Genomic DNA, 57,671 nt, shown 5'->3' on the forward strand with positions numbered 1-57,671 from the left:
TAGGTCATCGTCAAGATTAAATTCCAGAACCCCTGTCTGCTAACGCTGACAGGGGTTTTGTTTATGTAGAAGCTCATGAATTTCACCGGCACGTTGCTCAGTCAACGGACTGGTACACAGAATTTCTTGACGACCATAGAGCATTGGAACCACCTGATCCCATCCCGAACTCAGTAGTGAAACGATGCATCGCCGATGGTAGTGTGGGGTTTCCCCATGTGAGAGTAGGTCATCGTCAAGATTGAATTCCGAAACCCCTGTCTGCTAACGCAGACAGGGGTTTTGTCGTTTTAAGGGGTAAAAGGCGCAACGCAGGGCGTACCGCTGGTCGATTTCCTACATAAAAAGAGGAAACACCTCACAAAGTCCTAAGATTTGCCAAGCCTTGGCCGAAAGCCTGATGAGCCATGCGTGCACCGAAATAGAGCGGCCCGAGAGTCCGCCTATACCGCTACATGGAATGTTCCACTCGGCACGCTCACCCCCCTTTGGCAAAAAGAAGTCGATGAAATGAATCTCAAGTTCAGTCATAAAATTCTGCTGGCCGCGTCAGGCGTCGTGGTTCTGGCCTTCGCGTTATTCACCCTCTATAACGACTACCTGCAACGCAGCACTATCAAGCAGAACCTAGAGTCGTCCATCCAGCAATCCGGTGAGCTCACCGCCAGCAGTGTGCAGAACTGGCTCAGTGGGCGAATACTGGTACTCGAAAGCCTCACCCAAAACGTTGCCCACCAAGGCAGTGGCGCCGACCTCCCTGGTCTGGTCGATCAACCGGCATTCACCTCTAACTTCCAGTTCACCTATGTTGGCCAAACCAACGGTGTGTTCACCCAGCGTCCAGACGCAAAAATGCCCGATGGTTATGACCCTCGTCAGCGCCCCTGGTACAAACAGGCAGTAGCGGCAGATAAGCCTATGCTTACCCCGCCCTACATGGCCGCCGTAGGCGGTCAGATCGTGACCATCGCCATGCCGGTGAAGAAGAATGGTGAATTGCTCGGTGTAGTCGGTGGCGACCTGAGCCTGCAGACCCTGGTGAAGATCATCAACTCGGTAGACTTCGGTGGGATCGGCCATGCGTTCCTGGTCAGCGGCGATGGCCAAGTCATCGTCAGTCCTGATCAGGACCAGGTGATGAAGAACCTCAAGGACATTTACCCCGGTACCCAGGTACGCATCGAGAAGGTCAACCAGGATGTCGTCCTCAATGGTCAGGATCGCATTCTGTCGTTTACCCCCATAAGTGGATTGCCCGGCGCAGATTGGTACATCGGTCTGTCGATTGATAAAGACAAAGCCTACGCACCGTTGGGCAAGTTCCGGACTTCCGCGCTGATTGCCATGTTGATCGCTGTGGTCGCGATTGCCGTGCTCCTGAGTTTGCTGATTCAAGTCTTGTTGCGCCCCCTCACCACCATGGGCGTAGCGATGCAAGACATTGCCCAAGGGGAGGGTGACCTCACCCGCCGTCTCGCTGTGACCAGCAAGGACGAGTTCGGCGAAGTGGGTAGTGCCTTCAATCAGTTCGTAGAACGCATTCACGCTTCGATTTCGGAGGTGTCTTCCGCAACCCGGCAAGTGCACGATTTGTCCCAGCGTGTGATGGCCTCGTCCAATGCCTCGATCATCGGTTCCGACGAGCAGAGCGCGCGTACCAACAGCGTGGCAGCAGCGATCAACGAACTGGGCGCCGCTACCCAGGAAATCGCACGTAACGCCGCCGACGCTTCACAGCACGCCAGCGGCGCCAGTGAGCAAGCCGACGATGGGCGCAAAGTGGTGGAGCAAACCATCCTTGCAATGTCGGAGCTGTCGCAGAAGATCAGCCTGTCCTGCACTCAGATCGAGACCCTCAACGCCAGCACCGACAACATCGGCCACATTCTTGATGTGATCAAAGGCATCTCACAGCAAACCAATCTACTGGCACTCAACGCCGCCATCGAAGCGGCCCGTGCGGGAGAGGCTGGCCGAGGCTTTGCAGTGGTCGCCGATGAGGTGCGCAACCTGGCTCACCGCACTCAGGAGTCGGCGGAAGAGATCCACAAAATGATCACTTCGCTGCAAGTGGGCTCGCGTGAAGCGGTCACCACCATGAACGCCAGCCAAACCTCCAGCGAAGAAAGCGTTGAGGTCGCGAACCAGGCCGGTGAGCGCCTGGTCAGCGTAACGCAGCGGATTGTCGAGATCGACGGCATGAACCAGTCTGTCGCGGCGGCGACTGAAGAACAGACGGCCGTGGTGGAAACGCTCAACGTCGACATTAATCAGATCAACCTGCTGAACCAGCAGGGCGTGGCCAATCTCAACGAAACCCTGAAAGATTGCGATGCGTTGTCGCAGCAGGCTAATCGACTGAAGCAATTGGTCGACAGTTTCAAGATCTGACCCGCTGACTGATCAGGCAGGAGCTGGCCATCTCGCTCCTGCCGCTTAGCCCAGTATCCCCCGGACATTCTCCAGGGCGCTATCGGCGAAACCCTGCACAAACTGTTCAAACCCTGTGTCTGCCCTGTCGATGGGCTCGGCAATTATTGTCCATGTCACCTTGGAGCGCCGCGCACCTAAGGCCTCCACACAGATCCCCGCCCATAGCCTGGCCACACCGAGGGTGTTGTAGATCGTGGTCCAGGTCATCTGCATGGCCTGCTCGTCCCGGCTATTGAGTTGCTCCACCACACAGTTGCCATCGCGGAAAAACTTTGTGCGCAAGGCACCCACGCCTGTACCCATCATTTCGATATGCGTCAGCTCAGGAATGAACACATTGAAGCCGGCAAATTGTCCCACCACGTCCCATAGCTGGGGGGCAGGGCAGTCGACTTCGGTAGCGGCCACTATCGGCAGGCCGATCGGGTTGCGAATTAACGTATCGGGTTGCAGTGTTTTCATAAGGTCGTCCTGAGGCGTTCATAGAAAGCCGATGGCCTCCAGGTAGTTGCAGCCCTTACTCAAAAGGGCCGGGTCTTTTTCGGGATAGCGGGCTCCCATCTGCTGGACACCCTGGCGCGCGTTGTCGTGGCGAATCATTGAGGTGTCGCTGATGTCTTCGTCGAGGCGGTCGAGATAAAAACCAAGTACGCCAAACAGTGCGTTGTCCTGGCTGACCGTTCGTAGCGATTGTTGCCATTGCGCCACACTTACCCGCTTGAAACAGTGTCCCGCGCGGCTAAAGGCATCCAAGTAGTGCGCCCAACTCAACGGCTGGGGGTTGTGCAGGTTGAACACATTCCTGTCGGCTTGAAAACGGTTGCAATGGAATGCGATGAAGCGTGCCAGGAAGTCCACCGGCATCAGGTCGAAGTTCAGCGACAGCTTCGGTAGCAGGCCCAATTGCAGTGATCCCTTGAGCATCAACATCAGGCGATTTTTCTGAGGCTGGCAGACGCCCGTGAGACTGTTGAAACTGATATTGCCGGGACGATGGATGTTCACCCAGGCTCCGCGCTCCACGGCACGTCCCAATTGCCGCTCGGCGACCCATTTGGACAGGTTGTAGCCATTCCTGATGTACAGAGGCAGTGCGGTCGCGGCGGGCGCTTCGAGGACATAGCCTTGGGTGTCGATACTGCTCGAAGCCGACAGCGTCGAGATGAAGTTGAAGGTTTTCTTGCAGTGCGTCTCGCACAGGCGCAGGCATTCGAGGATGGGGACAACGTTATCCCGGCTCAGCGACGCGTAGTCCATCACGTGGTTGACCTGTGCCGCGTTGTGTACCAACACCCCAAAATCTTTGGCGAGTGCCTCATAGGTATCGTTGGCCAAACCCAATCGAGGCAGGCTGACATCAGCGGCAAGTACCTGCACTCTGCTCAGGTCCAGGTGTTCCAGGTGATATTCGCGCAACGCTTGGATGAATCGCGCCATTGCCGACTCTCCAGATTTTTCGCGTACCAGGCACGCTACCTTGGTTGCTCCAGCTGCAAGCAATGCTTCGACGATGTGGACACCCACAAAACTGTTGGCCCCCGTAACGATCATTTTGCAAGGATCGCCCGTGCAAGTTTCGGGAAGCGTGTTGAGCAACCCCTCTTGTTGAGCGTCGCGAATCGCATGGCCGGCGTGTGTTTCGGGTCGTTCGCCATTCTCCACCCATGCTGCAAGCGTACGAATTGTCGGTGCCTCGATGAAGTGGCTTAATGAAAAGCTACGGCCGAATTCTTCGCGAAAACGCAGCAAGAGAGTCGACAGCAAAATCGAATGGCCGCCGAGGTCGAAGAAGCTTTCATCGATAGACAATTCATCCATGGGCAACGCCAGCAGATCGACCCACAAGCGGGTCAGTTGAATCTGAAGTGGGGTTCGTGCAGTGCTGCGGGCTGTCGGCAAAGTGGGTTGGAGCGGGAGTGCCAGCAACGCCTCACGGTCGATTTTGCCGTTACTGGAACACGGTATGCGTGGCAGCTCATCCCAGGCGCCGGGCTGCATGTAGTCCGGCAGCCACTGCCGTGCATGCTGTTGCAGCGCCTTCATGCTGGCTCCTGGTTCAGGTTGCGCGGCAAAGCCACGGATCCTGCGGTCACGGTCTATCACCACTGCTACTTGTCGATACAGTCGACTGCTGCGCAGGCACTGCTCAATCTCCAGCGGTTCTACCCGAAAACCACGGATCTTCACCTGATCATCTCGCCGTCCTCCCAGCACGATCCCGTCGGCGGTCCACTGCGCCAGATCGCCACTGCGATAGGCCCGCAGTGGCAGGCCGCCTGGCACGGCCAGCTCCACAAAAGGATTGGCAGCCTGTGACGAGGCGTTCACATACCCAAGGCTCACTCCGGGGCCGACGATATACACCTCACCCATCACCTCCTCATCCACCGGTTGCAGGTGTTCATCGAGGATCAGCACCTGGCTGTTGGCGATGGGGTGGCCGACGTTGCGATTGCTGTCACTGGGGCGCAACGTCCGATGGGTGATTAGCACCGTGGCCTCCGTAGGCCCATAGAGGTTATGAAACTGGCACTGTGCTGAAAGGCGTTCGATCACATGGGGTTCGCACACATCTCCACCCGTCAGCAGGTGCTTCAAGTGCAGCGGTCGATCGGGCGGCAGGATGCTCAGCAGCGCAGGCGGAAGAAAGGCGTGGGTGACGCGCTGCCGGTGGAGCAGGTCCAGCAGCTGTTGAGGGTCTTGTCGTTGCTCTGCACTCGGGACAATCAACGTGGCGCCCGCTATCCAGGCGGGGAAAACATCGATCAGCGATGAGTCGAAGCCCAACGACGAGAACTGCAAGACGCGGCTCTGTTCATCCAGGCTCACACAGGACCTGAACCAGGCCGTGAAATGTGCCAGGTTCGCTTGGCTGAGCAACACGCCTTTGGGTTGCCCGGTGGTGCCCGATGTAAAGAGCATCAGGCAGGGCGCATCGGCATGACCGTGTAGGCTCGCCAACGACCGTGTGAGGTCGACGTCGTGGAGATCATGGCTGCTGACATCCAACGAGATGAAACGCGCTCTTAATGGATGCTGACCGGCGTCCAGCAATACCTGGGCGCCTGCGCTTTCAAGCATGGCCTGATGGCGGTGAGTAGGGTGGTCGGGATCCAACGGCAGGTACGCCGCTCCACAGCCCAGCACGGCAAGAATGCTGGCGTACGCGTCGATGGATTTTTCCAGGCAGACACCAACGACTGCGGGTGTTTGTCCCGTCACCAACAAGGGCTGCAAGCGCTGCTGAATTGCCAGTGCGTGAGCATGTAACTGACGATAGGTCACTTCACTGGCACCGATCTTCAATGCGGGCCGGTCGGCAAAAGTATGAAGGCTCGCCTGCAACCGATTGATCAGTGGCACTCGGGCAACCTCTATCACGGCAGGGTCTGCGGTGTGATTGAACCGATGGGTGAATGCCAGCGCCTCCAGCGTTTCCAGGCTTTGTTCGGGCCAGCCATTGGCGAGCGCATTCAATTCGAAATAACCAGGGTCTCGCGAGAAGCGACTGATGTGCAGCGTGGCCCATTCCACTAATTCGCGGGTGACGCGCCGGCGTAGCCTTTGACCGTTGCCACTGGGCTCGTCGGCTATATCCAGTACTGCCAATAACGTTCGATCTGGCCCATAGGCGCGCAGTTGCAGCGCGGGCAGCCCGCAGTCGGTTATCGGGCCGACGCCCACACGCAGGCTTAATCTTGGGGTCGGGCTTGTGTTGTCCTGTACCGACTGACCTCCGTCATCGATGCACAGGTCGACGCCCTTGTTGCCCGTGATATGCCCATACTGTTCCAGCGCTTGTCTGACGGCCTCCAAGGCTTCGCTGGCGCCGGCAAATCCAATGCTCAGTCGCCTCATGCCACCCTCCCCGACTCTGGCAGGTAATCGCTCAACGCCTGCGCCACGCTCGGCGTTTGCAGCAAACCGCTGTGTTGCAGGAAGCCAAGAATATTGCCCATCAATGGGTGCTGGCGGGTGATAGGAAAGGCCTGTGCCGCAACTTCAGCGCGTAACGCGTCGCGTAGGCTGACGCTGATGTCGAGGTGTCCGATCAAGTACAGGTCGAAGTTTTTTTGCAGGTCGTTCGTCAGGTACTGGGCCAGGAAAATCGGCAGTACCTTGGCGATATTATTGCGGTCCTCCTCGCTCGCGGTTTGCCAATACAGGCGTACGAGCCGTACCCAGAATTGAGCGTGGCGGCCCTCATCAAACAGGTGGTCGGCCATCAAACCACGGATGGAGGCTTTCACGCTGGTGTCCTTGGCGAATGCCGCCACATCGTGGGTCACGGTGTTTTCAGCGATTGCCACGCCAATCAGCGCGACAGCATCGCGCAGATGAGCAGGCGCCAACGCCTGTGCCGTGGGCAGCGCGCGGCTCAACTCTATTTCTGTGGGCAGTTCCAACGGTTGTATGCCGGTCATGGCCACGGTTTGTTGCAGGAAATCCAGCGCAACCAGTGCGTGATAATCCTCGTCCACGACGACGGTCATCGCATCCACGCGGCAGGCCAGCGGGAAGGGCACCGCGAAGCGATTCTTGGCGATGCTGCGTGCAGTCTTGTCGACGATCTCGGTCTCGAATATCACCACGTCATTGATGAATTTGTAAAAGCTCTGCACCAGTATGAAGTCGCGCCACTGGGGGCATTGCTCAAGAAATGACGCACAGAGCACCAGGGGCTGACGGCACAGCGGGTAGATCAGTTTGTCATCGCTCTCCAACAAGCGTCGAGGCCGTGTGCGGATGGTTGCGCGGCGCTCCCAGTCATCGGCGATGGCTTGGTAATCGCCGGCGTTCATGGGTGCATCTCTTGCAGCGAGGCCTGAAGTTCATCCCAGAACGCGAGACGGCTCTGCACGGCAGCGAGTGCGGCATCGTTGGCCTGTTGCGGATACGTCGGGTCTGCACTGGTCAGGCGATCGAGCAACTGCTGCGCCGCTGGCCCGTGTTCCTTGGCGTCCAACTCGATGTGGCGCTTGAGGTAAGCGCACAAGGTCGGCGCCTGACGATGAATGAAATCATCAGATTGCAGGATGCGTTCAAACATCCCGGGGATGACGTGCTCGCGACCGTATAGGAATGTGGCTGCCACACAATGGGTCGACGCATTCAACGCAAGGTGCAATGTGTCGTTGACGAAGCGGCTGACGCCGGTAGGAACCTCGACCTGACGCAAGGCAGCCGTGGCTCCCAGGCCTTGGCGTTGCAGCGCAACAAAGTGGTTGATGGACGAGGTGTTGGCGCCCACTTCCGCCATGGCTTCCAAGTACAGTTCGAAATGGCTGCAATAGCCTTGCACGGGATGTTCGTCTGACTCCTCACCCAGCACGATCTCATTGATCAGCCGCGCTGCCTGTGGGTCTGCAGGTGGTAGCCAGGGCAGGCGAGTGCAGGTCAGGTCCTGTTGCAGGCGCTTTGCGAGGGTCATGAAATCCCAGACTGCAAATACATGACTTTCCATAAAAAGTTGTAACTTGCGCAGAGAAGTTATTTCTGAAAATACCGCATGGCTGCATAACTGCAGCTTTGCTGTTTCAAGTAAAGTTTGATGCATGGTTGATGCCTATAAAATGTTGCGTCTGCTGTGAAAAAAAACAGCGATGAGTTTGTAGTGGTAGGGACGTGCGCAGGTATAAGCCTCTGCCGGCGCGTAGGACGGCCTAACGATAGGCGCTGCAATGCCGTACGAAGTGGTTTAGTAATAAATGATGATAGAGGAATTAACTATGTTGGCAGGCATACAAATATATTAGAAGTTTTTCTAAATAATATAGTTTGTAAGTTGATTGTTTGGGTAGTAGTGGGAAATTTCTTCGGCGGCTGGCACTAAGCTTAGTGAGTGCCAGCAGCAATATTGGAAGGTCCGCCGAGGAGCGTTCAATACCTATTGCGTGAATTTCGTGCCGTGGGCATCCAAGCCATTGAGATACGCCGTGATCACCTCCATGCCTCGCATCAAGTGATTGCGCAACGTCAGGATGCTTTCCTGGGTTTTCTTTTGCGCCACGAGGCTCAGCAGTTCGCGGTGGTCTTCCTGGGACGTCTCGCCCAAACCCATGGCCTCAAGGTTGTACCTCAGGAATCGTTCCTCCTCGTTCAAGCCGTGCTCCACCAATTTGAGCAGCCGCTGGTTTGGGGCCTTGCCATAAAGCGCCATGTGGAAAAGACGATTGAGGCGTCCTATTTCGGCGTAGTCTTTTTCCTGTTCGAGCGCACAAATAAAGGCCTCCGCTTCCACGATATCGGCTTCGGTGAGCAAGGGAATCGACAGGCGCAGAGCTTCAGACTCCAGCAACATCCGCAGTTCATAGGTCTCGGCCGAATTGTCCTCGATCAACGGTGCAACGACGGCGCCCTTGTGGGTCACTACATGCAACAGTGACTGGGATTCCAACTGGCGTAAGGCTTCGCGTACCGGCATGCGACTGACCCCGAACAGGCTCGCCAACTCTTGTTGGCGCATGGCAGTACCACAGGGTAAACGGCCATCCAGGATGGCGTTGCGCAAGGTTTCTTCAATTACTGAGCGAGCGAGATGGGCGGGAATAGGTCCGCTGATCTTTATGCTGTTCAAAGGGGTCGGCTTCTGCGTCACGGTTACGCTATCCTCCTTATTAAAATGGGTGTGCCTAATTGGATCCAATGCACACTAGAGACTGCCCGTAAGCTTGTCAAACGGGCACAGTTTCGGCTTGTAAGCGTTTCAACATCGCGCTCCCCGCGCCCACAGCCTGTATTTATGCCGCCTTACACAGTCAGGTTCATCAAGCCTGCTTAAGAGCCGTCGATGGCAACAGCAGTTCCTATCTATTGAACACTCTACCTCTGCTGTTTATTCCCCCAGGTTGCCAGCCGATCCGGGATTGGGCGGCACATTCCTGTATATCGATATTCGCTAACGGTATTTAAATTGCCGTTCTTATATCTATAAAGTCACTCTCCTGTCTGACCGGGAGTGACCTCATGTCCGCCACCTCTACTGTTCCAACAGCGACCGCTACCGCCCAAACCTTCGAGATTCGTCCATTGTCTGGCAGCGTCGGCGCCGAGATCATTGGCCTGGACTTGTCGCGACCGGTCAACGAGCAGGATTTTGCGCGCATTCATCGCGCGCATCTGGACCATCATGTCGTAGTGTTCCGCGACCAGCGTATCACCCCCGAGCAGCAGATCGCCTTCAGCCGTCGCTTCGGCGTGCTGCAGATCCATGTGCTCAAACAATTTCTGCTGGCCAACCATCCAGAAATACTGATCGTCTCCAACATCATTGAAAACGGCGAATCCATCGGTCTGGGAGACGCGGGCAAATTCTGGCATTCGGACCTGTCCTATAAGGAACTGCCGAGCCTGGGTTCGATGCTGCACGCCCAGGAGTTGCCCTCTGAAGGTGGCGACACCTTATTCGCCGATATGCACAAAGCCTGGGACCAACTGCCCGAGCACCTGCGCAGGGCTGTTGAGGGCCGCAGCGCCGCGCACTCCTACACCGCGCGCTACAGCGAAACCAAATTCGAAGGCAACTGGCGCCCCACATTGACCCCCGAACAGCTCGCCCAAGTCGCCGAAGTGGTGCACCCCATCGTGCGCACCCACCCGGAAAACGGCCGCAAGGCACTGTTCGTCAGCGAAGGTTTCACCACGCGCATCGTCGGCCTGCCGCAGGACGAAAGCCGCGACCTGCTGGCCCAGCTCTACGCCCACAGCGTGTTGCCACACAACGTTTATCGCCACCAATGGCAGCCTCACGACCTGGTGTTCTGGGACAACCGCTCGCTGATCCACCTGGCAGCCGGTTGCCCGAGCCATCTGCGCCGCAAGCTGTTTCGCACCACCATTCAGGGCGACGCGCCTTTCTGATTCGGAGCATGACCATGTCCAGGAACATTCCATTCGCACGACTGGCCGCGACTGTCGGCCTGGGTATCAGCCTGTTGGCCGGCAGCCTGGTTGCACCTTCGGCCGCGCAGGCCGAAGGTGAGATCCGTATCGCCGAACAGTTCGGTATTGTTTACCTGTTGCTCAACGTAGTGCGCGACCAGAACCTGATCGAAAAATACGGCAAGCAGGAAGGCATCGACATCAAGGTCGATTGGACCCAGCTCTCCGGCGGCGCCGCGGTCAATGATGCGCTGCTCTCCGGTTCTATTGACATTGCCGGTGCCGGTGTCGGCCCGCTGCTGACTATCTGGGATCGCACTCACGGCAAGCAGAACGTCAAGGCCGTCGCGTCCCTGGGTAATTTTCCTTACTACCTGGTGAGCAACAATCCCAAGGTCAAGACCATCGCCGACTTCACCGAGAAGGACCGCATTGCCGTGCCGGCGGTGGGCGTGTCGGTGCAGTCGCGCTTCCTGCAATATGCCGCTGCCAAACAGTGGGGCGACAAGGAATTCAACCGCCTCGACAAGTACACCGTCGCCGTTCCTCACCCCGACGCCACCGCAGCATTGATCGCCGGCGGCACCGAGCTGACCGGGCATTTTTCCAACCCGCCGTTCCAGGACCAGGCCCTGGCCAACCCGAACGTGCATGTGGTGCTGAACACCTACGACCTGCTCGGCCCGAACTCGCCGACGGTGCTGTTCGCCACTGAGAAATTCCGCAACGACAACCCGAAAACCTACAAGGCATTCATCGAGGCGTTGACCGAAGCCGCGCAGTTCGCCCAGAACGACAAAGGGGCTGCGGCCGACACCTATATCCGCGTGACCAAGGCCAAGATCGACCGTGCCGAACTGCTGAAAATCATCGACAACCCGCAATTCGAATTTAGCGTCACGCCGAAAAACACCTACCCGCTGGCGGAATTCCTCTACCGCGTCGGCGCCATCAAGCACAAGCCTGAATCGTGGAAGGACTACTTCTTCCAGGACGCCAAGCCCCTGCAAGGAAGTTGAAATGAACGCGCCCTTGCAAGGCCACACGGCCAGCAACCTGAACACCGCCTTGCCGTTACTGGCGGTGGATAACGTCAGCCTGGAATACCGTACCCCCGAGCGAGTGGTGCGGGCCACCCACCAGGTCAGTTTCGAGATCGACCCGGCTGACCGCTACGTGCTGCTCGGCCCGTCGGGCTGCGGCAAATCCACGTTGCTCAAGTCCATCGCCGGGTTTATCAAGCCCTGCGAAGGCGAGATCCGCCTGTTGGGGCAAAAGGTCGAACAACCGGGCCCGGACCGCATCGTGGTGTTCCAGGAATTCGACCAGCTGCCACCGTGGAAAACCGTCAAACAGAACGTGATGTTTCCGCTGCTGGCCTCGAAAACCTTGAAGCGCGCCGAAGCTGAAGAGCGCGCGCTGCACTACCTCGACAAAGTCGGGCTCACCGCCTTTGCCGACGCCTACCCACACACCCTGTCCGGGGGGATGAAAGCCCGTGTCGCCATCGCCCGTGCTTTGGCCATGCAGCCGAAAATCCTGCTGATGGACGAACCCTTCGCCGCCCTCGACGCGCTGACCCGGCGCAAGATGCAGGAAGAATTGCTGCTGCTCTGGGAAGAGGTGCGCTTCACCCTGTTGTTCGTCACCCACTCCATCGAAGAAGCGCTGGTGGTGGGCAATCGCATTCTGTTGCTGTCGCCCCATCCGGGGCGCGTGCGCGCCGAAATCCACAGCCATCAATACGACCTGCACAGCCTCGGCGGCGTGGAATTCCAGGCCTCGGCGCGGCGCATTCATCGCTTGCTGTTCGATGAAGCGCCCGAGGCCGAGCGTGAGTTGGGTTTCGCTGACATCCGCATCGCGTATTAAGGGGAACATCCATGCGCCAGGAATATGAAATTACCCTAGAACCGCTGCTCAGCGTCCCTGTGGAGCGCGAACTGCCCCTACGTCAGCGCCTTTGGCAACAAGGCTGGCTGCGCAAGGGCCTGATCCTGATCGTGCTCGCGATTCTCTGGGAAGCCGTTGCACGCTACCAGGACAACGACCTGTTGTTGCCGAGCTTCCTCCAAACCTTTCACGCGCTGTACGACGGCCTGCTCAGCGGCGAACTGCTGAGCAAAGTCAGCATTTCGCTGGTGGTGCTGATCAAGGGTTACCTGATCGGTATCGTGCTGGCGTTCGCCCTGACCACCTTGGCGGTGTCGACCCAACTGGGCCGCGATCTGCTCAGCACCCTGACGTCGATGTTCAACCCGCTGCCGGCCATTGCGCTACTGCCACTGGCGCTGCTGTGGTTCGGCCTGGGGCAGAACAGCCTGATTTTCGTGTTGGTGCATTCGGTGTTGTGGGCGCTGGCGCTCAACACCTATTCCGGGTTCCTCGGCGTGTCCGAAACCTTGCGCATGGCCGGGCGCAACTATGGCCTCAAGGGCATGCGTTTTGTGCTGTTCATCCTGATCCCGGCGGCACTGCCGTCGATCCTCGCAGGCCTCAAGATCGGCTGGGCATTTGCCTGGCGCACGTTGATCGCCGCCGAGTTGGTGTTCGGGGCCACCAGTGGCAAGGGCGGACTGGGGTGGTACATCTTCCAGAACCGCAACGAGCTGTATACCGACAAGGTGTTTGCCGGACTGGCGGTGGTGATCCTGATCGGCCTGTTGGTGGAAAACCTGGTGTTTGACACCGTCGAGCGCCTGACCGTGAAGCGTTGGGGGATGCAGCGCTAAACAGGAATGATTGCTCTTTGTCCGCCGTGAACCCGATAATGCTGACGGAATCTGACGCCACCTTGGCGTCAGGCGTACCCGGTAAAAGGATTTACGACGATGCGGTTTTTTGTTTTGGCAGCGGCCTTGTTACTGTCGTCCTCGGTTTTCGCGGAGTTCGTGCCCGAGGTGGTCAGCATGCCCAAGCCGCTTTATCCCAGTCACCTGACCTTCACCCAAGGGCATGCACGCATCAGCTTGAATATTCACAACGACGGTACGGTCAGCGATGTCAAAGCGCTCAGCGCCACCAAGCCGGCGTTTGGTGAGGCTGCCGTGGCTGCGGCTACACTCTGGCGCTTCAAACCTTGGACGGTCAGTGCCGATCGGCCGGCGGTGCTCGACGCGCAGAACGATATGATTTTCACGCCCGAACCACCGAAGAAAGAAACGACTCAACTGACCTTCACCCAAACCACCTACCAATCCTGCAGTGCACTGACGGAAGAAGTCAGCCAGTTCCGTCGTGAGCATCCCACCCGGCCGTTGATTGCGATGAAGAGCTTTGCCATTACCCGGGTGGCGGTGATGTTCCCGGCGTTGAGCGGCAAAAGCGATTACAACGAAGGCCTGACGCGCGCCGACGAACTGGAAAACTCCCTGCCGGACATCGTGCGCAAATGCCAGGCTCATCCCAAGGCTGCCTACGCGGATTACCTGCCGCGCAATTTGAAGCGTTACCTATAAAGCCTGCTACGATTGCGCCCAGTTCACTCTCCATGGGTCACGAGTGCTTGGCATGCAACTACCGGACATGAACCTGCTGGTCGCCCTCGACGCGTTGCTCGACGAGGGCAGTGTGGTCGGCGCTGCACGCCGAATGAACCTCAGCCCGGCGGCCATGAGCCGCACTCTTACGCGTATCCGCGAAGCCGTCGGCGACCCGATCCTGGTGCGCGCCGGTCGCGGCCTGGTGCCAACGCCCAAGGCGCTGCAACTGCAAGGCCAGGTGCGCAACGTGGTGGAGCAGGCGGCGCTGCTGTTCCGTTCGGCGGACCAAGTGGATTTGAGTACATTGCGCCGTCGCTTCAGCGTGCGCGCCAATGACTTTTTCATCGGCGTGTACGGCGGTCGCCTGTTCGACACCATGGAGCGCATGGCGCCATTGTGCGAGCTGTGCTTCGTGCCCGAGGGCGACACCGACGACGAAGCCCTGCGTGAAGGCCGGTTGGATTTGCGCGTGAGCAACACAATGCCGGTCACCCCCGAAGTGAAGGTGCAGAACCTGTTCTCCACCACCTTCGTCGGCTTGGCGCGGGAAGATCATCCGTTGTTCGACGAAGAAATCACCGCCGCACGTTTTGCTAGCTATTCCCACATCAGCATCTCGCGGCGCGGCATTGCCCGTGGGCCGATCGACACCGCGTTGAATGCCCAGGGCCTGGAGCGCCGTGTCGCGATGATCGCCCCCGGTTTTCACGGCGCGATGTTCATGCTGCCCGATTCCGACCTGCTGCTGCCGGTGCCCAAGGAAGCGCTGTTGAGCGCCAATCGCCTGAAGCTGCCCTTGCGGTCGTTCGCCCTGCCAATCTCGTTGCCAACACTGGTACTCGCCCAATCCTGGCACCCGCGCTTCGACAAAGACCCTGCTCACAAATGGCTGCGCGAAACCATGCGCGAGAGTTGCCACGCCACCTGGCTCGAAGCGCAGCCTGTCTGATCGTTGCGTCTGATGCACTTATATCCTTCCAGCAAGTAACTTTTTGTCATGTGTGTGCCCGATTAAACTGCTCGGGTATTTAACATTCCGAGTTACCTGTTCATGACCTCCCTCGCTGCCCCCACCCTTGCGGCCGCAGCCAAACCCACTGCCATGACCCCACCCGTATTCGGCCCGCGCATCATCATCGGGCTGGTCGGCGTGTTGCTGGCGGTGCTGGTCTCCGGCCTCAATGAGATGGTCACCAAAGTGGCCCTCGCGGATATCCGTGGTGCGCTGTACATCGGTTTTGACGAAGGCACCTGGCTGGTCGCGGCTTACACCGCGACTTCAGTGGCGGCCATGGCGTTTGCGCCCTGGTGTTCGGTGACCTTTTCGCTGCGTCGCTTCACCCTGTGCGCTATTGGGTTGTTCACGGTGCTGGGCATCCTGTGCCCGTTCGCGCCGAACTACGAAAGCCTGTTGGTGCTGCGCACTGTGCAAGGCCTGGCCGGTGGTGCGCTGCCGCCGATGCTGATGACCGTGGCCCTGCGTTTCCTGCCGGCCAACGTCAAGCTGTACGGCCTGGCCGGCTACGCGCTCACGGCCACCTTCGGCCCGAGCCTCGGCACGCCCCTGGCGGCGCTGTGGACCGAGTATGTCGGCTGGCAGTGGGCGTTCTGGCAGATCGTCGCGCCGTGCCTGCTGGCGATGGTCGCCGTGGCCTACGGGCTGCCGCAGGACCCGACGCGCCTGGAGCGCTTCAAGCAGTTCAACTGGCGCGGCCTGCTGCTGGGCTTCCCGGCGATCTGCATGCTGGTCATCGGCATCCTACAAGGCAACCGGCTGGACTGGTTCGAGTCGGGCCTGATCACCTTCCTGCTGTGTGGCGGCAGCCTATTGCTGGTGCTGTTCATGGTGAATGAATGGTCGCAGCCGATACCGTTCTTCAAATTGCAGATGCTTGGCCTGCGCAACCTGTCGTTTGCGTTGATTGTGCTGGCGGGCGTGCTGATGGTGCTGACCTCGGTGATCATTATCCCATCGAGCTTCCTCGCCCAGGTCCAGGGTTACCGTCCGCTGCAAACCGCGCCGGTGATGCTGCTGATGGCGATCCCACAGTTGATCGCGCTGCCGCTGGTGGCGGCGCTGTGCAACCTGCGCTGGGTCGATTGCCGCTGGGTGCTGGGGATCGGCCTGGGCATGCTGGTGCTGTGTTGCGTGGGCAGTGCGCACCTGACCTCAGCGTGGATTCGTGACGATTTCTACGGCCTGTACCTGCTGCAGATCTTCGGGCAACCGATGGCCGTGTTGCCGCTTCTGATGCTCTCCACCGGCAGCATCCAGCCCATGGACGGGCCGTTCGCGTCCGCCTGGTTCAACACCATCAAAGGCCTGGCGGCAGTGATTGCTACCGGCGTACTCGACACCTTGACCACCCAACGCCTGCACTTCCACTCGACCATGTTGGTCGACCGCCTGGGCAATTCGCCCCTGGCCGACGGTGACTCGCCGGGCCTGGCGCACCGCCTGCACGAGCAGGCCGTGGTGCTGACTTCTTCGGATCTGTACTACGTCATGGCCGCGGTCGCGGTGGCGTTGATCCTGCTGATTTTCTGGATGCCCACGCGGATCTTTCCGCCTCGCGCACCGACTTGATAGAAAGGACTGTTCATGAAACGCAAAGACAAAATAGCCGTCTCCGTCATCGCCGTATTTGCCGTCGGCGTGTTGGTGTACCTGGTCGCACCGGGCGTGCTGGGCAGCAAGCGCCAGACCACGAACGACGCCTTCGTCGCCGCTGACTTCACCCTGGTGGCGCCGCGCGTCGCCGGGTTTATCAAGGAGGTGCTGGTGGAAGACAACCAGCGCGTCAAGGCCGGGCAACTGCTGGCGCTGATCGACGACCGCGACTTCCGCGCTGCCGCCCAGGCGGCCGACGCCGATACCTTGGTGGCCCAGGCCCAACTGAAAAACGCCACGGCGACCCTGGAGCGGCAAAGTTCGGTCATCGCTCAGGCCCAGGCCACCGTCGCGGCAGATCGCGCCGAAATGGCCTTCGCCGAGCACGAGTTGAACCGCTACAACCACCTCGCCGGAGTCGGCGCCGGCACCGTGCAGAACGCTCAGCAAGCCAAGACCCGTATCGACCAGGCCACCGCGCGCCTGGCGAATGCCACAGCCGTGCTGGCGGCGGAACGCAAGCAAGTGGAAATCCTCACCGCCCAGCGCGATGCTGCTGAGGGTGGGCTCAAACGCGCCCAAGCCGCGTTGGAACTGGCCAGTTTTCAACTGTCGTACACGCGCATCGTTGCGCCGGTGGATGGCATGGTCGGCGAGCGTGCAGTGCGGGTGGGCGCCTATGTGACGCCGGGCAGCAAGATTCTCGCGGTCGTGCCGCTGGAAGAGGCCTATGTGGTGGCCAACTTCCAGGAAACCCAGCTCTCCCATATGCATGCCGGCCAAGCCGTGCAGGTGCGCGTCGACAGCCTCGACGGTGAATTGCTCAACGGCCATCTGGAGAGCCTCGCGCCCGCGACGGGCGTGACGTTTGCCTCGGTCAAACCCGACAACGCCACCGGTAACTTCACCAAGGTGGTACAGCGCATTCCGGTGAAGATCGTCCTCGAACCCAACCAGGCTCACATCGAGCGCCTGCGGGTTGGCATGTCGGTGGAAGCCAGCGTCGACACCTCGCCGGCCGCGCAGCAGCGTGAGGTGGCCCAGCAATGAAGCGAGTTGCCTGGCTCACCTTGAGTCTCATCAGCCTGAGCGCCTGCACGGTCGGCCCGGACTTTCACACGCCCCAGAGCCCGCAAGTGACCCAATGGAGCGAACCCCAGGGCCGCCTGGCCGCCAGCCGTGCCGTCAGCGACCCATTGCAGGAACGCTGGTGGGATGTGTTCCACGACGCGCAACTCTCGGCGCTTACACGCCGCGCGCTCACCGATAACCTCGACCTGAAACTCGCCAGCAGCCGCCTGCAACAAAGCCGCGCCGTGCGCCAGGTGACCACCGCCGAGCGCTATCCGAACCTCACTGCCAACGGTGATTACCTGCGCCAACGCAACAGCGGCAAAGGCTTGAGCGACCCGTCCGGCAATAATGGCCGCTCGGCGTTCAACCAGTGGGACATGGGCTTCTCGGCCTCTTGGGAGCTGGATTTCTGGGGCCGCGTTAAACGCGAAACCGAAGCCGCCGACGCCACCCTACAAGTCGCCGAAAACGACCGTCGTGCCGTGCTGTTATCGGTACTCGCCGAGACCGCCCAGGACTATATCCAACTGCGCGGCGTACAGAACACCCGCGCCGTTACCGAGCAGAACCTCGATGTCGCTCGCCACAGCCTCAAACTGTCGCAGTTGCGCCTGGCTGACGGTGTGGCCACGGACCTGGACGTGGCGGAAGCCGCCGCTCAAGTCGCGGCCATCGAAGCGCGCCTGCCCGATCTGCAACAGCGCCAAGACCAACTCATCAACGCCCTCAGCCTGTTGATGGGTGAACCGCCGCAAGCCTTGCACGCGCAGTTGTCCAAAGATGCCGCCGTGCCGCAAACCCAACGCCAAGTTGCGATTGGCCTGCCTTCGGAGCTGGCTGAGCGCCGCCCGGATATCCGCCAGGCCGAGGCGCGTTTGCATGCCGCTACCGCGAGCATCGGTGTGGCCAAGGGCGATTTCTACCCACGCATCACTTTGTCCGGCAGCCTTGGCTCCCAGGCCATGCAGCTCTCGGATTTCGGTTCATGGGGCTCTCGCGCCTTTGCTTTCGGCCCGCAATTCAGCTTGCCGCTGTTCAACGGTGGACGGTTGCAAGGCATGTTGAACCTGCGTGAAGCCCAGCAACAAGAGGCGGCGCTGGCGTACCAACAAACCGTGCTGCGCGCCTGGCATGAGATCGATGACCAACTGACCCGCTATAACGCCAGCCAGTTGCGCCGCGACAGCCTTGCCGAAGCGGTGCGCCAGAACCAGATTGCCCTGCGCACCGCGCAACAGCAGTACGTTGAAGGCGTGGTGGATTTCGTCAACGTGCTCACCGTGCAAAGCGCGCTGCTGGCCACGCAAGAGCAGTGGGTGGAAAGCTCGACCGGCGTGTCGCTGGCGATGGTTGGGTTGTACAAGGCGTTGGGCGGAGGCTGGGAATCGGTGTACCCGCTGCAAACCGCCGGGCGCTAAGTACAAAGAGTTTTTGTCAGTCGCCAAATAAACTGTAATGATAATTGCTCTCAATAGTGTATCTGAGCTTTTTCATGGACAGCGCGACTGACGGCCAGCAACAGCTTCACCTCCTGTACCGCGACCATCACGGCTGGCTGCAAGGCTGGCTGCGCAAGCGCCTGGGCGATCGCGAGCATGCGGCTGACGTGGCGCAGGACACCTTCCTGCGCCTGCTGGTGTCCGGGCGCTTTCCCGGCGACAAGGAAAGCCGCAGCTACCTGGCGCAGATCGCGCGCAACCTAGTGATCGACCAGTGGCGCCGCCTGCGCATCGAGCGCGCCTACCTGGAAAGCATCGCGCACCTGCCCGAGCCGGAATCGCCGTCCCTGGAAACCCGCGCACTGATCCTCGAAACGCTGATGCAGATCGACGCCATGCTCGACCGCATGCCCGATAACGTGCGCCAGGCGTTTTTGCTGTCGCAGTTCGAAGGCCTGAGTTACGCACAGGTCGCTGAGCGCTTGGGCGTCTCCGTCAGCTCGGTGCAGAAGTACATGACCCGCGCCATCGTCGCTTGCTACCAAGTGGCCTACGCCGAATGAGACAGGACGCACCCATCGCTCCGGCAGTTGTCGAGCAGGCCAGCGAATGGCTGATGCTGCAATGGGGTGGCGACCTGCAAGGCGAACAACGCCTGGCGTTTGCCCGTTGGCAGGCCGCCGACCCGGAGCATCGCCGTGCCTGGCAGCGTTTGCAGCAGTTGCAGCAAACCCTCGGCAGCGTGCCCGCCGACAGCGCTCGTGCGGTGTTGCGCGACACGCCGGACACCCAGCGCCGCGCTGCGCTCAAGCTGCTCGGCGTGCTGTTGGTGGCCGGTGGCAGTGGTTACCTGGTGCAACGCAGCGAGCCCTGGCAAGCCGCCTTCGCTGAGTACCGCACTCGCACCGGCGAGATTCGCCACGTCACCCTCAGCGATGGCACGCGCCTGGACCTCAACAGCGACAGCGCGGCCGACCTGCGTTTCAGCGCCAGCGAGCGGCGTATCTGCCTGATCCGCGGCGAGATCCTGCTGACCAGTGGCCACGACCCCATCCGCCCATTGATCGTCGAAACGCCAGCCGGTGACGTGCAGGCGCTGGGCACCCGTTTTGCGGTGCGCGAACTGGTCGATGGCAGCCGTGTCGACCTGTACGAAGGCCGCGTTCGCGTGACGCCGTTACAGGGCGCAGCCGTGCAGATGAACGCCGGTGACAGCCTGTGGTTCAACCAACGCCAAAGCTCGGCGTTGGCAGCGGTGAGCGCCAATGCCAGCAGTTGGACCGAGCACCGTCTGATCGCCGAGCGCCAGCCGTTGGGCGAATTTGTGGCACAGCTGAGTCGTTATCGTCCGGGGCTGCTGCGGTGTGATCAGGCGGTGGCGGGGCTGCTGTTGACGGGCGTGTTTCCGCTCAACGATACCGACGCCATCCTCGGCGCTTTGGAGCGCTCGTTGCCGGTCCAGGTGCAAGCGGTCACGCGCTACTGGGTGACGATCAAGGCGCGAGTCTGAAAATTTTTTCACCTGCGCTTGTCGGTTTTTGCATCCCGCTCGGGATACCTCTTGAAAGCCAATCAAGAAGCGATCTCACGGGGAGTCCTGCAATGCCGCACCACCCAATCCAACCCTTGGCCCGCGCCTTGCGCCGTGGCGTGTTTGTCAGCCTGTTGGCGACGGTGCCGATGGTGCCGACGCTGGTCCATGCCGAAGAAAGTACCGAGGCGCTGCGCAGCTACAACATCCCGGCCGGTAGCCTCGACCAGGCACTGAACCGCTTTGCCAGCGCGTCGGGCATTTTGCTGTCGGTTGACGCGACGCTGACCGAAGGCAAGCGCAGTGCGGGCCTGCAAGGGCGCTACGGCGTCGGGTCGGGTCTGGAGCGGCTGCTGGCGGGCAGCGGCCTAATGGCGATGCAATCCCAGGGCGGTTGGTCGTTGCAGGCGGTTTCCAGTGGCGGGCCTTTGCAACTGGGCGCTACCCAGATCAGCGGCCAGCAAGCCCAGGAAAATGCCTGGGGCCCGGTCGACGGTATTGTCGCCACGCGCAGTGCATCGGGCAGCAAGACCGATTCGGCACTGGTGGAAATTCCCCAGACCATCAACGTGATCACCGCCGCCGAGATCAAGGCGCGTGGGGCCCAAAGTGTGACCCAGGCGTTGCTCTACACCCCGGGCATGAGCGCGGGTGGTTTCGCCGATCGGGTGAAGCTGTTCGATGAGCCGACCTCTCGCGGCTTCTCGCCTACGCCCCTGTACCTCGACGGTCTGCACTTGCCTTATGGCGGCGGCAGCACCGGCGGCGCGTTGCAGATCGAGCCGTATTCCCTGGAGCGCATCGAAGTGCTCAAGGGCCCGGCCTCCGTGCTGTACGGGCAAAACCAACCCGGCGGCATCGTCAACATGGTCAGCAAGCGCCCCAGCGAAACGCCGATCCACCAAGTGGTACTGGAAGCGGGCACCTACGAGCACAAAAGCGCGGCCATCGACCTGAGCGGTCCACTGGATGAGCAAGGGCAATTTCTGTATCGCCTGACCGGCCTGGCCAATGACGGCCAGGACGAAATCAACTACGTCGAAAACAAGCGCCAGTTCATCGCGCCGAGCCTCACCTGGCGGCCGAACGATGACACCAGCGTGACGGTGTTCGCGCAGTACCAGAAAGACAAAGGCGTGCCCGAAGCCCAGGGGTTGCCGGCATCCGGCACGTTGTGGGCCAACCCCAACGGCAAGATCAAGCGCGACCTGTTCATCGGCGAGCCTGGCGTCAACCAGTACAACCGCGAGCAATACGCACTGGGTTACGAGATTTCCCATCGCCTGAACGACACCTGGACCCTCAAGCAAAACGCACGTTATGCCGAGGTCGACGACCGCTACACCGCGCCGTTGCACGGCTACCGTTTCGTCGCCAACCCCGCCACTGGCGTACAGGATCAACGCTACCTGCAACGCTTCGGTGTGGACTGGGCGCAGAACAACAAAGTGTTTGGCGTGGACAGCATCGCCCAGGCGGAATTTGATACCGGTGCCTTCTCTCACACGATGATCTTCGGCCTGGACTACTACCATTCCAACTCGCAGTTCCACGGCTTGTACGACCGCAACCCGCCGATCATCGATCTGTTCAAGCCGGTCTACGGTCAGCGCATGAATTTCGGCCAACCATACCGCTGGGACCGCACCGTCACCCAGACCGGCCTGTACGTACAGGACCAGATCAAGTGGGACAAATGGGCATTGGTACTGGGCGGGCGCTATGACTGGGCCAACGTCGTGAATAAAGAACCGTTGACCGACACCCGCTTTGCCAGCAAAGACCAGGCGTTCACCGGGCGTGCAGGCCTGGTGTACCTGTTCGATAACGGCCTGGCGCCGTTTGTCAGCTACACGGAATCCTTCCTGCCACTGGCCGGCACTGACGCCAACCAGAAGCCATTCGAGCCGTCCACCGGCAACCAATATGAAGTCGGCGTGAAGTACCAGCCGCCTGGGCAGAAGAGTTTCGTGCAGGTCTCGGTCTATCAACTGGACCAGGAAAACGTGCTCACCACCAACCCGGTCGACACCACCTTCAGCACCCAAAGCGGTGCCATGCGTTCACGCGGCGTGGAAGTGGAAGCCAAGGCCGTCCTCAGCGATGCCTGGGACATCGTCGCGTCGGCTTCGCGCAACGACATCAAATACACCAAGGACAACGATGGCCGCGAGGGTCGCCACCCGGCCGGCATCTCGCCGCTCACCGCGTCGATGTGGGTCAACTACAGCGTGCTCGGCGACACACCGCTGGCCGGTCTCGGCGCGGGCCTGGGCGTGCGCTATGCCCGCCAGAGCCTCGGCGACTACTACGAAGGCGCTTTTACCGTGCCTTCCTATAGCGTCTACGACGCCAGCCTGAGCTACGACCTGAGCCGTTCGCCGCTCAAACTCAAGGGCGTGAAACTGGCGATGAACGTGCAGAACCTCACCAACAAGACCTACGTGTCGCAGTGCACCAGTGACCTGGACTGCTACTACGGCGAAGGGCGCACGGTGGTGTCGAGCCTGACCTACGACTGGTAGTTCCCCACCCACTGTAGGAGCGAGCTTGCTCGCGAAAAACGTATTGACGACGCGCGGCTACCTGATAGCGCTGCGTTATCGTTGACGTCTTTCGCGAGCAAGCTCGCTCCTACAGGCCATGGTGAACCCTTATGGGTTTTGCAAGAACACCACGTACCCCCGAAACCACTCGTTCCCCTGCAAATACCCTGGTGCCTCCCACGTTCCACCCTGAATCAAGCCAATCTTGAACGGCAGCCCCAGCCGATTTATCCGTGGCAGATACGCTGCGTAATCCGGGATGCTGTGCCGCCCCTGATACGTTTGCACCACCACTTCATCCACCACCCCTTTGAGTTGAGCGATGGCAGCCGGATCAGCGTTGCTGCTCCAGTCCATCAAGCCGGTGATGCTCAGGCGCAGGTCGGCGGGCAGGCGCTGGCGCAGGTCGCGCAGGAAGTCGGCGTATTCATGCAGGTACTGAGTGCGGGCGTCGAAGTCGATCTGAATACCCACCACCGGATTGCCTGCGTCGCGCCAGCGTTGCACCTGGCCGAACAGTTGGCGGTAGACCTGCTCGGGCCAGTGCAGGGTGTGGGCGCGGTAGACGATCCAGATATCGCCTTCGGTAAGGCGCGGCACGCTGATGCCTTGGGCAATCATCTGCACGCCGCGCTGGGGCGCGCGGCGCGTGGAGTTGATCTGGCCCTGGAGGATGTACAGGGTTTTTGCCTGCTTGAGCACCGGCTGTGGTGTAACCCCGCTCCACAGCCAGAAGGCGTCATAGTCACGGGCGTCGACGGCGCCGAAGGCCGGGCTTGCCAGCAATAGCACGCCGAGCCACAGGTGTTTCACCAGTAGTACTGCAGCGACTTGCCCCACTGGGTGTCGGCGTAGCTGGTTTTCAGCTGGCGAAACCAGGCCTTGCGCACCGCAGGCACCACGTCGACGCCGCCGCAACTGTTGTAGCCCGACGGCCCGTAGCAATTGATGGCGCGGAACAGGGCGTAGGCCTTGTCATTCTTGGGTGCCTTGGCGTTGCCGATCACCTGTTTGTAGCCGTCCAGGCGCGAGAAGGTTTCCCCCTTGAAGTCCGATGCGCTGCTGCCCAGGCTGCCGGCGGCGCGCGCCTGTTCCAGTGGCATGCCGTCCAGGCCGTTACGCAGGATGAACTCACCCAGGCAGTTCAGGCCCTGTGGGTTTTTTGCATCAGCCTGCAAGGTTGCGGCGATTTGTGTGATGCTCGGGCAGGCATAGCCGGATTCGGCTTTGTCGCCGTTCCACTGAAACAATTTCAAGGTCTGGCTGGCGCTGTAGACGTAGCCCAGGCTGGTGCCCAGTTTGTCTTTCGGGGCTGTGTTTGGCAGTTGCTTGAGATCTTCGGCGAACGTGGCGTACTGACCGCGCAGCAGGTCTTTGTAGAGCAGCACGAATTGTGCGGTCTGGCGTTCCAGCGGATCGCTGGCCTGGGCGATCTGCTGGCGCAGCAACTCGGGACCCGCGACGTTGCGCAGCAGGATGTATCGCACCTGCTTGGCGCTGATCGGCGAGTCGGCGGCAAACACCTTGGCCAACTGGCCGCTGCGTTCGTAGTTCATCGCCAGCGCCAATTCCAGCTGATCGCGTTGCAGCGGCAATTTTGCCAGCGGCAGCAATTGCAGCCAGAGGGATTCGGCACCTTCCCAGTCTTGTTTGGCTTCCAGCGCCAGCGCGCGCAGGGTCTGCTGGCTGAAGGCAAAGTAATTCAGGCTCGACGGCACGCTCTGGGGCAATAGTTTCAGCGTGGCGTCCGGCTGATGCTCGGTATACAGCGCAGACACCGCGAGCAAATAGTCATACAGCTCCGGCGCGCTGGAAAACGCAGCTTTCTGCTTTTCCAGGTCGGTGCGGGAGAGGGCGGGCTGGTTGCCACCGCGCATCACCATCAGGTCGCTGACAAACTGGATCATCGGCGTGCTGACGGTTTCGCTATTGACCATCAACAGCTTGAGGTCGACTTCCTCCACCAGCTCATCCACCGACACATTGCGCTGTGCGTCCGTTGCCTCGGTCATTGCCCAGCCGAAGGCCTCGGCGAGCTTGGTGTTGTCACCGGCCAGCCAATAGACACGGCGCAACAGGCCACGGGCGGAGGCCAGGTAGTCGCCCTGTGGATAAGCTTTCAGGTAACCGAGAAAGCCTTCCTCGGCATGGCTCAGGGCGGACTTATCCACATGCTCGAGCTGCGGCATGCCGTACTCGTCAAAGGCTTCGGCCTGGGCCTGGTTCAAAGACGTGCGCGCTGTCATGTACAGCGCGGTTTCCTTCAACCAAGGCACGTGACTGGCGCTGGCGGCGGCGAAACCGCGCTCAGCGTCACCGAAGCGACCGCTGTAGAAGTCGGCGGCGGCTTGCAGGTAGGTGCGGAACAGTTGGCCGTCGTTGGACTGGATCTGCTGGGCGTCCACCACCTGCCCTTCCCACGAACAGGTCTTGAGCAGTTGCAAGCGCGCCTTTACCAACAACTCACGCTCGGCTGCCGGCATGTCGGCCTTGATCACCTGGCTGATGAACGCCGTGGCGCTGTCATCATCGTTGCTGCGGCAACGGCTGCCTTCGCCAGTCAGGAACGCTTCGCCTGCGCTCTCGTACTCGTCGCGCTGGATGCCCAGGGGCTTGAGTAGGGTGTCGAGTTCGGCGGTGCGTGAATTGTCCGGCTTGTTGTCGGGCTCATCGTTTGTCGCGGGGATAGGCGCCAGGCGATAGACCGGGAAGGGCACCAGGCCAAAGCCCTGGGACAGATCATCTTCGCTCAGGGCGTTGGGGGTAAGCGGTTCGGCCTGTTTGTCCGCCAGCAGCAGGCGCAGGTTGACGCGGCTGTCGTTGCCGGGGCTGAGGAAGGGCAGGTTACTGCAGGAATCGAGGCTGTCACGCGAGACGCGCCAATCGGGGTAACACGAGTCGTCAGAGCTGGCCTGGGCCTGTTGGGTGATGCCGGCAAGCAGTGCCAGTGCCAGGGGTGACAGAAAACCGATGCGCATGACGTGTCCTTGATCCTGAGTCCTTGGAGGAGGGCAATAATAGCGTGTTCCTACGGTTGCTTCGGAGAAGCCCTGCACAAATTGCTGATTTGTCCGATTCCAGCAGCCAGCCTGGATCTTTTGTCCTAGAGTGGCGGTGTTTGCGTTTGGGCAATCGGGGGAATCGAGGTGCGTCGGTCTGTGGTAGAGCAAAACGAAAAGGTCGGGACGTTACCCGCGCTCAATCGCCTCGGTTGGGAAGGTGCCGGCTGGATCAGCCGTTTCTGGTGGGTGCCGATCCTGGCGCTGGCCATGGCCCTGCGTTTTTACAACCTGACGTCGGCGGCGATTTGGGGCGACGAGGGCTCTAGCCTGCTGCTCAGCGAATACGCCTTGGGCGACCTGTGGTTCCACGCGGCACACGATGTGCACCCGCCGCTGTATTTTTTCCTGCTGCGCGGTTGGATTGAACTGTTCGGCGACAGCATCTGGTCGATTCGCGGCATGAGTGCCATTCCCGGCGTGGTCGTCGTGGGCTTGGGCATCTGGCTGACGCGGCAACTGTCCAGCCGCCGTGCGGCGGTGCTGGCAGGGATACTGCTGGCGCTGTTGCCGACGGCGGTGCGCTACAGCCAGGAAGTGCGCATGTATTCGCTGCTGGGTGTGTGGCTGCTGGGCGCCACGCTGGCGCTGGTTTACTGGGTACGCCAACCTGAGCGCACGCGGTATCTGGCGGTGTATGTCGTATTGATGACGGCCGGTTTCTACACCCATTACTTCACTGCGCTATGCGTATTGGTGCATTGGGCTTACCTGGGCGTGCTGAGTGGCACGGTGCCGCGCGACCAACGCCTGATCACGCGCCCGGCCTGGTGGGTGGCCAACGCCACGATTGTATTGCTGTACCTGCCTTGGCTGCCGAATCTGCTGGACCTGGTGCAGCATGTTGATCAGCTCAGGGTGGGGGGCGATATTGGTTGGGAGGATCCGGTCAGCCTGTTCTCCCTTCCGTCGATGATCTGGCAATTCGTACTGCAGGATGAAGGTGTCGGTTTCTGGTCGCCGCTGTTCTGGCTGTTCCCGTTGCTGCTGGTGGCTGTCGTCGTTGCCACCGCTTGGCGCGACCGCGACCGCTACCGGCCGGCCAGCCTGTTGGCGCTGCTTTTCCTGTTGCCACTGTTGTTGGTCTACGGGGTGTCGTTTATTTCCCCAGTGTTTATCGAGCGTTACCTGACGGTTTACGCCCTGGGCCTGCCGATCCTGCTGGCGATGGCCATCGATCGCCTGCCATCACGGTTTTCATTACTGGGGGCAGCACTGTTCGTGCTGTTTGTCGGCGTGGAACTGGTGGGCTTGAAGAACAACTTCACCGTGGACGAACACGACCAATTCAACGTGCCGGTGGAATTCGTCAACCGCAATTTCCAGGAAGACGACCGCATCGTCCTCAGCGACATGCTGTGGTACCTGAGCTATGTGTATTACGACCAGACCGACGCCCAATTGCAGCTCTATACCCCACCCAAGCCGGATGGCACGTCAACCCGGCCCAACGCTTACGGCTTCGGCACCTTGGTGGACCAAGACGGCGGGCGCATCTACCTCGACCACCTGTCGGCACTGCCCGCCGAGACCCGCCGCGTGTGGCTGATCAGCAGCAACGAAGCCCCCGACGATTTCGCCCCGCTGCCCGAAGGCTGGCGCGAACTCAGTCGCCAGGATGGCGGCGGCGCGCGGGCGCGGTTGTTCGTGCTGTGCAACGTACCGTCGGCACAACCCGAGGGCTGCCGCTAGACTGGGTTGACACTTTTCTATCAGGAGCCCGCCATGGAATCGCCCGTGCATAGCTTGCCGTCATTGTTCAAACAGCTGGGTTTGCCGGATGACCCGGTGAGTATCGAGAAGTTTGTGGCGGTTCACTCGCCGCTCAAGCCGGAGCTGAAACTGGCGGATGCGTTTTTCTGGACGGACAGCCAGAAGGCGTTTTTGCGCGAGGAGATTCTGGAGGATGCGGATTGGGCTGAGGTGGTGGATGAGCTGAATTTGATGTTGCGGGGTGGGCGAGGGGTGTAAAAAAAACTTTGCTGAAACACGATAATGTAAAAAAAAATGGTGAGAGGTAAAAAAAACTGGGCTTTAATCGCTCAAGTGAATTTTTTCTGGGGAAGCTCACCTTGGCGACAGTCGGATATGCCTATCTCTGCGAATCGCTGGATTTAAAGGTCATCCCGCCTCAGCGCGTCGCGATGATTAAACCCGTGACCAGAATCACCTTGATCGGCAACTGCCTGGCGGTTCCGCATGCCGTCGCACCTGCGCAACATGCCCTGTTTGAGAACGTGCTGTTCGCACTCAAGCATGAGGGTGTGAATCTCGCCATACTTGCCCAGGTTTTTGAACGTCTTGGTCCGGAGCCATTTTTGGCCGGTTTGGCGGAATCCCCCCATGGCGCCTTTATCCGTAAAGCCTGCTATTTGTGGGAAGGATTTACCGGGCGAGCGCTTGATTACGCACTACCTGTTCGGGGGCGTGTTGTTGCCTTGTTTGATCCCGAGCGCTATGTGACTGGCCCAAGCATCCGCAACAGTCGTTGGCGAATTGATTTTAATGGCCTGGGCTCTCTGCATTACTGCGCGACGGTGGAGAGAACGCCTGAGTTAGAGGCGTTGTTGGCGCTTGATGTGTTGGGTCACGCCAGATCTTTCATGGCAACCCTGCCTCCAGAAATGATGGACCGCGCGATCCAGTGGGCCTATCTCCACGAAACTCGCGATTCATTTGCTATCGAAAAAGAACAACCCAGTGAAGAAAAATCCCGACGCTTCGTCCAGCTTTTACGCCAGGCTCACGAAGGGCGGCTGCTGACAGAGGACTACTTGGTCGAGCTGCAAAACAGCACCGTCTCCAACCCGTTCGACAAAGCCGTCGCATTCCGCCATGAACAAAACCACCTGCACAACGGCCTGCGTGGTGCAGCGGGTGTCAGCTATGTACCACCTGCTGCGGCGCTCTGTCAGGACCTGATGGAAGAATTGATGGCGTTCGCCAACCAGCCTGTGAGAGAGGTTGATCCATTGGTGGCGGCTGCCGTCACTGCTTTCGGCTTTGTGTTCCTGCATCCGTTCATGGACGGTAATGGGCGCCTGTCTCGCTTCCTGATCCACCAAACACTCTGCCACTACGGCGCGCTGGAGAACGGGCTGTTGTTGCCTGTTTCCGTTGCGATGAAGCACGAAGAGGCGGCCTATCTGGAGGCGCTCAAGTCGTTCTCCCAACCCAGGCGGGAATTCTGGAGCGTGACTTGGCTGGATGGCGATGAAATGGCCTTCGAGTTCATCGGCCACCCGTCGATTTACCGCTACTGGGACGCCACCCGCTGTGTCGAATTCACCCTGCAAATGGCTCGACGCGCATTAGAGGTGGAACTGCGTGAAGAAACCGAATTCCTCGACCGCTACGACCGCGTGATCAAGGCCGTGAACCAGCGTTATGACGTGCGCGGCAGTGATCTGTCGAAGCTGGTGATGATGTGCCTGGATAACGAGGGCAAGGTTTCGAAGCATCGGCGCAAGCAGTTTCAGTACAGCGTATCTGAGGAAGTGTTTGAGTTTATTGAGGCGGAGGTTCGTCAATTACCAAGTTGAGGGGGAATATTTTTCTAATGTGGACTGGAGTAATAGCTGTACATTCTTAGTATCGTCATGAGTAAGAATATTACGAAAAGCGACGCGGCCCAAAGGCTGCGAGTTTTAACTCCTCTGCTGTTAATGTAATTAATATCAGAGATGTGATCTTGATCTTCGTTCAAGATTTTAGCTAGGTCCTTCTCGGTAATTAAGTCTTTGTATCTATTTTTTATATTGGCGTATGAGTTTTGCAGTCTGGCTCTCTCGTCGGATAGTTCGTTAATTGAATAAAAACATACTAATATTGAAATGCATAAGAAGGCGAAAAAGATCCAATAAATTTCAGATGTTACTTCTAAGGTCGGTGTTTTGCCACTGACAATCCTGAAAAGAAATATCGAAAAAAAGAAGGAGTAGATGGCAAATATTGACGACCTGAACGCAGCTCCCACATTTTTTGCCAAATCACTCGCTTTTTCAGATGATTTTTGAATTGATTCTGATATTTTATTTTTGATTTCAATGTATTGTTTTAGATTGTCTTTTAAGTAAATTTGATAGCCCGAACTAATTGAGGCGATGGTTTCCTGTGGGATAGATGCGAAAGAATCTTTTTCTAGATGGATTGAAATAATGTTTCGGGCTATCCCGATTTTATCGATGGTGTTTCCGTCGTTATATATCCAGTTGTATATTTCGTAGAAAATCTCAGCAGCGTTTTCTGCGTTTGTTATGGTCTCTGAATGTTTAAATGTATTCTCTATAGTCTTGTAGCCGTTCAGTTTTAATTTCACGTCCCCTGCATCTGTGAATCTGGAATAGTCGCAGATAAATATGAGTGACGAAACTAGTAATAAAGGTGTAAATGTATTTTGTATTTCCTGCGGTATAACTCCCGTCGTCACTTTAAAGTCTTCTGGGATGAAATTGTGTTGGGCGGAATTTGCGAAATTAGTTGATTTTTCTCTTTTTGAAAGTAGTTCCTCGCGTAATATTTTAGATTGTGGTAGTGCGGATGCGTCTTCTTGGTTTTTAAAAATAAATAGAGATGTTGAAAAGCTTTTGGTGTTGTCTAGCAGCTCAAGCTTGTTTGCTTTTTCAGAGAGGTTTTTTATTTTAAGAAAAGCAGAGTTTATTGATTTGTCACGCCAAAATCCTGAGATTGCCTTAATTGAGTATATTGATAGTGTGCGATCGTGTGGTGTTTTTGTTATTTTTATAGTGATTGTGGTTTCTTGATTTTTTGCATGCGTAAGATTGATGTCGATGCTGTTTATAAAAGTTTCCAGCTCAGTTTTCTCACTCCTTTCAAGTACGTCGTTATCTACAGTGTGGCTGTATTGTATGGCGATACTTGGCCTATCCCTGTTAGGTACTCGCGAGAGTGCTTGGTGCAGTTGGCTTACTCCAGGCGTATGGAGCTCCTTACAAGAATATTTAACAGTGTACTCGGAATTGTTTTCTGTCTCCGAGAGTAGAGTCGATTTTTTTGTAAATACTGAAATTATTGAGTCTTTGATTTCCAATTTAGTCTTCCTGCTTATGGAACTCGTTGTATCCTTCCTCGGAGTAAATTTTCAAAAACTTTCTTCCATCGTCATCTTCTCCAGTATCAAAAGTTTCATCATGATTCTTAATTTCGCCGGTTATGCGTAATTCAAGGTTTTCTGCTAGAACTATTTGTTTTTTGATTTTGGCTTTTATAATGTTTGGGGCTATTTCGAACTGCGGGTCAAATGCCGACTTTTCAGGTAGTGCATTTACGTCAGCAATAAGTTTTTGCATATTAACTTCAGAGCTGTCAGGTGTGTATGATGTAAGTGTTTGATCAATTAGTGCCTTTATCTGAAAGTGCTGGCTTGTTCTGAAGTAGCTGACTATAGCATTGCGTAATGTCCAGAAATCACTATTTGATAACTTTTTTACTGCAGATATAAGAAGTTTTTCAATGGCTATGAAGGCACTCTTGGTATTGGTTTCTGGGGACGACAATGGTACTAGCTCCAAAAAGTCACGCCACCAATATTCCGAAATTTTTGCATTTGAGTCTCCAACCCAAATCTGTTCAATTATTGAGTCGCTAATTTTGAGAATGGCGCTTTTTTGTGCTATTTGTTTTTCAGGTAACCCTACTTTCCAATCGAAATTTTCATCTAAAAATCCAGCATGATCTATTTTAAAGAATAAAACGTATATCTCATCATATAACTCTATATGTGATTGAAGCAGGCTTCCTTTTCTTAGGGTGGTTATTTTTTTTAGCTTTTCTTGAGTGATTCTTTCAACGCGATGTAAGCGTTCAGCGGTTTGTCTAGATGCAACATCAAAGTTTGAAGTGGTGAGTTTTTTCGAAAGGGTTGACATCTCGCAGTTTTCAGAGGAGAAACGATGCTCTTGACCTTTATGGTTCTTCAGTATGCCTGATGCTAGTTCTTTAATGTAAGTCTGAATTTCTTCCTTTTTTGGGTTTTTATATGGAGCTGAAAGCCGATCGTTTTCGAGGCTAATCTCAAATATGGAAGTATTTAGTATTTTTATGACTTGAGGGATGAGTCCTTTGTCAGTGATTTCGTCAACGTGAGATTGCTCTGCTGCATTAGAATTCATAGTAGGCTCTCTAATGTTTTATGTTATTGGAGTCGAGGAGGGGGGATGAAGCTTGGTATCCGGAAACTGCGATTACGGCTATAAGGTGCTGTATGAATCGTGCAAAAAATATGAGAATTCTAGCTATCTTAACTAGATGGGCATTGCATTCTTCTTTTAGGTGAATGATTGCTTTGCTCAAGTCCTATGCTCCATTCAATTTTGCGTCCTTGATAAGCATGTGAAAAATATCAACTCACATTTCGCCTGAAGATTACCTATAGATACAGGAAGAGGCCAGCATTTTGGCATCGCGGCGAGGTCTCATCGGGTACGGTTTATCTGACGGCTAACTCCTACTTCTCGTCGGCCTGAGGTAGATTGCGACCCAAGCAAGGAAGGGCTCTTCCACGTTCTTTTGTTGCGGGGAAAGGACGTGATCTTTATAGTCCCGCTGTCGCCGTACATCGGCGATCGGATTTGGCGATCCGAGTTTCTGTGACGCGTGACAGCGTTCATACCCATGCTTTTTCCTTTGGATGCAAGCATAGGATTCTATGGCGGCTGTGCGTGGGAGATCTTCGGATCTGCCGGGTTTCACAGATAACCGGTTCGCCAACCTGCGTACAGCTGCCACCCTTCTTGTTTGGCGACAAGAGCGGTTGGTTCAAATTCTTATCTGTGAGGTTCTATCGATGGATCAATACAAGCCGTTTCAAACCAACCCCACCTGCGCTCCTGTCCTGGCGTTCAACACCTTTGCACCATCGCACCTTCTCCACGAAACCGCCCGCAGCCGCATCCGTATTGGCACTGAGCTGTTGGAAACGCTCACAACGAATAATCCAAATCTCCATCATATGGTTACAGCTGCGTTGGTCTCGCTGCGCGACGGCTTGGAGATGATGGGCGAAATCCAGCGCCGCCTGGATGGCCAGGCCGAACAGCAGACCTGAAACCTAAACTGATCAAACTGTGGGAGATGGTTTGCCTGCGATAGCGAAGTGCCAGTCGGCCTCTATCTCGACTGGACCACCGCCTTGCAGGCAAGCCAGCTCCCACAGGCATTTTTGCAGCGTCAGAAAATCCGGCACCCGCGCCCAAACCCGCTTTACTTACCCCTACCGCCCACCACCCATCCGCTAAATTGTTTCAAAACTTGACGCATTTGGATCCATCCACCATATTGATAGTTAGCAAACTAACTGTATGCGAACTATCCAGTGCCTCAATCCCTCGAACAACTCCAGATGAACCTCAGCAGCAGCATGGTGGTGGGCGCCCGTAACTGGCGCAAAATCTGCCAGACCACGCTGGTGAGCTATGGCATCTCCGAAGCCTGCGCCGTGCCGCTGTTGATGATCGGCCGCCTGGGCGATGGTGTGCATCAGGTCAAAGTCGCCCAGGCGTCGGGGATGGAAAGCCCGTCGCTGGTGCGCCTGCTCGACCGCCTGTGCACCGACGGTTATGTGTGCCGCACCGAAGACATCCATGACCGTCGCGCCAAGGCCTTGAGCCTGACCGAGCGCGGCCGCGAGCTGGTGCAAGCGGTGGAAGTGCAGTTGGTGCGCCTGCGCAAGGAAGTGCTGGCCGATATTCCCCACAGCGATATGGAAGCCGCGCTGCGTGTGCTGCGCGCCTTCGAGGCGGCGTCGCTTTGAACGGATTTTTTACCGGTTTCCCGCCCGCCCGTGATTGGTTCTACGGGGTGCGTACCTTCGCGGCGTCGATGATCGCGTTGTACATCGCCATGCTCATGCAAATGCCGCGTCCGTACTGGGCGATGGCCACGGTGTATATCGTCTCCAGCCCGTTTGTCGGCCCTACCAGTTCCAAAGCGCTGTACCGCGCCATCGGCACCTTCATGGGCGCGGCGGCGGCGGTGCTGTTTGTGCCGATGTTCGTGCAGTCGCCCTACATGCTGGTGGTGGTGATTGCCTTGTGGACGGGCACGTTGTTGTTTCTGTCCATGCACCTGCGCACCGCCAACAACTATGCGTTGATGCTGGCCGGCTACACCTTGCCGCTGATCGCCTTGCCGGTGGTGGATAACCCGCTGGCGGTGTGGGATGTGGCCGAGGCGCGCACCGAAGAAATCTTCCTGGGTATCGCAGTGGCAGCGGTGGTGGGCGCGATGTTCTGGCCGCGCCGCCTGATGCCGGTGTTCGATGGCTCGGTGGCCAAGTGGTTTGCCGATGCTCAGGTCTACAGCCAACGCTTTCTGACGCGCCAGGTTGAGCCTGAAGAAATCAGCACCCTGCGCGGCGGCATGGTCGCCACCTTCAACACCCTGGAATTGATGATCGGCCAGTTGCCCCACGAAGGCGCGCGGCCACAGACGGTGCGCAACACCAAGGAACTGCGCGGGCGCATGATTCACCTGTTGCCGGTGATCGATGCGCTGGATGATGCCGTGTACGCCATCGAGCATCGCGCACCGGAGTTTCTTGATCAGCTCAAGCCTTTGTTGGACGAAGCCAACGCCTGGCTGGAAGGCACCACCGAGCAAGCGCCCCTGGAACGCTGGCGCGTGCTGCGCGATAAGGTCGACGCCGCTCAACCCGAGGGCGAAGCGCTGGACGACCGGCACACGCTGCTGTTCTCCAACGCGCTCTACCGTCTCGCAGAGTGGATCGACCTGTGGCAAGACTGCCGCAGCCTGCAAGCCGCCATCCAGTGCGAAAGCCAGGACACCTGGCGCGCCGTCTACCGCCATTGGCGCCTGGGCCGGCTCACGCCGTTCCTCGACCGTGGGCTGATGTTCTACTCGGCGTTTTCGACGGTCACCGCGATCATCGTTGCCTCGGTGCTGTGGATCCTGCTCGGTTGGACCGACGGCGGCAGCGCGGTGATCCTGGCCGCCGTCGCCTGCAGCTTCTTTGCCTCGATGGACGACCCGGCGCCACAGATCTATCGGTTCTTTTTCTGGACCGCGATGTCGGTGCTGTTCGCCAGTCTTTACCTGTTTTTGGTGCTGCCCAACCTGCATGATTTTCCGATGCTGGTGCTGGCGTTCGCCGTACCGTTTATCTGCATCGGCACCCTCACCGTGCAGCCGCGTTTTTACCTGGGCATGCTGCTGACGTTGGTGAACACCTCGTCGTTCATCAGCATCCAGGGCGCCTATGACGCCGACTTCCTCAACTTCGCCAACGTCAACCTGGCGGGGCCGGTGGGGTTGCTGTTCGCGTTTGTGTGGACGCTGATCGCGCGGCCCTTCGGCGCCGAACTGGCGGCCAAGCGCCTGACGCGTTTCAGCTGGCGCGACATCGTCAGCCTCACCGAGCCCGCGACCCTGGCCGAACACCGGCACATGGCCGCGCAAATGCTCGACCGCCTGATGCAGCACCTGCCGCGCCTGGCCCTGATCAACCAGGACACCGGCACCGCCCTGCGCGATTTGCGCGTGGCGCTGAACCTGCTCGACCTGCTGGCGTACTCGCCGCGCATCCTCGGTGTGCCACGGGTGTTGCTCAATCAAGTCGTCGAAGGTGTGGGCGGTTACTTCAAAGCGTGCCTCAAGGCCGGTGAACGCTTGCCCGCGCCGAGCGGTCTGCTGATGACCCTGGACCGCACGCGCCGCGCCCTCAACGGCCAAGGCCTGCAAGACGAAGACGACACCCGCCTGCATCTTTTGCATGCGCTGGCGGGCTTGCGCCTGTCGCTGCTGCCGGGCGTGGAATTTATTGGCGGCACCGAGATGGAAGCGCCGCTGCCTGATGGAGCGCCTTTATGATCGGTGATCTGGATATCAGCGGGGTGTTCCTGCCCACGCTGCTGGTGCTGATGGGCATTACGTACGTGTTGTTCCTGGTGGTGCACGGGTTGTTGACCCGGCTCCACTTCTATCGCCTGGTCTGGCACCGGGCATTGTTCAATGTGGGGCTCTACGCGCTGTTGCTGGGCGCGGTGGACTCACTCAGTCGATACCTGATGACATGAAAAAACCTTTTTTGACCATCGGCCGTGTAGTCCTCACGCTGTTGATCGTGACGTTTGCGGTCGTCGTGGTGTGGCGCATGGTCATGTACTACATGTTTGCCCCCTGGACCCGTGACGGCCACATCCGTGCCGACATCGTGCAGATCGCGCCGGACGTGTCCGGGCTGATCCAGCGCGTGGACGTGCGCGACAACCAGTTGGTGACCAAGGGCCAAGTGCTCTTTGCCGTCGACCAGGACCGCTTCAAGCTGGCGTTACGCCAAGCCCAGGCCGCGGTGGCCGACCGCCAGGAAACCCTGGCCCAGGCCCAGCGCGAGTACAAACGTAACCGTGGTCTCGGCAACCTGGTGCCCAGCGAGCAACTGGAAGAAAGCCAGTCCCGCGTGGCCCGTGCCCAGTCGGCCCTGGCCGAAGCGCAGGTTACGGTGGATTCTGCGCAGCTCAACCTCGACCGCTCGGTAGTCCGCAGCCCCGTGGACGGCTACGTCAACGACCGTGCGCCGCGTACTCAGGAATTCGTCACCACCGGGCGCCCGGTGTTGTCGGTGGTGGACAGCAATTCTTTCCATATCGATGGTTATTTCGAAGAGACCAAGCTCGACGGCATCCACGTCGGCATGGCGGTGGACATCCGTGTGATCGGAGACAACGCCCGCCTGCGCGGCCATGTGCAGAGCATCGTCGCCGGTATCGAAGACCGCGACCGCAGCAGTGGCTCCAACCTGTTGCCCAACGTCAACCCGGCGTTCAGTTGGGTGCGCCTGGCCCAGCGGATTCCGGTGCGCATCGCCTTTGATGATGTGCCGGCGGACTTCCGCATGATCGCCGGGCGTACGGCTACCGTCTCGATCATCGGCGATAAGGTCAAAGACGGAGACCAGCCATGAAGCGGCTGTTGGCCACTGCCGCGCTGGGTGTGTTGCTGTCAGCCTGCCAGGCGGTGGGCCCGGATTACTCGCTGCCGGATAAAGCTGCGGTGAATCGTGGCGACCTGCAAGGGGCGATCGCCGGTGAGGGCAGCAACGTGGTGTCCACGCCGGTGCCGGCGGATTGGTGGCGGTTGTACAAAGACCCGCGCCTGGATGAGCTGGTGCGCCAGGCGATGGCCTCCAACACGGACCTGCGCGTGGCCGCCGCCAATCTGCAACGCGCGCGCTTCCAGACCCAGGAAGCTGAATCCGCAGGCGGTTGGAGCGCCGGCGCCAAGGCTGAGGCCCAGCGTTTGCAGGAGTCGGGCGAAGCGTTCTTGCTCGCGGATAAAGTGCCGGTCGCCAATATCGGCAGTGTGGGTATCAGCACCTCGTATCAGTTCGACCTGTTCGGCACCCTGCAACGCGGCATCGAAAGCGCCCAGGCCAGTGCCGACGCCGCGCAAGCTGCAGCGGATATCGCGCGTATCACCCTGGTGGCCGACGTGGTGCGTTCCTACACCCAGGTGTGCGCTGCCAACGAAGAAAAGGCCATCGCCCAGCATTCGCTCGACCTGCAAGCCGAAGGCACACGCCTGACTCAGCGCCTGCGCGACGCCGGCCGTGGCGACGAAACCCAGGTCACCCGTTCGCAAACCCAATTCAAGTCGTTGCGCGCCGATATGCCGCGTTATGACGCCGCGCGCCAGGCCGGGCTGTTTCGCTTGTCGATGTTGCTGGCCAAACCGGTGGATCAACTGCCCGCCGGCACCAGCAGCTGCGCCGAGTTACCGCACATCGCCCAACTGCTGCCGGTGGGGGATGGCGCCGCCTTGCTCAAGCGCCGTCCCGATGTGCGCCAGGCCGAGCGCCAACTGGCCGCTGCGACGGCGCGGATTGGCGTGGCCACCGGCGCGCTGTACCCGGACATCAGCATCGGTGCCACAGTCGGCACGGTGGGTATCCTGGACAACCTCGGCGAGCCCGCCACCAATCGCTGGGGCTTTGGCCCGCTGATCAGTTGGACGGTGCCGACCAACGGCGCCCGGGCCCGTATCCATGAAGCCGAAGCCGCGACCCAGGGCGCCCTGGCGCACTTCGATGGGGTGGTGCTCAACGCCATTCGCGAAACGCAGACCGGGCTGGCGCAATACACCGCGTTGCTGCAGCGGCGCGATGCGCTGGCCGAAGCCGAAGCCTCGTCCGAAGAAGCCGCCGACCAGACGCACCGCTTCTACCAGGCCGGTCGCGCTTCGTTCCTGGCCGATCTGCAAGCCACCGGCACCCACACCAGCATGCGCGCGCAACTGGCCGCCGCCAACACCCAGGTCGCCATGAGCCAGATCGATCTGTTCCTGGCGCTGGGCGGCGGTTGGGAAAGCGGACGAACGCAACCCGCGTCGGCCAGCAAACCCTGAGCAAATAGCTATGCTTTGACTGGCGGGCTCCCGTGATGGCCCGCCGGTCAACGTTCGCGTTTGCTCATGGGGATTCCAATAATGAAAAACCCTTATGCTCCCGCTTTCTGGTGCGTGTGTTTTGCACTGGTGTTGTTATCGGCCACCTACTTCTACGGCGTCATGCTGGCTCACCAACTCGACAAGGCGATGGTGTTCCTCGACAGCGCCTGCCTGGTGATTGGCACCCTGTCCATCGGCGTCGTGGCCTGGGCGTCCTACCAGAACCAGCGGGTGAAGAAAAAACTCCTCGAACAAGGCAAGACCCGCGTGGCGATCTGGGATACCAAGGTTGCGTTGCGCCGGGTCGAGACCGTGTTCGACCGCTACTTCTGGGGCAGCTACTGGCAACCGGGGCGCACTTTCCAGGAAGTCATGGGTGACCTGACCGGCACGCCCCTGGAAAAAAGTCTCGAAGTTCTGAAGAAGCAGTGCGTGGCGCTCGATCAACAGGTCGCGGACGGTAGGCACTGGCTGAATAACGCGCGGGAACTGTCCGATGTGGCCACGCAAATGGCCCGCGAGCGCTACCAACTGGACTTCTGCGACCCCAAGGCCGACACCCCCGGCAATGCCGTGATACACCGCGAGTTTGAGGTGCTGGTGTACACTTGGACGGCCCGCCTGAAGAGTTTCGACCATCAGTTGGATGAAATCGAGCTGGAGTATTCCTGAACTAGTACTGAACTGATCCCTCTGAAAAGCTGGGCCGTTCGCGGCCGCCAGTGCTAATCTTCCCCCGTTTTCGGCGGGCTTGAGCCAATCCCCCACGGGGTTCAAGGAAGACAGCCCACTTCTCACAGGATTTGATCAGGTCACTTCATGAATAAGCCAGCCGTTGTTCTTTTGGGTTTCGTTGTCGCCGTCGGCGTCGTCAGTGCAGGCGGTGCCTGGTACACCGGTAAGCAACTGGAGCCCGTGCTGCAAACGGCGGTGCAGGACGCCAACAAGGAACTGCAACGTTCCATGGCCGGTGTCGACGGTACCGTTAACCTGGAGCTGGTGTCCCTGGACCGTGGCCTGTTCAGCAGCACCGCGCACTACCGCCTCAAGGGCCAGGGCTCGTTCTTCGGCGAGCAGAACCCGAACCCCGAGCTGCTGTTTGTCGACCATATCGAACACGGCCCGCTGCCGTTCTCGCGCCTGGTGTCGCTGAAGTGGCTGCCGGTCATGGCCACCAGTCATTTCGAACTGGAAAAGAACGCCACCACCGAAAAATGGTTCGCCGCTGCCAAGGACGTGTCGCCGCTCAAAGGCGTGGCCAATATCGGCTACAGCCGTTCGGTCACCGGCAACCTCGAATTGCTGCCGCTGGAGTTCAAGGACGTGACGTCCTCGGTGAACTTCTCTGGCCTGAACCTGGACTTTGACAGCACTGCCGAAGGCAAGAAGGTCAAGGTGGATGGCTACATGAACAGCCTCAAACTGGATGTCATCGACGCCAACGGCGCGCCGTTCAGCGCCGAATTCGCTGGCCTGACCGTGGCCAGCAACCTGGAAAAATCCACCTTCGGCTTCTACACCGGGCAGAACACCGTTGAGCTGACCGATACCAAGCTCACCTTCGGCCCGCAGAAAGCGGTGATGACCCTCAAGGGCTTTGAGCAGAAAGACACCAGCGAAGTCAAAGACAACAACATGTCCGGCCGCGTCGACTACAAGATCGACGAGATCGGCTATCAGGGCAAACCGGTCGGCTCTGCCGCCATGGCCCTGAGCTTGAAGAACATCGACGTGCCGTCGGGCCTGGTGCTGACCAAGCTGTATCAGGACAAGATGCAGCCGGTGCAAGCCGCTGCCGCAGCCGGTCAACCGGTGCCTGAGCTGCAACTGACCGAAGCCGAGCAGACCCTGGCAGAAGCCAACGTCAACCAATTGCTGGCCGCCAAGCCGCACCTGGCGTTGGAAAACCTGTCGCTGAAAACCACCCACGGTGAAAGCAAATTCAACCTGGTGCTGGACCTGGCCAAGCCGACCTCTATGGAGCTGCCTCCGGTAGAGTTGGGCAAGCAAATGGTCTCGCTGCTGGACGCCAACCTGACCCTGTCCAAGCCAATGATCGCTGACGTTGCCGCCCTGCAAGCACAGGTCGGTGGTGTGACCGACCCTAAAGCCATCGAGCAGCAATCCCAGATGGCCAGCGAGATGGTCAGCGGCATGGCCGTCGGCACGCAACTGGCAACCCTGGTCGGCAGCGACGTGGTGTCCAAGCTGCATTACGCCAACAATGAAGTGACGTTCAACGGCCAGAAGATGACCGTCGAGCAATTCATCGGCTTTGTGATGTCCAAAGTCGGTGCGGTCGGCGGCGCGCAGTAAAGATTTCGCCATCGCCCAGAAATAATTAATGGGGGAGCAGGGTTGCCCGCGGTAAAGGTCAAAAGGTCGGCACTCATGTCGATTAGCCACCCTTTATCGCAGGCAAACCTGCTCCCCCATTGGTTTTTCAGATTTGGCGTTCAATTCTGAACAATTGTTATGAGTTGTCCTTTTTCCTACAGGCTTCGGAGATAGTTCATACAGGAAAGCTAGGTCGGGTCACGAGACGCCGACACCCTGATGCAAATTGCTCAGGACCACCTATCGTTACAGCTTTCCGTGTGTAAGGAAGCTCACGATATGCTGCGAAACCTCCCACTCAGTGCCTCAGGCCGGTTACGGCTGCTCATCGGGGTAACCTTGTGCAGCCAGTTGCTGATGCCCACCTTCGCCATGGCCGACCCGGCTTATGACGCCCTGATCATCCAGGCGCGCAACGGCAACTTCACACCCGCCCTGACTCAATTGCGCCAATGGCCGGCCGAGCGCCAGACGCCAGGCCAGATCAGCGATCACCTGGTGATCGCCGGTTGGGCCGGCCAGGACGCCGAAGTGCTCAAGGTGTACGAGGCACAGGGACAGAATCGCAACTTGACCGCCCAGGCGCTGGCCACGGTCGCACGCACGTATCGCAACCAGAAACAGTGGGCGCAGGCCGAGGCGGTCTATCGCAAGGCGCTGCTGCGTGAGCCGAACAATGTCGACCTGCAACTGGGCCTGGCCCTTACCCAGGCTGACGGCGGCAAAGCCAGCGAAGCCGTGCAACGCGCTCGTGCGCTGGTGACCGCCAAACCGGATGATCCCAACCGACGTATGGCACTGGGTTATGCGCTGACCCGCGCGGGCTTGCAGTACGACGCGCTGTTTGAATTCGACCAGGCGTTTACCCGCGCCGGTGACAAGCCGGAAGTGGCTCGCGAATACGTTGTTGCCTTGCAAAAAGCACGTCTGCCCGAGCCTGCACTGCGGCTGTCCGCCCAGCGTCCCGGTCTTGTCGACCCGGTGACCCAGCGTCGCCTAGAAGGTGACCTGGCCGCCGAACGCGTGCGCATGGCCGAGTTCGCCACGCGTACCGAGAAAGAGCGTTATGTCATCGCCGATCGCGCCTTACAGGGCTACGACCAGCTCCTTGCCCGTTGGACCCCGGACCCTACGGCCAAAGACGACGTGGTGCGTTGGCGCATCGACCGCCTGGGTGCGCTCAAGGCGCGGGCGCGTACTGCCGAGGTGATCCGCGAGTACGAAACCCTCCAGGCCGAAGGTGTGCAGTTGCCCACCTATGCGGTGCGTTGGGTGGCCGCGTCCTACCTCGACCAGCGCCTACCGGAAAAGGCGGCGCCGTTGTATCGCCAAGCGCTGAGCGCACCCGATGCGGACGTGGGCGACCGCGTTGAAGACAGCACCGCCTTGTTCTACGCCTTGCTCGAAAACGACCAGGTGGATGAGGCGCGGGCGGTCGCCAAGAACCTGGCCGACAGCCAGAAACCCCGGGTTGAACTCAAGGGGCTGCCGATCGGCAACCCTAACGATGAGTGGATGGACGCCCAACAACTGGCTGCCCAGGCCGGCACCTATGGTTCCGACCTGCCATCCAGCGAAAAGGCCCTAGAAGAACTGGTCGGCAAGGCGCCTGGCAGCATCGGCCTGCGCCTGGCGCAAGCCGAGATGTACCGCGCCCGCGACTGGCCACGCCGCGCCGAACGTTCGCTCAAGGAAACCGAAGCGCAGAGCCCGCGTGACATCGGCCTGGAGATGTCCCAAGGCTTCACGGCCCTGGACCTGCAGGAATGGCGTCAACTCGACATTCTCACCGACGACGTGGTCGCCCGTAACCCGGACAACCGCCAGGTACAGCGCCTCAAACGCCTGCGTGATGTGCACGACATGGCCGAGCTGCGGGTCGAAGCCTATACCGGCAAAAGTTTCGGCGGCGGCAACAACGGTGATGCCGGTGCCGTCTCGGGTAGCCGCGACTGGGGCATTGAAAGCCGGATCTACACGCCGCCCATCGACGAAGACTGGCGCGTGTTCGCCGGTGCCGGTTATGCCACTGCCGACTTTGAAGAGGGCACTGGCCATCACCGTTGGCAAGTGGTCGGCGTAGAGCGTCGGACCCGCGACATGACCATTGAAGCCGAGGTCTCCAACCACTCCTACGGCGATGGCTCCAAACAAGGCGCCGCCGTGTCGATTGCCCGTGACATCAACGATAACTGGCAGTACGGCGGTAGCCTTGGCTACCTGCTGTCCACCACGCCATTGCGGGCCTTGAATGACGGGATCACGGCCAACGGCGGCAGCGGTTTCATCCGCTGGCGCGCCAACGAAAGCCGCGAGTGGAAACTGACCCTCAGCCCGTCCCATTTCAGCGACGGCAACGATCGTTTCGAGGCCTTGCTCAGCGGCCGCGAAGGCCTTTACAGCTCGCCGAAAGTGCAAGTGGACCTGGGCCTGGAAGTCGGCGCCAGCCGCAACAGCAAGGAAGACACGGTCTACTTCAACCCGAAGTCAGACTTCACCGTGTTGCCTGTCCTCAACATCAATCATGTGCTCTATCACCGCTACGAGACCCAGTGGAGTCAGCAGTTCCAGGTCGGTGCGGGTACTTATAGCCAGCAGGATTATTCCACGGGTGGCATCGGTCTGGTGGGCTACGGCCAACGCTATCGCTGGAACGACGTCCTGGAAGCCGGCGCCAACCTGAGCCTGATCAGCCGACCTTACGACGGCGATCGCGAACGCGATCTGCGTCTGCTCGTCGACCTCACTTACCGTTTCTAGAAGAGCCTGACCATGACCGTCCTCAGCCGATGCTTGTTGATTCTGGGCGTAATGCTGGCCAGTGCCTGTGCCCAGCAACCCGCGCCTTTCACTCCACCCGCCGAGCGGCCGACCCCGGCCAACGAAGCGCCGTGGCCGAAAAACCATTTCCTGGGCATTGCCTACCATGACGTCGAGGATCGCGACCCCGATCAGGCGGTGGTGGCGGTGCGTACCGAACGTTTGATCGAGCAGTTGGCCTGGCTGCGGGAGAACGGCTACAAGGCGGTCAGCGTCGATCAGATCCTGGCGGCGCGCAACGGCGGTCCTGAGTTGCCGCCCAAAGCGATCATGCTCAGCTTCGACGACGGCTATTCGAGCTTCTACACCCGCGTGATGCCGATCCTGCGTGCCTATCGCTGGCCGGCCTTGCTGGCGCCGGTGGGCTATTGGATCGACACGCCGATGAACCAGCCGGTGGACTTCGCCGGCCAGCCACGGCCGCGTGGCGAGTTCCTGACCTGGCAGCAGATCCGCGAAGTGTCTCAATCGGGCCTGGTGGAAATCGCTGCACACACCGACAACAACCACAAAGGCATCCTGGCCAACCCCCAGGGCAACCTGGAGCCGGCGGCGACCTCGCTGCGTTTTGATCCGGCCACCGGGCGCTATGAAAGCCAGGCGCAATTCGATGCGCGGATGCGTGCCGATGTGGTGGCGATCTCCAACAAGATCCAAAGCGTCACCGGCAAGAAACCACGGGTGTGGGTATGGCCTTATGGTGCTGCCAAAGGCACCTCGCTGGCGATCATTGGCGAGCAGCGTTACCAGATGGCCCTGACCCTGGAAGATGGCCTCGACAGCTCCACTGACCTGATGAACAGCCCACGCTTCCTGGTGGCCTCCGACCCGGATGGCGAGCATTTCGCCAACAGCATGGTCGCGGTACAAACCAAGGCGCCGATGCGCGTGTTGCATGTGGACCTGGATAACGTCTACGACCCGGACCCGGCTCAACAGGCACGCAATCTCGACCAGTTGGTACAGCGCGTGGTGGATATGGGCGCCGGCACGGTGTTCCTGCAAGCCTTCGCCGATCCCAAGGGTGATGGCCTGGTGCATTCGGTGTACTTCCCCAACCGCCACTTGCCGGTACGCGCCGACCTGTTCAACCGCGTCTCGTGGCAGTTGCACACCCGTGCCCATGCTGCGGTGTACGCCTGGATGCCGGTGCTCAGTTTTGCCCTCGACCCCAAGCTGCCACGCGTAACGCGCTGGGACCCGGAAACCGGCAAGGTCGGCCTCGACCCGGACCAATATAAACGCCTGTCGCCGTTCGACCCGCAGGTGCGCAAGATCATCGGTGAGATCTACGAGGACCTGGCGCGCAACAACGCCATCGACGGTGTGCTGTACCACGACGATGCGGTGTTCAACGATTTCGAAGATGCCAGCCCCGCCGCGCTCAAGGCCTATGCCGCCGCCGGCCTGCCGAACACCATTGAGGCGCTGCGTGCCGACCCGGCCGTGATGCAACGCTGGACCCGCTTCAAGAGCCGCTACCTGATCGACTTCACCAAGGAGCTGACTGCCAAGGTCCGCGCCATCGGTGGGCCGCAAATACTGACCGCGCGCAATATCTTCGCCGAGCCGATGCTCAACCCCGGCAGCGAAACCTGGTTTGCGCAGAACCTGGATGATTTCCTGCAGACCTACGACTGGACCGCGCCCATGGCCATGCCGCTGATGGAAGGCCAGGAGTACAGCAACTCCAATGCCTGGCTGGAGAAGCTGGTCGCCACGGTCAAGGCGCGCCCCGGTGCCATGGAGCGCACGGTGTTCGAACTGCAAGCCAAAGACTGGCGCACCAAGGCCGCACCGGACATCGGCGCCAAGCAGATGGCTGAATGGATGGGCGTACTCAAGCGCCAGGGTGTCACGAGTTTTGGCTACTACCCGGACAACTTCCTGGAAAACTCCCCGGACCTGAAGACAGTGCGTCCGGCCCTTTCCAACCAATGGAACCCTTGACCATGTTCGATAGAATCCTGGCTTTATTCGTGCTGGCATTGGTATTGGGTGTGCCCCTGGGCCTGATCTTCCTGGTCACCGGGCAGTTCCTGATGGACTTTGTGTTTTTCTATCCGCTGTTCATGTCGGCGCTGTGGATCGCAGGCGGCCTGTATTTCTGGCTGCACTGGGAGCGCCATTGGCCCTGGAAAGAGGATACGCCGGCTCCCGAGCTGGCCGGTAACCCGCTGATCTCGATCATCATCCCTTGCTACAACGAAGGGGATAATGCCGCCGATACCATCCATGCGGCACTGGGTCAGCTCTACCCGAACATCGAAGTGATCGCGGTAAACGACGGCTCCAAGGACAACACCGCCGAGGTACTCGACGCCCTGGCGCTGGAGAACCCGCGTCTGCGCGTGCTGCACTTGGCGCAGAACCAAGGCAAGGCAGTGGCCTTGCGGATGGGCGCCGTGGCGGCGCGCAGTGAATTCCTGGTGTGCATCGACGGCGACGCGTTGCTGGATAAAAACGCGGCGGCTTATATGGTTGCGCCGATGCTGGATAACCCGCGCCTGGGAGCGGTGACCGGCAACCCGCGCATTCGCACACGCTCGACCTTGATCGGCCGTGTGCAGGTCGGTGAGTTCTCTTCGATCATCGGCTTGATCAAGCGCACGCAGCGAGTGTTTGGCCGGATCTTCACGGTATCGGGTGTGGTGGTCGCGTTCCGTAAAAAGGCGCTGGACCGCATCGACTACTGGAGCACCGACATGATCACCGAGGACATCGATGTCAGTTGGAAGCTGCAGCTCGATCACTGGAGCATCTTCTACGAGCCCCGTGCCTTATGCTGGATCCTGATGCCTGAAACCGTCGGCGGCCTGTGGAAACAGCGCCTGCGCTGGGCCCAGGGTGGGGCGGAAGTGCTGTTCAAGAATATCCGTGGTATCTGGCAATGGCGTCATCGCTACCTGTGGCCGCTGTTGTTCGAATACTGCCTGTCCACCGGCTGGGCGTTTACTTTCCTGCTGTCGGTGATCTTCTACGTGCTCGGCAAGTTCATGGTGTTGCCTCCGGCGATCACGGTGGACTCCCTGGTTCCGCCAGCGTTTACCGGCCTGGTGCTGGCCATGGTGTGCCTGGTGCAGTTCGCCGTGAGCATCATGATCGACCGCCGCTACGAGAAAGATCTGTGGAAGACCCTGTTCTGGACGGTGTGGTATCCGATGGTGTTCTGGCTGGTCAGCCTGTTCACCACCCTGGTCAGTTTTCCCAAGGTGCTGTTCAACCAGCACCAGAAGCGCGCGCGCTGGGTCAGCCCGGATCGCGGCATCAAACCTACTGAAGAGGAGGCGTGACCATGAAACTGGTCAGAACCCGCCAACGGATGGTGATGTGGATCATCGATGTGCTGCTGACCCTGATGGCCTGGGCCGGGTTGATCTGGCTGCTGGCACGGGGGATCAATTCGATGCTGGAGACCCACGGTGGACCGCGTATCGAAGCGCCGATCTTTGCTGCGCTCAATACCTTGCAGGTGTACCTGTGGATTGCATTGTTCAACGCTGTGATCCTGGTCACCTGGGCGCGCTACCAGCAACGCAAAGGGCGCAAGTTTGCCCAGCGTCGCGCCGAGGCCAAGGCACTCACCGACAAGAATCTGAGCGAGAGCTTCAGCCTGGGCGAAGGTGACCTGGAGCAACTGCGTCGGCCTGGGGTACTGGTGATCCACAACGATGAGGAAGGCGGTGTGGCGCAGGTCAAATCCCATGTTTCCCGCGATGTGGAAAAACCCGGGCTGACCTTGGTGCCTGGCAAAGACCAGAACAAAGACGCCAGCTGAAACAGTGTTGGAAGATCGTTCCCATGCAATGTGGGAACGATCCGGTTTAATCCCGACAAATGGGATCCAATTCACAAAACTTCCGCGAACTTTTCTGCTTTTCCCTGTACTAACCTATCTCGGCAATAACTTGATGGCCAACTAATGGCTATTTAAACGTTGTCCGACGAATCGCGATCAAGAGTGCTGCCGCTGGTCGGAATAATATTTCCGGTGACAGGCGTGATATCTCTTTGATTATTTTTAGTTGTTATTAATCAATTGCTTGCATGAGTAACTAGTACGAATGTCCAACTAGCTCTTATTTTTGAGTTGTCGGAAGTTCGGTGTTAGTTTGCCGGCCCTTGATTTTCGATGGATCGAACATGTCTTTGTTATTGCCACGGACTCGGTATCTGCTGTGCACTTTCCTGCTCGCTTATTTGAGTCTGAACAGCGCCACGGCCGCGCCTACGCCTGGAGACCAGGACCTGATCCGCGACCGCCAGAACCGCCTCCTCGAAGAGCAGCGCCGGCGCCTGGAAGAACTCCAGGACCTGCCCGGCAAAGGCACCCAGCCCCAAGCGCCGGCGCTGCCGGCGGATACCCGTTGCTTTCCCATCCAGGACATCGAACTCAAGGGCGCCGACAGCCTGTCCGCAGCCGACCGCGCACGCCTGCTCAAACCCTATATCGGCCAGTGCCTGGGCGTGGCGCAGCTCAATGAATTGCTCAAGGTCATCACCGACTATTACATCGCCAAAGGCCGGGTCACCAGCCGCGCGTACCTGCCGCAGCAGGATCTTTCCAGCGGTCATCTGCAAGTACTCGTGGTCGAAGGCAAGCTCGAAGCCTTGAAGGGCGCCGAGGGCAGCAGCGTGACCGACCGCGAACTGGCCATGGCGTTTCCCGGCAAGGTGGGAGAAGCACTCAACCTGCGCGAAGTCGAACAGTTGGTGGACCAACTCCGCCGCTTGCCCTCCAAACAGGCACAGATGGAATTGACCCCTGGCAGCCAGATCGGCGGCAGTGAGGTCGTGGTCAAGAACGTGCCGCAAAAGCCCTGGCGCGCCAGCCTGTCGCGTAACAACGATGGTCAGAAAAGTACTGGCGAACAGCAATGGGGCGCGGGCCTGGAATGGGACAGCCCACTGGGACTGGCCGATCAACTGATTCTGCGCGGTGGACACGACGCCATCAGCGACCACCAGAAAACCTCGAAAAGCAGCATGTTCTATTACAACCTGCCGTGGGGCTGGTGGAACTTCAGCTACAGCTACAGCGAGAGTGAATACCGCACCTTCGGCAGGGTCGATGACTTCAAATTCAAGCAAAACGGCGACAGCCAGAACCACCAACTGCGCGCCGAACGCGTGATCCATCGCGACGATGTGAGCAAGACCTCGGTCAACGTTGGCTTGACGCACCTGCGCACCAACAACTACGTGCTCGACGCACGCCTGCCGACCAGCAGCAACCGCCTCAGCGAGTTCCAGGTCGGCCTCACCCACGGGCGGCGTATCGGCAGCGCCTTCGTCAACCTGGATGTGGGCATGCAAAACGGTATCGGCGCGTTTGACGCGCAAAGCAATCGGCAAGAGCGAGACGCCCAGGGCAACCTCACGGCGACGCCGCGCTATCGCAAATACACCGCCACGATGAGCTACCTGCAACCCTTCACGTTGTGGGGTGAGTCGTTGAGTTTTTCCAGCCTTGCCACTGGGCAGCGCAGTGAAGATGTCCTGTATTCACCGCAACGCATGAGCCTGGGTGGTTCCTACTCGGTACGCGGTTTCAAGGACCAGCAACTGAACGGCGACAGCGGTGGCTACTGGCGCAACGAAGTGCGCTGGGCGCGACCGGTCACCCTGGACTGGATGCGCCCGGCCTTCGCCGAATACGGCGCCAGTGTCGGTTATGACCAGGGCGTGATTCGCAACGATCGCTACAACGATGACGAGCACGGGCGGGTATCGAGCAATTCCGTCGAGCTGTTCGCCCGCGGCAAATACGTCAGCACCAGCGTGACCTTTGCCCATTCCCTGGAGCGACCAGGCGTGGTGACCGAGCGCGAAGCGCCGATCTATTTCCGCCTGGATTTCTTCCTGTAATTCAACGCCGCTGCCTTGAGATTTAAGAATATGGATGTTCGCCCTGCTGCCGCCCTGAAAAGCCTGACTCAACGTGGCCTTGCGCTGGTCCTGGCCAACGCGCTGTTCTGGCAGCCGTTGCTGGCCAATGCCGACGGCATCGTGGTCAGCGGCCCAGGCACCACGCTCGGCCAGGCCGGCAACGGCGTTCCGGTGGTGAACATCGCCACGCCCAATGGCAGCGGCTTGTCCCATAACCAGTTCAAGGACTACAACGTCGGCCCCAATGGCGTGATCCTCAACAACGCCAGCGGGCCGCTGCAAAACACACAACTGGGCGGCATCATCGTCGGCAACCCGAACCTCAAGGGCGGCGCGGCGAACGTCATCCTCAACGAAGTCAACGGCGGCAGCCCCAGCCAGTTGCGTGGCTATACCGAAGTGGCGGGGCAGTCGGCCAAGGTCATCGTGGCCAACCCTTATGGCATCAGTTGCAATGGCTGCGGGTTTATCAACACCCCCAACGTCACGCTGACCACCGGCAAACCTGTGATCGATAACGTCGGTCGCCTTGATCATTACCAGGTGGATGGCGGCGCGGTGACCATCGACGGCAAGGGCCTGAACGCCAGCAACGTCGACCGTTTCGAGATCATCACCCGTTCGGCCAAGATCAACGCGCAGATCAATGCGCGCGAACTCACCGTGATCGCCGGGCGCAATGACGTCGATGCGCAAAGCCTGAAAACCACCCTACGCGCCGATGACGGCAGCGCCAAACCGGAACTGGCAATCGACTCGTCGGCGCTCGGCGGCATGTACGCGGGCGCCATCAAGCTGGTGGGCACCGAAGCCGGCGTGGGCGTGAAGCTCGACGGTACGCTGGCAGCCAGTGGCGGCGACATCCAACTGGACGCCAACGGCCACTTGAGCATGGCTCAGGCCGCATCCAGCGGCGCAGTGGATATCAAGGCGGCGAGCCTGGAGACCAAGGGCCCGGTCTACGCCGGCACCACGCTCAAGGCGCAGACCAAGGGTGAGCTGAAAAACCGCAAGACCCTGGCCGCCCGGGACAGCATCACCCTGGCCAGCAACGGCCAGTTGACCAACAGCGGCATCATCGAAGCCGGCGTCAACGCCGATAACACGCGCAATGCCGGTGGCGACGTCACGCTCGACAGCCAGAACATCACCAACACCGGTCGGGTGATCGCCAATCGCACCCTCACCGCCACCGCCGCACAAACACTGGATAACCAGGGCGCCACGATGAGTGCCAAGCAGGCGCTGAACGTTACCGCCGCCAGCGTTGATAACCGCAACAAAGGCCAACTGCTCAGCGACGGCGCACAAACCCTCAACGTCAGCGGCCTGCTGGACAACAGCCAGGGCGGCATCATCGACAGCACCGGCGCCTTTGCGCTTTACGGCAATCGCCTGGACAACAGCGCCGGCAACCTCACGGGCGCAAGCTCCATCACCGTGGATTTGCTTGGCGACCTGATCAACCGCAACGGCAAGCTGGCGAGCGTCGGCCCGTTGCTGGTTCAACGCGCCGTCCATGTGAATAACCAGGGCGGCAAGCTCGCCAGCCAGGGCCTGCTGACCCTGTTCGCCAACAGTGTCGATAACCAGAGCAGCGGGACGCTGGCCGCCAATGATGGCCTGGCGCTTACCACCACCGGCTTGCTGCAAAACGGCGGCAACGGACTGATCCACAGTGAAAAGGCCGGTGTGACGATCACCGCCGGCACCCTCATAAACAACGGCGGGCGCATCGCTGCCAAAGCCGGCGATGCGCTGATCGACGCCACCGACTTCAACAACGGCAGCGGCACGCTGTTGGCCCGTGATCGCATTCGCCTCAGCGGCTTGAATGTGGATAACGGCGGTGAGATCGCGGCCAATCAGATTGATCTGAAGCTGCAAGGCGCCCTGACCAACCGTGGCTTGATCGAGAGCGCCACGACCTTGGATGTCGACGCCGCCAGCCTGACCAACAGCGGCCAGATGCGTGCATTGGGCCAGGCGGGTAAAACCCGCTACGCCATCGGCGGCTTGCTGAACAACAGCGGCAGCCTGGAAACCGCCAACGACCAGTTGAGCCTTGCCGCCGGCACCTTCCAGAACACCGGCGGCAAGGTACTGCACGTGGGCACTGGGGTGCTCGATCTCAGCGGCATCAGCCTTGACGACGTTGGCGGCAGCCTGGTGACCCACGGCGACCTGACCCTCGACAAAACCCATTGGACCAACAGCACCGCAATCCAGGCCGGACGCTTGACCGTCAATGTCGACAACCTGCAACAGACCGCCACCGGCAAACTGCTCGGCACCCGTGCACTGGTCGGCAATGGCCTGGACTGGACGATTGGCGGCACCGTCGCCAGCCAAGGCAGTCTCGACCTGTCCGTGGGCAACCTGCTCAATGATCATGGCCTGATCTTCAGCGGCGGGGATATGAACCTGCGGGTCGATCGCCTGAAAAACCTCGCTGCCAACATCTACGCCATGGGCAACCTACGCGTTGATCGCGACGGTCAGGGCGGGCTGGCTTCCAGCATCATCAACAGCTCGGGCACTATCGAAAGTGAACGCAACCTGGCCCTGGCGGCCAGCACGATCGATAACATCCGCACCGTGCTCACCACCGAGTCGGGCATCTACAGCGCTTCCATTACACCCGTCGCCTGTATCGATGGCGTGACCGGCGGCGACTGTGAAGGTGGCAAGCAGAACCGGCCGTTCCAGATCACCCAGCGTGACCACTTCATCGTCACCAACGCCACGGCCGGCGCCAGCATCACCTCCGGCGCCAACATGCAGCTTACCGGCGGCACGTTGCTCAACAGCAGCAGTAGCATCGCCACCGGCGGCGACATGACCGTGCGTGTCGACCAACTGACCAACGTCGGGCTGGTGACCCACGACACGCAATACGATCGTGTCTTTGCCTCTGAGCGCGAGCGCAAGCCGGCGGGCTGGTACCGCGAGGCGGCGGCGTTCACTGCGCGTTATTCAGCGGGCAAGAACATGGACGGGGTTGAAGCCGCCATGGCCGCGTTCATCGGCAAAATGGAGAGCGAAAAAACCGCCCTGCGCAAAACGACCCAACTGATGGTGCCGGACCAAAGCTACGCCGCAGTCATCCAGGCCGGTGGCGCAGTGGCCGTAACCGCCCAGGAAGGCATCGATAACCGCGTCGTGAGGCGCGGCTACACCTACGTCGGCAGCGGCGCCAACACCCATGCGCCGGGCTTCTCGACCGAGGTCAGCCTCAACCCCCAACTGCCGCCGGACGTTGCCCAGCAACAGGTCAACCCGCTGGGTCTGCCCGGCTTCAACTTGCCGATCGGTGAGAACGGGTTGTTTCACCTCAACGACGGCAAGGGCGTGAACGGCCTGCCGACCAGCCAGTTCGCAGCCAGCCCGCACAAGTACCTGATTGAAACCAACCCGCTGCTCACCGACATGCGTCAGTTCCTGAGCTCGGACTACATGCTCACCAAACTCGGCTACGACCCTGACACGGCGCAGCGCCGTCTGGGCGACGGCTTCTACGAGCAGCGCCTGATCCAGCAAGCCGTGCTCGCCCGCACCGGCCAGCGTTTCATCGACGGCCAGACCAGCGATGCCGACCTGTTCAAGCACCTGATGGACAACGCCATCGGCAGCAAAAGCGCGCTGAACCTGTCGGTGGGTGTGAGTCTCACCGCCGAGCAGGTCGCGGCCCTGACCCACGACATTGTGTGGCTGGAAAACGCCACCGTGGCCGGGCAACAAGTGTTGGTGCCAGTGCTGTACCTCGCTCAGGCCGGCAACCGCCTGGCGCCCAATGGCGCGTTGATTTCCGGCAGCGACGTCAACCTGATCACCGGCAAAAACCTCAATAACGCGGGTACCCTGCGCGCGACCGGCAGCCTCCTGGCAAACGTCGGCGGCAACCTCGCCAACAGTGGGTTGATGGAAGCCGGTGGGCGCCTCGACCTGCTCAGCGGCAACAACCTGAGCAACCGCGCGGGCGGTGTGATCAGCGCGGGCAACATCAACCTCGCCGCTGGCGCCGACCTGCTCAACGAACGCAGCGTCACCACCCACGAAAGCGCCAGCAGCTACCGCACCGAACGCAGTGACTTCGTCGACAGCGCCGCGCGTATCGAATCGGCCAAGGATTTGACTTTACAAGCCGGGGGCAATTTCAACAGCGTCGGCGGCGTGCTCAAGAGCGGTGCCGACACCACGGTCAAGGCCGTGGGCGACGTCAACATCACCGCCTCGAAAACCCTCGACAGCGGCGCCATCGGCAACCGCTCGAGCTTCACCACCATTGCCCAGCAAGGCTCCGTCGTGGAGGCGGGCCGCGACCTGCACGTGGTCGCCGGTCGTGATATCAGCGCTGTCGCCAGCCAGGTTGAAGCGCAGCGCGATATCAACCTCATCGCCACACGCGACCTCAACGTCAAGGCGGCGGCCAACGAGCAGCATTCGTCGTTCAACTCGAAAAAAGTCAAAAGCATCGAGGACCACGTCCAGCAGGTATCCAGCGTGATCAAGGCCGGCGGCGACGCCACCCTCAGTGCCGGGCAGAACCTGCAACTGGTCGCCAGCCAAGTCAATGCCGGCAACGAGGCCTACCTGGTATCCGGTAAAAATCTGGAGCTCAAAACCGCGCAAGACCAGGACTACAGCTTCTACAGCAAGACCAAGAAAACTTCCCAGGGTAAGAAATTCCGCCTGGATGAAACCGACGTCGTGAACAACGTTGGCAGCCTGGTCAGCGCGGGGACGAACAGCACCGTCGTCGCTGGTGCAGACCTGCTGTTGGCCGGCAGTGCTGTCACCGCAGAAAAAGGCGCGGCACGATTAGTCGCCGCGAACGATGTGCAGGTTTTGGCCGTCAGCGATTCTGAAAAGTCTCGCCACGAACGCAAGGAAAGCAAAAGCAGTTGGGGTGGCTTCAAGTCCAGCAAGGTCCAGGACAAAGTGGATGAAGCCAGTACCACCGCAGTGGGCAGTATGGTGTCTGGCGACACGGTAAGCGTTGCCAGCGGACGGGACGTGAAAGTCACCGGTTCATCACTTGTGAGCACGGGTGACCTTGCCGTGCAGGCCGGACGCGACCTGACCATAGATGCGGCGCAAAACACCTTCGCCCGCACCGACATGCACAAGGAGAAGAATCGCGACCTTACCGGTGTGTTGACCGGTAACAAGCTTGGCCTTGATGACGCCACTGGCAACCAGAAACTGTACATCAACAGCTCGAAACACAACGGCACTGCAAACGAGACAACGTTGCTGGGGAGTACGGTCGGGTCCAGCGCAGGCAATGTAAATCTGGTCGCCGGACGTGAATTGACGGTAGTCGCCAGTGATTTGGTGAGTACGAAGGACATGTCGTTAAGCGGTTCGAATGTCACCCTTGCCGCCGGCACAGAAACGGCTAACCAAACCAGCAAGGACAGCTCCAGGAGCTTGGCAGTAGGCCGGGTTATTGGTGGCGTCGCGGTGGATACCTATAAGAGCATTCGCAATGACGTTCGGGCCGCCCAACAGGCCGACGACAGTCGTCTGAAGGCTGTAAAAGGTGCCCAGGCGCTACTGTCGACCTACGATGCGCTGGGTGGCAGTAATGATGCGGCCAATGAGTCGGATGGCAAGCCTGCCAACAGCGCTGGCTCGGTGTTCAAGATAGGGACCGAACTCGCGTCTACGCACAAAAAAAGCACCAGCGAATACAACGCCGAAACGGTGAAGCAATCGACCCTGAACAGTGGCGGCAGCTTGGCAATCGTCGCAAACGGCAATGCGCAGGGCTCCGCCGGCGACTTGCATATCATCGGCAGCAGCATCAAGGCTAAAGACACGCTGTTGCAGGCCAAGAACAACGCCATCCTGGAAAGCGCCCAGGATCGGAGAAACTGGGATAACCAGGACAAAAATAACAAGACCAGTGTCGGCGTCAGCCTCAGCTTCGGTGAGCAGAGCGGCTTTGTGCTCGACCTGGGTGCCCAGATGGCCAAGGGTATGGGGCGCGGAAATGAAGTCACCCAAGTCAATAGCACGGTGGATACCGGACTGCTGGTCCTTAAAACGGGTCAGGACGCTACCCTGGCGGGCGCGCAGGTACATGCAGACGCGATCAAGGCGCAGATCGGCGGCAATCTGAATATTGCCTCGCGTCAGGACGAAGCCAGCCAGAAGAACAAGCAAACCAGTGGCGGCGCCGGCGTGAGTATTTGCGTGCCACCCTTCTGCCTGGGGTCCATGGTTTCGGGCAGTGCCAATATTGCTGGCAGTAAAATGAACAGCGATTACAAGGCTGTGGCCCAACAGTCCGGTTTGTATGCGGGCAAGGGTGGATACGACATCAATGTCGGCAAGAACACCACCCTTCAAGGTGCGGTGATCGCCAGCGAAGCCAGCAACGACAAGAACTACCTGAGTACTGACCGACTATTGGTCAGCGACATCAAAAACAAAAGCGATATCAAAAGCCAGTCCGCAAGCCTGAGCTATTCCGGCGCAACCGCCGGTTTCGAAGACGCTCGCTCAGGGGTGGGTGGCACGATTCCGCTGTTGCTCAAGGAGTCTGATAGCAGCAAGACACGCAGCGCGATCAGCCCCGGAACGATCGACGTAAGAAGTGCGGACGGGGCCAATGATCTGATCGGCCTGAACCGCGACACCGCGAATGCCAACAAACTGCTCGACCGGCCTGATGAGAAGGCCATGCAAGAGCGTATTGACCTGATCCAAAGTTCGGCGCAACTGTCGAGCAGCGTAATCAACAAGGTTGCCGAAGCCAAGGCGAGTAAAGCTGCAGCATTGAGTAAGCAGGCAGATGAACAGGCAGAGGCTGGTTCACCTGATGCTGATCGGACGGCGCTGGCGGCGAATGCGGCGTATCTGGATGCCAAGAGTTGGCAGGTGGGGGGTGACAAACGTCTGATGGCGGACATCACTTCCGGTTTGATTGCCGCCGGACTGGGCGGAGCGACGGGGAGTACCGCTGCCGGTATTGTTGCGAACACATCGTCCAGCGACATCTTCAACAGAATCGGCACTTTTGCCGATGCTCAGAAAAATCGTAAAGATATTGATGACGCGACAAGGGCGGCGTGGGCTGAAGGCGGCGCCGCGCGCGTTTTACTGCACGCACTGACCGGTGCGGCGCTTGGCCTGTCCAGCGGGAATGTACAAAGTGCCGCACTCGGCGTCGGCGCCTCCGCTGCGCTTATGCCGTCCATTGGTGAGGCTCTGAAAGGAAGCGAGCTGAGTGAGGCAGAGCAAGGTGCGCTTTCGACCTTGATTGCTACGAGTCTGGGGGCTTCGATTGGGTCAGCCAACGGAGTCAGTGGCTCGGTTGTAGCCGGTAGCGGAGCAGCGGCAGTTGACCTCAACAACCGCCAGCTACACGCCATCGAAATCAATCGAATCAAGGCGCTCGCAGGAAAGTTCGCGCAAGAAAAAGGTATATCCCTGGAGGCTGCTGAAGCCAGGCTTCTCGCCCAGGCCCAGCAGAATGTCGATAAGGATTTTGCGACTGACCATTCTATGGTCGACCTGAGTGCCCTGTCTTTTCTACGCTCCCAGGCAGTGACGTTTGTAGACGAAAGCGGGCGCACGATGTTGATGTTTGCCCCCGGCGGTAATGGCGCCTACGAAGATGCTGGGATGTATGGACATACCTGGAGCCAGTTCACGACTGAGCAGCAGGCGATGCTGGGTGCAGCCTCAAACAAGAACCAGTCCCAAAAAGACAGCGAAATATGGGATGCAACACGCAGCACTGCCCTTGGAGGCCTAGGTAAAGGCGTTGTGAACTATCCCAGCGATGCCGTGAATGGGATCATCGACCTAGGGAAACAGATTCTTCATCTCGACGGTGTGGGTAAGGAAGTTGTGCCAGTCCCTTTGGATTATGACAACCCGGTCGAGAAAGAGGTTGCCAGCGGTGCACAGCACTTGATAGACAACGCGATGATGGTGCTGGGGGCCGCATGGTCGTCAATGGGTGGCAAAGGCCATTCGAGCGATTTGTCGTCGGGCGAGACAAAAGTCGTGGGTGATGGTGCTCCAGCGGCGAATGGTGCCAGCTTCCAGGGTGAAAAGCCGGCAGCGCAAGCACCCAAGCCAACGAGACTTGCCACGGTTACGGACGAGATGAAGGCCAATCCTTACCACCCGG

39 protein-coding genes and 1 rRNA gene (1 of these 40 cut by a window edge) are annotated in these 57,671 nt (G+C 59.4%); 31 read left to right on the forward strand and 9 right to left on the reverse strand.

Annotated features, from left to right (window positions below; translation table 11 throughout):
• Positions 1 to 125: 125 nt before the first annotated feature.
• Positions 126 to 241, forward strand: a 5S ribosomal RNA gene (gene rrf, locus CI807_RS07035).
• 269 nt (positions 242 to 510) lie between these two features.
• The gene (locus tag CI807_RS07040) at positions 511 to 2,391 is read left to right on the forward strand and encodes a methyl-accepting chemotaxis protein (RefSeq protein WP_016976708.1); all 1,881 of its coding nucleotides are present in this window, start codon (positions 511 to 513) and stop codon (positions 2,389 to 2,391) included.
• 45 nt (positions 2,392 to 2,436) lie between these two features.
• Here CI807_RS07040 and CI807_RS07045 read toward each other — a convergent pair whose 3' ends face one another.
• The 5 genes from CI807_RS07045 to CI807_RS07065 all read right to left on the reverse strand — a co-directional run bounded on the left by CI807_RS07045 (position 2,437) and on the right by CI807_RS07065 (position 9,031).
• Complete coding sequence (locus CI807_RS07045; RefSeq protein ID WP_095014163.1) at positions 2,437 to 2,895, reverse strand: SRPBCC family protein; 459 nt, start codon at positions 2,893 to 2,895, stop codon at positions 2,437 to 2,439.
• 18 nt (positions 2,896 to 2,913) lie between these two features.
• Entirely contained in the window at positions 2,914 to 6,291 is a 3,378-nt protein-coding gene (locus CI807_RS07050) for an amino acid adenylation domain-containing protein (RefSeq protein WP_095014164.1), read from the reverse strand.
• Positions 6,288 to 7,235, reverse strand: coding sequence for a diiron oxygenase (locus CI807_RS07055; protein ID WP_095014165.1), 948 nt, complete (start codon positions 7,233 to 7,235; stop codon positions 6,288 to 6,290). The genes CI807_RS07050 and CI807_RS07055 overlap by 4 nt, the downstream gene beginning before the upstream one ends.
• The gene (locus CI807_RS07060) at positions 7,232 to 7,990 is read right to left on the reverse strand and encodes a DUF3050 domain-containing protein (RefSeq protein ID WP_095014166.1); all 759 of its coding nucleotides are present in this window, start codon (positions 7,988 to 7,990) and stop codon (positions 7,232 to 7,234) included. Before CI807_RS07060 ends, CI807_RS07055 begins: the two co-directional genes overlap by 4 nt.
• Before the next feature lie 330 nt (positions 7,991 to 8,320).
• Positions 8,321 to 9,031 (reverse strand): GntR family transcriptional regulator, encoded by a 711-nt coding sequence (locus CI807_RS07065; RefSeq protein WP_016976703.1) that lies wholly within the window; start codon positions 9,029 to 9,031, stop codon positions 8,321 to 8,323.
• A gap of 368 nt (positions 9,032 to 9,399) precedes the next feature.
• On the opposite strand from CI807_RS07065, the gene CI807_RS07070 reads away from it, so the two are divergent.
• The 12 genes from CI807_RS07070 (at position 9,400) to CI807_RS07125 (ending at position 22,976) form a co-directional block, all read left to right on the forward strand.
• Positions 9,400 to 10,293: a TauD/TfdA family dioxygenase gene (locus CI807_RS07070; protein WP_095014167.1), complete on the forward strand. Its 894-nt coding sequence runs from the start codon at positions 9,400 to 9,402 to the stop codon at positions 10,291 to 10,293.
• Positions 10,294 to 10,307: 14 nt separating this feature from the next.
• Positions 10,308 to 11,333 (forward strand): ABC transporter substrate-binding protein, encoded by a 1,026-nt coding sequence (locus tag CI807_RS07075; RefSeq protein ID WP_095014168.1) that lies wholly within the window; start codon positions 10,308 to 10,310, stop codon positions 11,331 to 11,333.
• Between the two features lies 1 nt (position 11,334).
• Complete coding sequence (locus CI807_RS07080) at positions 11,335 to 12,186, forward strand: ABC transporter ATP-binding protein (protein WP_033900086.1); 852 nt, start codon at positions 11,335 to 11,337, stop codon at positions 12,184 to 12,186.
• An 11-nt stretch (positions 12,187 to 12,197) separates the two neighbouring features.
• Positions 12,198 to 13,046, forward strand: coding sequence for an ABC transporter permease (locus CI807_RS07085; protein ID WP_095014169.1), 849 nt, complete (start codon positions 12,198 to 12,200; stop codon positions 13,044 to 13,046).
• Positions 13,047 to 13,145: 99 nt separating this feature from the next.
• A complete protein-coding gene (locus tag CI807_RS07090; protein ID WP_095014170.1) occupies positions 13,146 to 13,772 on the forward strand; it encodes a TonB family protein in 627 nt (208 codons plus the stop codon).
• A gap of 52 nt (positions 13,773 to 13,824) precedes the next feature.
• The gene (locus tag CI807_RS07095) at positions 13,825 to 14,745 is read left to right on the forward strand and encodes a LysR family transcriptional regulator (RefSeq protein ID WP_033900092.1); all 921 of its coding nucleotides are present in this window, start codon (positions 13,825 to 13,827) and stop codon (positions 14,743 to 14,745) included.
• Between the two features lie 102 nt (positions 14,746 to 14,847).
• Positions 14,848 to 16,383: an MFS transporter gene (locus CI807_RS07100; protein WP_095014171.1), complete on the forward strand. Its 1,536-nt coding sequence runs from the start codon at positions 14,848 to 14,850 to the stop codon at positions 16,381 to 16,383.
• Between the two features lie 15 nt (positions 16,384 to 16,398).
• Entirely contained in the window at positions 16,399 to 17,457 is a 1,059-nt protein-coding gene (locus CI807_RS07105) for an HlyD family secretion protein (RefSeq protein ID WP_033900096.1), read from the forward strand.
• Complete coding sequence (locus CI807_RS07110; RefSeq protein ID WP_095014172.1) at positions 17,454 to 18,899, forward strand: efflux transporter outer membrane subunit; 1,446 nt, start codon at positions 17,454 to 17,456, stop codon at positions 18,897 to 18,899. The genes CI807_RS07105 and CI807_RS07110 overlap by 4 nt, the downstream gene beginning before the upstream one ends.
• 74 nt (positions 18,900 to 18,973) lie before the next feature.
• Positions 18,974 to 19,483: a sigma-70 family RNA polymerase sigma factor gene (locus CI807_RS07115; RefSeq protein WP_095014173.1), complete on the forward strand. Its 510-nt coding sequence runs from the start codon at positions 18,974 to 18,976 to the stop codon at positions 19,481 to 19,483.
• Entirely contained in the window at positions 19,480 to 20,430 is a 951-nt protein-coding gene (locus CI807_RS07120) for a FecR domain-containing protein (RefSeq protein WP_095014174.1), read from the forward strand. The genes CI807_RS07115 and CI807_RS07120 overlap by 4 nt, the downstream gene beginning before the upstream one ends.
• A gap of 92 nt (positions 20,431 to 20,522) precedes the next feature.
• The gene (locus CI807_RS07125) at positions 20,523 to 22,976 is read left to right on the forward strand and encodes a TonB-dependent siderophore receptor (protein ID WP_095014175.1); all 2,454 of its coding nucleotides are present in this window, start codon (positions 20,523 to 20,525) and stop codon (positions 22,974 to 22,976) included.
• A gap of 129 nt (positions 22,977 to 23,105) precedes the next feature.
• Here CI807_RS07125 and CI807_RS07130 read toward each other — a convergent pair whose 3' ends face one another.
• The gene (locus CI807_RS07130) at positions 23,106 to 23,810 is read right to left on the reverse strand and encodes a DUF3142 domain-containing protein (protein ID WP_095014176.1); all 705 of its coding nucleotides are present in this window, start codon (positions 23,808 to 23,810) and stop codon (positions 23,106 to 23,108) included.
• Positions 23,807 to 25,975, reverse strand: coding sequence for an outer membrane assembly lipoprotein YfiO (locus CI807_RS07135; protein WP_095014177.1), 2,169 nt, complete (start codon positions 25,973 to 25,975; stop codon positions 23,807 to 23,809). The genes CI807_RS07130 and CI807_RS07135 overlap by 4 nt, the downstream gene beginning before the upstream one ends.
• Before the next feature lie 168 nt (positions 25,976 to 26,143).
• Between CI807_RS07135 and CI807_RS07140 the strand changes: the two genes are divergently transcribed.
• The 3 genes from CI807_RS07140 to CI807_RS07150 all read left to right on the forward strand — a co-directional run bounded on the left by CI807_RS07140 (position 26,144) and on the right by CI807_RS07150 (position 29,598).
• The gene (locus CI807_RS07140) at positions 26,144 to 27,748 is read left to right on the forward strand and encodes a glycosyltransferase family 39 protein (protein WP_095014178.1); all 1,605 of its coding nucleotides are present in this window, start codon (positions 26,144 to 26,146) and stop codon (positions 27,746 to 27,748) included.
• Positions 27,749 to 27,781: 33 nt separating this feature from the next.
• Complete coding sequence (locus CI807_RS07145) at positions 27,782 to 28,027, forward strand: DUF2789 domain-containing protein (RefSeq protein ID WP_033900115.1); 246 nt, start codon at positions 27,782 to 27,784, stop codon at positions 28,025 to 28,027.
• 101 nt (positions 28,028 to 28,128) lie between these two features.
• Positions 28,129 to 29,598 (forward strand): Fic family protein, encoded by a 1,470-nt coding sequence (locus CI807_RS07150; protein WP_095014179.1) that lies wholly within the window; start codon positions 28,129 to 28,131, stop codon positions 29,596 to 29,598.
• Positions 29,599 to 29,612: 14 nt separating this feature from the next.
• Here the strand turns inward: CI807_RS07150 and CI807_RS31250 are convergent, their stop codons facing one another.
• Positions 29,613 to 31,106 carry a hypothetical protein gene (locus CI807_RS31250; protein WP_157741999.1) on the reverse strand — a complete coding sequence of 498 codons (1,494 nt, stop codon included), beginning with the start codon at positions 31,104 to 31,106 and terminating at the stop codon, positions 29,613 to 29,615.
• A gap of 1 nt (position 31,107) precedes the next feature.
• Positions 31,108 to 32,187 (reverse strand): nucleoid-associated protein, encoded by a 1,080-nt coding sequence (locus CI807_RS07165; protein WP_095014182.1) that lies wholly within the window; start codon positions 32,185 to 32,187, stop codon positions 31,108 to 31,110.
• Positions 32,188 to 32,861: 674 nt separating this feature from the next.
• On the opposite strand from CI807_RS07165, the gene CI807_RS07170 reads away from it, so the two are divergent.
• The 14 genes from CI807_RS07170 to CI807_RS07235 all read left to right on the forward strand — a co-directional run.
• Entirely contained in the window at positions 32,862 to 33,122 is a 261-nt protein-coding gene (locus tag CI807_RS07170; RefSeq protein WP_095014183.1) for a hypothetical protein, read from the forward strand.
• A gap of 294 nt (positions 33,123 to 33,416) precedes the next feature.
• Complete coding sequence (locus tag CI807_RS07175) at positions 33,417 to 33,827, forward strand: MarR family winged helix-turn-helix transcriptional regulator (protein ID WP_016976686.1); 411 nt, start codon at positions 33,417 to 33,419, stop codon at positions 33,825 to 33,827.
• Complete coding sequence (locus tag CI807_RS07180) at positions 33,824 to 35,902, forward strand: FUSC family protein (protein ID WP_095014184.1); 2,079 nt, start codon at positions 33,824 to 33,826, stop codon at positions 35,900 to 35,902. The genes CI807_RS07175 and CI807_RS07180 overlap by 4 nt, the downstream gene beginning before the upstream one ends.
• The gene (locus tag CI807_RS07185) at positions 35,899 to 36,108 is read left to right on the forward strand and encodes a DUF1656 domain-containing protein (RefSeq protein ID WP_010214247.1); all 210 of its coding nucleotides are present in this window, start codon (positions 35,899 to 35,901) and stop codon (positions 36,106 to 36,108) included. The genes CI807_RS07180 and CI807_RS07185 overlap by 4 nt, the downstream gene beginning before the upstream one ends.
• Positions 36,105 to 36,995, forward strand: coding sequence for an efflux RND transporter periplasmic adaptor subunit (locus CI807_RS07190; protein ID WP_095014185.1), 891 nt, complete (start codon positions 36,105 to 36,107; stop codon positions 36,993 to 36,995). The genes CI807_RS07185 and CI807_RS07190 overlap by 4 nt, the downstream gene beginning before the upstream one ends.
• Positions 36,992 to 38,434 (forward strand): efflux transporter outer membrane subunit, encoded by a 1,443-nt coding sequence (locus CI807_RS07195; protein WP_095014186.1) that lies wholly within the window; start codon positions 36,992 to 36,994, stop codon positions 38,432 to 38,434. Before CI807_RS07190 ends, CI807_RS07195 begins: the two co-directional genes overlap by 4 nt.
• Before the next feature lie 81 nt (positions 38,435 to 38,515).
• Complete coding sequence (locus CI807_RS07200; RefSeq protein ID WP_028615228.1) at positions 38,516 to 39,148, forward strand: hypothetical protein; 633 nt, start codon at positions 38,516 to 38,518, stop codon at positions 39,146 to 39,148.
• A gap of 147 nt (positions 39,149 to 39,295) precedes the next feature.
• Positions 39,296 to 40,792 (forward strand): YdgA family protein, encoded by a 1,497-nt coding sequence (locus tag CI807_RS07205; RefSeq protein ID WP_095014187.1) that lies wholly within the window; start codon positions 39,296 to 39,298, stop codon positions 40,790 to 40,792.
• Between the two features lie 300 nt (positions 40,793 to 41,092).
• Entirely contained in the window at positions 41,093 to 43,573 is a 2,481-nt protein-coding gene (gene pgaA / locus CI807_RS07210; RefSeq protein WP_095014188.1) for a poly-beta-1,6 N-acetyl-D-glucosamine export porin PgaA, read from the forward strand.
• A 12-nt stretch (positions 43,574 to 43,585) separates the two neighbouring features.
• Positions 43,586 to 45,583 carry a poly-beta-1,6-N-acetyl-D-glucosamine N-deacetylase PgaB gene (pgaB, locus tag CI807_RS07215; RefSeq protein WP_095014189.1) on the forward strand — a complete coding sequence of 666 codons (1,998 nt, stop codon included), beginning with the start codon at positions 43,586 to 43,588 and terminating at the stop codon, positions 45,581 to 45,583.
• A 2-nt stretch (positions 45,584 to 45,585) separates the two neighbouring features.
• Positions 45,586 to 46,926 (forward strand): poly-beta-1,6-N-acetyl-D-glucosamine synthase, encoded by a 1,341-nt coding sequence (gene pgaC, locus CI807_RS07220; RefSeq protein ID WP_095014190.1) that lies wholly within the window; start codon positions 45,586 to 45,588, stop codon positions 46,924 to 46,926.
• 2 nt (positions 46,927 to 46,928) lie between these two features.
• Positions 46,929 to 47,411, forward strand: coding sequence for a poly-beta-1,6-N-acetyl-D-glucosamine biosynthesis protein PgaD (gene pgaD / locus CI807_RS07225; RefSeq protein WP_095014191.1), 483 nt, complete (start codon positions 46,929 to 46,931; stop codon positions 47,409 to 47,411).
• A 365-nt stretch (positions 47,412 to 47,776) separates the two neighbouring features.
• On the forward strand, positions 47,777 to 49,501 hold the full coding sequence (locus CI807_RS07230) for a ShlB/FhaC/HecB family hemolysin secretion/activation protein (protein WP_095014192.1): 1,725 nt from the start codon (positions 47,777 to 47,779) through the stop codon (positions 49,499 to 49,501).
• A 30-nt stretch (positions 49,502 to 49,531) separates the two neighbouring features.
• On the forward strand, positions 49,532 to 57,671 hold the 5' portion of the coding sequence (locus CI807_RS07235) for a hemagglutinin repeat-containing protein (protein WP_095014193.1). The gene runs 353 nt beyond the window's last position; 8,140 of the gene's 8,493 nt are visible here — the first part of the coding sequence; its start codon is at positions 49,532 to 49,534; its stop codon lies beyond the right edge, outside the window.

Origin of the sequence: Pseudomonas sp. NS1(2017) (assembly GCF_002269425.1) — a bacterium.
GTDB classification, from domain to species: Bacteria; Pseudomonadota; Gammaproteobacteria; order Pseudomonadales; family Pseudomonadaceae; genus Aquipseudomonas; species Aquipseudomonas reactans.

Bases quoted from the DNA above. Each gene is read 5' to 3' on its own strand.
- CI807_RS07040 (WP_016976708.1), top strand. From the start codon at position 511: ATGAATCTCAAGTTCAGTCATAAAATTCTGCTGGCCGCGTCAGGCGTC.
- CI807_RS07045 (WP_095014163.1), bottom strand. From the start codon at position 2,895: ATGAAAACACTGCAACCCGATACGTTAATTCGCAACCCGATCGGCCTG.
- CI807_RS07050 (WP_095014164.1), bottom strand. From the start codon at position 6,291: ATGAGGCGACTGAGCATTGGATTTGCCGGCGCCAGCGAAGCCTTGGAG.
- CI807_RS07055 (WP_095014165.1), bottom strand. From the start codon at position 7,235: ATGAACGCCGGCGATTACCAAGCCATCGCCGATGACTGGGAGCGCCGC.
- CI807_RS07060 (WP_095014166.1), bottom strand. From the start codon at position 7,990: ATGCATCAAACTTTACTTGAAACAGCAAAGCTGCAGTTATGCAGCCAT.
- CI807_RS07070 (WP_095014167.1), top strand. From the start codon at position 9,400: ATGTCCGCCACCTCTACTGTTCCAACAGCGACCGCTACCGCCCAAACC.
- CI807_RS07075 (WP_095014168.1), top strand. From the start codon at position 10,308: ATGTCCAGGAACATTCCATTCGCACGACTGGCCGCGACTGTCGGCCTG.
- CI807_RS07080 (WP_033900086.1), top strand. From the start codon at position 11,335: ATGAACGCGCCCTTGCAAGGCCACACGGCCAGCAACCTGAACACCGCC.
- CI807_RS07085 (WP_095014169.1), top strand. From the start codon at position 12,198: ATGCGCCAGGAATATGAAATTACCCTAGAACCGCTGCTCAGCGTCCCT.
- CI807_RS07090 (WP_095014170.1), top strand. From the start codon at position 13,146: ATGCGGTTTTTTGTTTTGGCAGCGGCCTTGTTACTGTCGTCCTCGGTT.
- CI807_RS07095 (WP_033900092.1), top strand. From the start codon at position 13,825: ATGCAACTACCGGACATGAACCTGCTGGTCGCCCTCGACGCGTTGCTC.
- CI807_RS07100 (WP_095014171.1), top strand. From the start codon at position 14,848: ATGACCTCCCTCGCTGCCCCCACCCTTGCGGCCGCAGCCAAACCCACT.
- CI807_RS07105 (WP_033900096.1), top strand. From the start codon at position 16,399: ATGAAACGCAAAGACAAAATAGCCGTCTCCGTCATCGCCGTATTTGCC.
- CI807_RS07110 (WP_095014172.1), top strand. From the start codon at position 17,454: ATGAAGCGAGTTGCCTGGCTCACCTTGAGTCTCATCAGCCTGAGCGCC.
- CI807_RS07115 (WP_095014173.1), top strand. From the start codon at position 18,974: ATGGACAGCGCGACTGACGGCCAGCAACAGCTTCACCTCCTGTACCGC.
- CI807_RS07120 (WP_095014174.1), top strand. From the start codon at position 19,480: ATGAGACAGGACGCACCCATCGCTCCGGCAGTTGTCGAGCAGGCCAGC.
- CI807_RS07125 (WP_095014175.1), top strand. From the start codon at position 20,523: ATGCCGCACCACCCAATCCAACCCTTGGCCCGCGCCTTGCGCCGTGGC.
- CI807_RS07135 (WP_095014177.1), bottom strand. From the start codon at position 25,975: ATGCGCATCGGTTTTCTGTCACCCCTGGCACTGGCACTGCTTGCCGGC.
- CI807_RS07145 (WP_033900115.1), top strand. From the start codon at position 27,782: ATGGAATCGCCCGTGCATAGCTTGCCGTCATTGTTCAAACAGCTGGGT.
- CI807_RS07165 (WP_095014182.1), bottom strand. From the start codon at position 32,187: ATGAATTCTAATGCAGCAGAGCAATCTCACGTTGACGAAATCACTGAC.
- CI807_RS07170 (WP_095014183.1), top strand. From the start codon at position 32,862: ATGGATCAATACAAGCCGTTTCAAACCAACCCCACCTGCGCTCCTGTC.
- CI807_RS07175 (WP_016976686.1), top strand. From the start codon at position 33,417: ATGAACCTCAGCAGCAGCATGGTGGTGGGCGCCCGTAACTGGCGCAAA.
- CI807_RS07185 (WP_010214247.1), top strand. From the start codon at position 35,899: ATGATCGGTGATCTGGATATCAGCGGGGTGTTCCTGCCCACGCTGCTG.
- CI807_RS07190 (WP_095014185.1), top strand. From the start codon at position 36,105: ATGAAAAAACCTTTTTTGACCATCGGCCGTGTAGTCCTCACGCTGTTG.
- CI807_RS07195 (WP_095014186.1), top strand. From the start codon at position 36,992: ATGAAGCGGCTGTTGGCCACTGCCGCGCTGGGTGTGTTGCTGTCAGCC.
- CI807_RS07200 (WP_028615228.1), top strand. From the start codon at position 38,516: ATGAAAAACCCTTATGCTCCCGCTTTCTGGTGCGTGTGTTTTGCACTG.
- CI807_RS07205 (WP_095014187.1), top strand. From the start codon at position 39,296: ATGAATAAGCCAGCCGTTGTTCTTTTGGGTTTCGTTGTCGCCGTCGGC.
- pgaA (WP_095014188.1), top strand. From the start codon at position 41,093: ATGCTGCGAAACCTCCCACTCAGTGCCTCAGGCCGGTTACGGCTGCTC.
- pgaB (WP_095014189.1), top strand. From the start codon at position 43,586: ATGACCGTCCTCAGCCGATGCTTGTTGATTCTGGGCGTAATGCTGGCC.
- pgaC (WP_095014190.1), top strand. From the start codon at position 45,586: ATGTTCGATAGAATCCTGGCTTTATTCGTGCTGGCATTGGTATTGGGT.
- pgaD (WP_095014191.1), top strand. From the start codon at position 46,929: ATGAAACTGGTCAGAACCCGCCAACGGATGGTGATGTGGATCATCGAT.
- CI807_RS07230 (WP_095014192.1), top strand. From the start codon at position 47,777: ATGTCTTTGTTATTGCCACGGACTCGGTATCTGCTGTGCACTTTCCTG.